At 69.2% G+C, this 45762-nt stretch carries 32 protein-coding genes; 22 read left to right on the forward strand and 10 right to left on the reverse strand.

The window, feature by feature from the left end:
* Positions 1 to 152: 152 nt before the first annotated feature.
* The 3 genes from ACGFIQ_RS35010 to ACGFIQ_RS35020 all read right to left on the reverse strand — a co-directional run bounded on the left by ACGFIQ_RS35010 (position 153) and on the right by ACGFIQ_RS35020 (position 2981).
* Positions 153 to 509 (reverse strand): YciI family protein, encoded by a 357-nt coding sequence (locus ACGFIQ_RS35010; RefSeq protein ID WP_393250423.1) that lies wholly within the window; start codon positions 507 to 509, stop codon positions 153 to 155.
* A gap of 154 nt (positions 510 to 663) precedes the next feature.
* On the reverse strand, positions 664 to 1374 hold the full coding sequence (locus ACGFIQ_RS35015; protein WP_393250425.1) for a DNA alkylation repair protein: 711 nt from the start codon (positions 1372 to 1374) through the stop codon (positions 664 to 666).
* A 131-nt stretch (positions 1375 to 1505) separates the two neighbouring features.
* On the reverse strand, positions 1506 to 2981 hold the full coding sequence (locus ACGFIQ_RS35020) for an arabinofuranosidase catalytic domain-containing protein (RefSeq protein ID WP_393250427.1): 1476 nt from the start codon (positions 2979 to 2981) through the stop codon (positions 1506 to 1508).
* Between the two features lie 295 nt (positions 2982 to 3276).
* Between ACGFIQ_RS35020 and ACGFIQ_RS35025 the strand changes: the two genes are divergently transcribed.
* Complete coding sequence (locus tag ACGFIQ_RS35025) at positions 3277 to 4296, forward strand: LacI family DNA-binding transcriptional regulator (protein WP_393250429.1); 1020 nt, start codon at positions 3277 to 3279, stop codon at positions 4294 to 4296.
* On the opposite strand, the gene ACGFIQ_RS35030 is transcribed toward ACGFIQ_RS35025, so the two are convergent.
* The 4 genes from ACGFIQ_RS35030 to ACGFIQ_RS35045 are packed head-to-tail and all read right to left on the reverse strand — an operon-like array spanning position 4283 to position 9077.
* Positions 4283 to 5995, reverse strand: a complete 1713-nt coding sequence (locus tag ACGFIQ_RS35030) for an amylo-alpha-1,6-glucosidase (RefSeq protein ID WP_393250431.1) — start codon at positions 5993 to 5995, stop codon at positions 4283 to 4285. The genes ACGFIQ_RS35025 and ACGFIQ_RS35030 overlap by 14 nt on opposite strands.
* A 32-nt stretch (positions 5996 to 6027) precedes the next feature.
* Positions 6028 to 6852, reverse strand: a complete 825-nt coding sequence (locus ACGFIQ_RS35035; protein WP_393250433.1) for a carbohydrate ABC transporter permease — start codon at positions 6850 to 6852, stop codon at positions 6028 to 6030.
* The gene (locus ACGFIQ_RS35040; protein WP_393250435.1) at positions 6849 to 7820 is read right to left on the reverse strand and encodes a carbohydrate ABC transporter permease; all 972 of its coding nucleotides are present in this window, start codon (positions 7818 to 7820) and stop codon (positions 6849 to 6851) included. The genes ACGFIQ_RS35035 and ACGFIQ_RS35040 overlap by 4 nt, the downstream gene beginning before the upstream one ends.
* Before the next feature lie 18 nt (positions 7821 to 7838).
* The gene (locus ACGFIQ_RS35045) at positions 7839 to 9077 is read right to left on the reverse strand and encodes an extracellular solute-binding protein (protein WP_393250437.1); all 1239 of its coding nucleotides are present in this window, start codon (positions 9075 to 9077) and stop codon (positions 7839 to 7841) included.
* Between the two features lie 295 nt (positions 9078 to 9372).
* Here ACGFIQ_RS35045 and ACGFIQ_RS35050 point away from each other — a divergent pair, with 295 nt between their 5' ends.
* On the forward strand, positions 9373 to 11208 hold the full coding sequence (locus ACGFIQ_RS35050; protein WP_393250439.1) for an RICIN domain-containing protein: 1836 nt from the start codon (positions 9373 to 9375) through the stop codon (positions 11206 to 11208).
* Positions 11209 to 11464: 256 nt separating this feature from the next.
* A complete protein-coding gene (locus ACGFIQ_RS35055) occupies positions 11465 to 12997 on the forward strand; it encodes an arabinofuranosidase catalytic domain-containing protein (RefSeq protein WP_393250441.1) in 1533 nt (510 codons plus the stop codon).
* A gap of 128 nt (positions 12998 to 13125) precedes the next feature.
* Here the strand turns inward: ACGFIQ_RS35055 and ACGFIQ_RS35060 are convergent, their stop codons facing one another.
* Positions 13126 to 14493, reverse strand: coding sequence for a PHB depolymerase family esterase (locus tag ACGFIQ_RS35060; RefSeq protein WP_393250443.1), 1368 nt, complete (start codon positions 14491 to 14493; stop codon positions 13126 to 13128).
* A 267-nt stretch (positions 14494 to 14760) separates the two neighbouring features.
* Between ACGFIQ_RS35060 and ACGFIQ_RS35065 the strand changes: the two genes are divergently transcribed.
* The 3 genes from ACGFIQ_RS35065 to ACGFIQ_RS35075 all read left to right on the forward strand — a co-directional run bounded on the left by ACGFIQ_RS35065 (position 14761) and on the right by ACGFIQ_RS35075 (position 19359).
* Positions 14761 to 15759: a PaaX family transcriptional regulator C-terminal domain-containing protein gene (locus ACGFIQ_RS35065; protein ID WP_393250445.1), complete on the forward strand. Its 999-nt coding sequence runs from the start codon at positions 14761 to 14763 to the stop codon at positions 15757 to 15759.
* Positions 15760 to 16249: 490 nt separating this feature from the next.
* The gene (locus tag ACGFIQ_RS35070; protein ID WP_393250447.1) at positions 16250 to 17719 is read left to right on the forward strand and encodes an endo-1,4-beta-xylanase; all 1470 of its coding nucleotides are present in this window, start codon (positions 16250 to 16252) and stop codon (positions 17717 to 17719) included.
* Between the two features lie 254 nt (positions 17720 to 17973).
* Positions 17974 to 19359 (forward strand): RICIN domain-containing protein, encoded by a 1386-nt coding sequence (locus tag ACGFIQ_RS35075; protein ID WP_393250449.1) that lies wholly within the window; start codon positions 17974 to 17976, stop codon positions 19357 to 19359.
* A 74-nt stretch (positions 19360 to 19433) separates the two neighbouring features.
* Here the strand turns inward: ACGFIQ_RS35075 and ACGFIQ_RS35080 are convergent, their stop codons facing one another.
* Positions 19434 to 20204, reverse strand: coding sequence for a FadR/GntR family transcriptional regulator (locus tag ACGFIQ_RS35080; protein ID WP_393250451.1), 771 nt, complete (start codon positions 20202 to 20204; stop codon positions 19434 to 19436).
* 257 nt (positions 20205 to 20461) lie between these two features.
* Between ACGFIQ_RS35080 and ACGFIQ_RS35085 the strand changes: the two genes are divergently transcribed.
* The 7 genes from ACGFIQ_RS35085 to ACGFIQ_RS35115 all read left to right on the forward strand — a co-directional run bounded on the left by ACGFIQ_RS35085 (position 20462) and on the right by ACGFIQ_RS35115 (position 27628).
* Positions 20462 to 21613, forward strand: a complete 1152-nt coding sequence (locus tag ACGFIQ_RS35085; protein WP_393250453.1) for an ABC transporter substrate-binding protein — start codon at positions 20462 to 20464, stop codon at positions 21611 to 21613.
* Between the two features lie 4 nt (positions 21614 to 21617).
* Entirely contained in the window at positions 21618 to 22598 is a 981-nt protein-coding gene (locus ACGFIQ_RS35090) for a carbohydrate ABC transporter permease (protein ID WP_393250455.1), read from the forward strand.
* Entirely contained in the window at positions 22598 to 23425 is an 828-nt protein-coding gene (locus tag ACGFIQ_RS35095; RefSeq protein ID WP_393250457.1) for a carbohydrate ABC transporter permease, read from the forward strand. Before ACGFIQ_RS35090 ends, ACGFIQ_RS35095 begins: the two co-directional genes overlap by 1 nt.
* A 1-nt stretch (position 23426) precedes the next feature.
* Complete coding sequence (locus ACGFIQ_RS35100; protein WP_393250459.1) at positions 23427 to 24656, forward strand: mandelate racemase/muconate lactonizing enzyme family protein; 1230 nt, start codon at positions 23427 to 23429, stop codon at positions 24654 to 24656.
* Positions 24657 to 24760: 104 nt separating this feature from the next.
* The gene (locus ACGFIQ_RS35105; protein ID WP_393250461.1) at positions 24761 to 25786 is read left to right on the forward strand and encodes a zinc-binding dehydrogenase; all 1026 of its coding nucleotides are present in this window, start codon (positions 24761 to 24763) and stop codon (positions 25784 to 25786) included.
* Positions 25783 to 26544, forward strand: a complete 762-nt coding sequence (locus ACGFIQ_RS35110) for an SDR family oxidoreductase (protein ID WP_393250463.1) — start codon at positions 25783 to 25785, stop codon at positions 26542 to 26544. The genes ACGFIQ_RS35105 and ACGFIQ_RS35110 overlap by 4 nt, the downstream gene beginning before the upstream one ends.
* A gap of 82 nt (positions 26545 to 26626) precedes the next feature.
* Positions 26627 to 27628 (forward strand): aldo/keto reductase, encoded by a 1002-nt coding sequence (locus tag ACGFIQ_RS35115; RefSeq protein ID WP_393250465.1) that lies wholly within the window; start codon positions 26627 to 26629, stop codon positions 27626 to 27628.
* Positions 27629 to 27717: 89 nt separating this feature from the next.
* Here the strand turns inward: ACGFIQ_RS35115 and ACGFIQ_RS35120 are convergent, their stop codons facing one another.
* A complete protein-coding gene (locus ACGFIQ_RS35120; protein WP_393250467.1) occupies positions 27718 to 31260 on the reverse strand; it encodes a ThuA domain-containing protein in 3543 nt (1180 codons plus the stop codon).
* A gap of 526 nt (positions 31261 to 31786) precedes the next feature.
* On the opposite strand from ACGFIQ_RS35120, the gene ACGFIQ_RS35125 reads away from it, so the two are divergent.
* The 9 genes from ACGFIQ_RS35125 (at position 31787) to ACGFIQ_RS35165 (ending at position 45623) form a co-directional block, all read left to right on the forward strand.
* Positions 31787 to 33298: a sugar ABC transporter ATP-binding protein gene (locus ACGFIQ_RS35125; RefSeq protein WP_393250469.1), complete on the forward strand. Its 1512-nt coding sequence runs from the start codon at positions 31787 to 31789 to the stop codon at positions 33296 to 33298.
* The gene (locus ACGFIQ_RS35130) at positions 33295 to 34269 is read left to right on the forward strand and encodes an ABC transporter permease (RefSeq protein ID WP_393250471.1); all 975 of its coding nucleotides are present in this window, start codon (positions 33295 to 33297) and stop codon (positions 34267 to 34269) included. Before ACGFIQ_RS35125 ends, ACGFIQ_RS35130 begins: the two co-directional genes overlap by 4 nt.
* A 2-nt stretch (positions 34270 to 34271) precedes the next feature.
* A complete protein-coding gene (locus tag ACGFIQ_RS35135) occupies positions 34272 to 35255 on the forward strand; it encodes an ABC transporter permease (protein ID WP_393250473.1) in 984 nt (327 codons plus the stop codon).
* Between the two features lie 25 nt (positions 35256 to 35280).
* Positions 35281 to 36453, forward strand: a complete 1173-nt coding sequence (locus ACGFIQ_RS35140; protein WP_357065584.1) for a substrate-binding domain-containing protein — start codon at positions 35281 to 35283, stop codon at positions 36451 to 36453.
* 7 nt (positions 36454 to 36460) lie between these two features.
* Positions 36461 to 37312, forward strand: a complete 852-nt coding sequence (locus ACGFIQ_RS35145; protein WP_393250475.1) for a sugar phosphate isomerase/epimerase family protein — start codon at positions 36461 to 36463, stop codon at positions 37310 to 37312.
* Between the two features lie 51 nt (positions 37313 to 37363).
* The gene (locus tag ACGFIQ_RS35150) at positions 37364 to 39760 is read left to right on the forward strand and encodes an RICIN domain-containing protein (RefSeq protein WP_393250477.1); all 2397 of its coding nucleotides are present in this window, start codon (positions 37364 to 37366) and stop codon (positions 39758 to 39760) included.
* A gap of 183 nt (positions 39761 to 39943) precedes the next feature.
* Positions 39944 to 42352 carry a glycoside hydrolase 43 family protein gene (locus ACGFIQ_RS35155; RefSeq protein ID WP_393250484.1) on the forward strand — a complete coding sequence of 803 codons (2409 nt, stop codon included), beginning with the start codon at positions 39944 to 39946 and terminating at the stop codon, positions 42350 to 42352.
* 189 nt (positions 42353 to 42541) lie between these two features.
* A complete protein-coding gene (locus ACGFIQ_RS35160; protein ID WP_393250479.1) occupies positions 42542 to 44962 on the forward strand; it encodes a family 43 glycosylhydrolase in 2421 nt (806 codons plus the stop codon).
* 28 nt (positions 44963 to 44990) lie between these two features.
* Entirely contained in the window at positions 44991 to 45623 is a 633-nt protein-coding gene (locus ACGFIQ_RS35165) for a hypothetical protein (RefSeq protein ID WP_393250481.1), read from the forward strand.
* The last annotated feature ends 139 nt before the right edge of the window (positions 45624 to 45762 follow it).

Genomic DNA, 45762 nt, shown 5'->3' on the forward strand with positions numbered 1-45762 from the left:
ACTGCGCCCCCGGTCCGCGCGGCCGGGCCCCCCGGGGGGGGGGCCCCCCCGCGGGGGGTTTTTGGGGGGGGGGGGGGGGGGGGGGGGGGGCCGCCCCCCGGGGCCCCGGGGGGGGGGGGGCGCGGGGCCCCCCCCCCCCACGACCGTGTCGTTCATCCGTGGTCGACCACCGGACGGATCTCCACACCGCTGTGTGCGGCGCGCACCTCGGGCAGCAGTGCCGCCAGGGACAGCACCTCGTCCAGGTCGGCCGCCTCCAACAGGTAGTAGCCGCCCAGCGCCTCCTTGGTCTCCAGGAACGGCCCGTCGGTCGTGTCGAGCTGGCCGAGTGCGTCCGCCCGCAGCGAGGTGGCCGTGGGCGCCGGTTCCAGCTGCTGCCCGCCGAGGATCCGCGCGCCGGCCTCGGCCACGAACGCCACGTGGGCCGCGTCGTGGGCCTTCCACTGCTCGTCGGTCATCGCGTCCCACTGCTGCGCGTCGCCGTAGATGAGGATCATGTACTTCGCCATGTCTGGTATCCCATCGTGTGCTGGCCCCGTCGGTGGTGGCCACTACCTAGACGACGAGCTCGCGCAGCCGCGGATCGACAGCCTGGCGAAATTTTCTCCGTTCGACGACCGGGGAGTCATCGTAGGCGTCCGGATCTCTCTCACCGTGCCTGCGCTAGGCCATTCCGGTCAGGTACATCCGACGTCGTCGAGGCTCGAACTTCTCGATCGCGTACCGCAGCATGACCCGTGGCATGACCTGGTAGCGCCCGGCGAGGAACCGCTCCTCCGCCGCTCGGTCACGGTTGCCCACCTCGCGCAGCATCCAGCCCACCGCCTTCTGCACGAGGTCGTGGGGGTCGCGTAGGAGTTGGTCGCCGAGCCGGAAGGTCCACTGGAAGTCGCCGGCCCTGATGAAGGCGAACGTCGCCATGATCGCGATGCGCCGGTCCCACACGAGGGTCGACGCGGCCAGCCGATCCAGGACGCCGCGGTCCTTGTCGAGCAGCCAGGGCCCGACGATGTACGGCGCGGACGAGTCCACCAGGTCCCAGTTGTCGATGCGGTCGGTGTTGGCCAGGACGATGTCGAAGATCTGGCCCCGGGCCTGCTCGTCGCCCCTGGCGAACTTGCGCACCAGGACGAACAGCGCCGTCAGCCTCTCCTCGTGTACGTCGCCGGCCAGCAGGTCCGCCGTCGCCGACAGAGGAAGATCGCGCCAGTACCGGGCGGCCACCGTGCGCTGTTGTGGCACGGAGACGCCGATGGCGCGGTCGCCCTCGGCGTACCCGCCCGGGGTCATCTGGAGAAACCGGCTCGACGCCGCCGCTCGGTGCGGGTCGGCGAGGCTGGCGAGCTCGGCACGGACGTCGGCGGTCGTGGCCATCACCGCCCAACCTACCGGGACCGCCGGTCCGGCCATGACCTCCGACCGCGCCCTGGCGGTGCGGCACCGCCGGCGGTGCCGCCTCCGTGCGTCTCGCGGAGGCGGCACCGCCGATCGGGTGGTGGTACGGATCAGCTGCGGGTGGACCAGCGCTGGTTCTGTTGCCCGTTGCAGGCCCAGAGGAGGAGCTTGGTGCCGTTGGCGGTCCCGGCGCCGCTGGCGTCGAGGCAGAGCCCGGACTGGACGCCGGTGATGGTGCCGTTGGAGTTGATGTTCCATTGTTGGTTGGTGCCGCCGTGGCAGTCCCAGATGATGGCCTGGGTGCCGTTGGTGGTGCCCTGGCCGTTGGCGTCGAGGCACTTGTTGCCGTACACCTGGAGTTGTTTGCCGGCGGTGTGGGTCCAGCGCTGGGCGGTGCTGTTGCTGATGCAGTCCCAGAGTTGGACCTGGGTGCCGTTGGTGGTGGTGCCGTTCGGCACGTCGACGCAGCGGTTGGACTGGCCACCGACGAGTTGGACGCCCTGTTGCGGGTTACCACCGGACGGCGCGTACCCGGCGGCGGCGATGTTCGCCTGCACCGCGTCCTCGGTCGCCGCGGTCGGGTAGCCGGAGGTCATCACGCCCTCGAAGAAGGTGCCTCGGCCGGTGTTGCTGTTGTCGCCGCCGATGCCGAGCAGGATGGCGCCTTCCTTCTTCATCGGGTGGTAGCCGTTGGGGCGGCGCCCGTCGAAGTAGGTCGTCAGGCCGCCGGCCTGGGCGTTTCCGCCCCGGATGGCCCAGTGGTTGGGCTCGCCCTTGACGATGGCCGTCACGAAGCGGTGGTTGATGGGCGGCATGGGGTTGTACCGCGCGTTCACCCCGGAGAACAGTCCCCACTCCATGTCCATCATGATCCAGGGGCCGTTGCCGTCCCCGTAGCCCCACACTTTGTTGTTGCCGAAGTAGATGGTCTCCATGATGCCGATGTCGTCGGCCATGGCGTTCGTCTGCGCGTTGCCGTAGTCGAAGCAGCACCCGTTGTTGTAGTGCGTGCCGTCGAGGACGGCGTAGATGCCCTCGGGCTGGTCGCCGGTCGCGATGCCGTTGGTGTTGTTGTTGCGGTAGCCGGTGCCGGGAGCGATGTAGACGCCGTACGCCTTCTGGCCGCCGATCGTGATCGGCGCCGCCTTCGCGTCGGCAAGGTTGTCCGACCCGCCAGGGCCGGGGCCCGGCACGCCGCCACCCAAGGCCTGGGTGAGCCGGTTGTTGCGGCCGGACTGGTCGTAGAGGATGGTGATGACGCAGTTGGTGTTGGCGCAGAACGAATCCTGCGTGGCGGCGTTGACGTAGCCACCCTCGCTCAGCACGCCGATGTCACGGGTGGTGTTGTCCGAGGACCGCCGGACCTGGTAGAGCGGGCCGTTGTACGCGCCGTACAGCGCGCGGGTGGTGCTGTGCGCGGCCACGCAGGGGGTGCCCCCCGAGGCGTAGATGTCGCACGGTCCCGTGCCGGCGGCGCGGGCGACGCCCGGCGCGTCCGCGACCACGTAGATGCTGGCACCGACAGCGAGAACCAGCAGGGTTCCCGCAGCGGCCATCATGCGACGCAAGCGTCTCTTCACATTCATCGGATCCTCTCGGCGGTGTGGTGGGGTGCGGTGGTAAGCGACATCACACGTCACACCTTTTTACATTAATGTGCATCCATCTATTGCGCTACCTTCCGCAGTCCGCGCGTCCGGTTCGGCGACCACCGACATCCACCTCGTCACGCACCGGTTCCACGACGTGTTGGAATCGCCGGCTGTGCCCGTGCTGGCTGCGGAACTTCCGGACTCGGACCGGGGATTCCGGACGGATATGCTCGTCAGGGACAGATGGTGCGTGCCCGTGTCGGGGCAATAATCGATTCGAGGGCGCGGTATGAACATCGGGGAGATCGCCCGTCGGGCGGGGGTGTCCCGCAGCACCGTGTCCTACGTCCTGAGCGGGAAACGGACCGTTTCGGAGGGGACCCGGCAGCGGATCCAGGCGGTCATCGACGAGCTGGACTACCGACCGAACGCCAGCGCCCGCGCGTTGAAGGAGGGACGCACCCGCACCCTCGGGCTGGTGATTCCCCCGGCGAGCCAGCGGTTGACCGACATGCAGTTGGGTTTCGTCGCCAGCGTCGTCGAGGCGGCCGCGCGCCACGACCTCGACGTGCTGCTGTCCCCGTCCGGGGGTGACCATGACCGGTCGTTCGAGCGGATCGTCACCGGGCGCCGGGTGGACGGTGTGGTCCTGATGGAGATCCGCCTGGAGGACGACCGGGTGACCCGCCTGACCAAGACCGGTCTGCCGTTCGTCACGATTGGGCGGATCGCCGAGCCGCACGACATGAGCTGGATCGACATCGACTATTCCGGGCTGATCGCCCGCTGCGTGCACCACCTGGCCGACCTGGGGCACCGGCACGTGGCCCTGGTCAACCGCTCCGCCGAGTTGGTGGCCGCGGGTTACGGGCCCAGCCATCGAGCGCTCACCGGTTTCCGGGCGGCGGCGGCGGACCGGGGGCTGACCGGCGTGGAGGTCTGCTGCGGCGACGACACGGCCGCCGGCGAGGCGTGCGTGGAACAGCTGCTCGTGACACATCCCGACGTCACGGCCGTCGCCACCATCAACGAGGCCGCGCTGCCCGGCATGCAGCGCGCGCTGACCAGCGCCGGCCTGTCCGTGCCGCGCGACTTCTCCGTCACCGGTGTCGCCGCCCAGCACTGGGCGGAGGACTTCCGCCCGCCGTTGACCGCCGCGGACGTCCCGATGGTCGAGATGGGCGCCGAGGCGGTGTCGCTGCTGCTGGAGAGCATCGCCGCCCCGGGCGCCGTGCCACGGCACCGGCTGTACAGCCCGCCCATCTCGCTGCGCTCCAGCACCGGTCCGGTGCGGGCTACCCCCTCGTGACCCGCCGTTCCTCCTGACCGGCGGCGAGAATGAGATAGCTGCTGGCGGTCCAGGTGTACGCGCGGTCCCGGAGCCCGGCCCCGGTTTCGGCGTCGAAGTTCTCCGCGAACCCGGACTTCTCGCACAGTGCGAGGAAGCGTCGGCTGATCTCGTCGGCGACCCTGGTCTGCCCGGCCCGCCGCAGGCCGTCCTCGACCAGCACGGTGGAGGGCGCCCAGATCGGGCCACGCCAGTAGCCGTCGGCGAGGTAGTGCGCCGAGTCGATCGGCTCGGTGGCCAACCCGTGTGTGGTCAGGTGGGTTTCGACGCCCCGGGCCAGTGCGACGGCGACCGGAGCGGGTAGGTCGGCCCCGAGCGCGACGGGCATCAGGTCGAGCAGGCTCCGACTCGTCCGCCGATGGCCGGTGTGCGGGTTGCGGGCGGCGAAGCGTTCGCCGTCCCACAGGTCCCGCAGCATGGCGCCCTGGACCCGGTCGGCCTCCCGGGACCACTGGTCGGCGGGCTCACCCAGCTCGGTGGCGAGGGCGGCGAGGCAGCGAAGCTGGGACACCAGGAACGCGGCCAGGTCGGCCGTCTGGAGGACCCGGCTGCCGTCGAAGGTGGTCGCGTTGTCCCAACCGCTGTCGTTGCCGTGCTGGTAGTGGGGCAGCTCCTGGCCGGGGGCCCGACGGGCGTCGAGCCAGAACCGGGTCCAACGGGCCAGCCGGTCGTACGTCTGCGCCAGCGCCGCCCGGTCGAGTGGTTGGGGAAGGCGTCGACGCAGGTGGTGCAGGGCCCAGCCGTGGATGGGAGGCTTGACGTAGTTGTGCAGGACCTCGGAGTGCGTGACCGAGTCGGGGAGCGCGCCGGCCTCGTCCTGGTGGTCGAAGGGCAGGTGGAACTGGTGCCAGGCCAGCTCCGGCTCGCCGGCGGCCAGGGCGATCGCGTTGAAGCAGTGGTCCCAGCTCCACACCTTGTCCATCCAGTGCTTGGACATCAGGACCGCGGGCCGGGTGACGAAGCCCGCCGGGCCGACGGTGGCCGACCACAGGACGTAGGCGGCCAGCTCGGCGGCCGGGGTCTCCGCACCACGCCACGGCGCGACCGCGTCGACGAACGCGGTGAACTCGGCGGCCCGGTCGCGGCACAGCTGGTCGAAGGAGACGGATCCGACGTACGGGCGGCGGGCGGTGGCGTACTCCTCGATCGCGATCTCCCAGGGCTGGTCGCCGGGGAGGTCGACGGATCGGTCCGCGGTGCCGAGTGCCTCGACACCGTCGGTGCGCTGGAGCGCACCGGAGAGCACGGTGATCCGGTAGCGGCGCCCGGTCTCGTACGAGGTGAACACGTGGGAGCCGTCGACCGGGTCGTGGTAGAGGTAGGTGCCGCTGAACGGGGTGAGGGTGGCGGCGGCCGCGGCCACCCGCAGGCCGAGCCGTCGACCCCGGATCCGCAGGGTGTCCGGCCCGTCGTAGACCGCCTCGATCCGGTCGGCGCCGTTTCGCCAGGTCAGCAGCGCGGGTGTGGCGACGACAGTGGTGCCGGCGACCGCGGGGGAGAGCCGGAGCACGGCGTGGAGCCCGGTCTGGTGGGAGACCAGGTGCAGATCGTCGGCGTACGTCTTCTCGGCTACCACCGGGGAGATGTTGAACCAGGATCCTCGGTAGCTGAACGGGATGTCCTGGACGGGGAACTCCGGACCGGACGGGACGACGGTCATGGGTGGCGGGTGCCTTTCTGTGCTGCGGGTGGTCAGTCCTTGACGGCGCCGGCGGTCACGCCCATCGAGACGTAGCGCTGGGCCAGGATGAGCAGCACCGCGGCCGGGATGGAGGCGACGACAGCGGTGGCCATGATGGCGTTCCACTGCTGGTTGTTGTTGCCGATGTAGTGGTAGATGCCGAGGGTGATGGGCTGCTGGTCGCCGCCGCCGGCGAGTGTCGAGGCGAAGATGAAGTCCGACCACGACCACAGGAACGCGAACAGCGACACCGTGACGATCGAGTTGCGGCTGATCGGGAGCACGACCGACCAGAAGGTCCGCAGCCGGCTGGCGCCGTCGACGACGGCGGCCTGGAGCAGCTCGTCGGGAATTCCGGACATGAAGGCCGTGAAGATCAGCACGCCGAACGGCACCGCCAGTGTCGAGTCGGCCAGGATCAGGCCGGGCAGCGTGTTGAGGATGCCGAGACTGAGATAGATGGCGTAGAAGCCCATCGCCATGATGATGCCGGGGATCATCTGCGCGATCAGGAGGACGAAGCTCAGTGCGGTGCCGCCGGGTGGCCGCAGCTTCGCCAGCGCGTATCCGGCGGGGGCGGCCAGCGCCACGGTGAGCACCACCGTGCCGAGACCGACCAGGAAGCTGGTGCCGAGGTACGGCAACTGTTGGTCGAGGACGGCCCGGTAGCCGTCCAGCGTGCCGTTGGTCGGGAACAGGTGCGGCGGGCTGGCCCGCATGTCCTGGTCCCGGGTGAACGACACGTTGATCATCCAGTAGACGGGGAAGAGCATCAGCCCGGTCAGCACCAGGCCGACGGCGGTCTTCCACCAGACCCGGGGTGTGGAGGTGGTCATGACAGGTTCTGCCTCCGCTGGATCCTGATGTAGACGAGCCCGGCGACCAGGGCCATCACGATGAGCAGGTTGCCGACTGCCGCACCCGGACCGAACTCGGGCAGCAGGTTGCCGAAGCCGAGCCGGTACGACCAGGTCGCGAGCGTGGCGGAGGAGTCGCTCGGCCCACCCTTGGTCATGATCCAGATGATGTCGAAGACCTTCAGCGTGTAGACCAACCCCAGCAGCAGCGTGATCGCGGAGACGGGGCGCAGCAGCGGGAAGGTGATCCCCCAGAACCGTTGCCAGCTCGATGCGCCGTCCAGCGCGGACGCCTCGTACATCTCGACCGGGATCGCCTGTAGCCCGCTGTACAGGACCACCAGGTTGAACGGGATGCCGATCCAGATGTTGGCGATGATCACCGAGGTGAGCGACCAGCCCGGCGAGGTGAGCCAGTTGACCTGGTCGATCCCCACGACGCCGAGTGCCGCGTTGACCAGCCCCGAATCGCTGTTGAGGAGCCACGACCAGGTCGAGGCCGAGACGATCAGCGGCAGCAGCCACGGTACGAGGAACAGCGCCCGCAACGTGCGGGACAGCGGGAAGTGCTGGTGGAAGAAGAGCGCCAGCGCCATGCCGATGCTGAACTGGAAGACGAGCGACGCGGCAGTGAAGATCAGGGTGTGCGCCAGGGTGGATCCGAACGCCGGATCGGTCAGCACCGTCCGGTAGTTGTCGAAGCCAGCGAAGGGCGCACCGCCCTGCACGAACGAACGGACCGTGTACTCGCGCAGGCTCAGGTCGAGGTTGCGGTAGAGCGGGTAGGCGTAGAAGGCCGACAGGTAGAGGGTGACGGGCGCCAGGAAGGCCCACGCGAGCCATCGGCTGGGCCGGCGGGTGCGGGACGGGGGAGGCCCGGGCGGGGCGGCCGTGGCCGCCCCGCCCTGGTCCGGTGCGGCAGTGGAGCTGTGTGTCGTGGGGAGCATGGTGTCGGTTCGGCGCGGCTACCTGGTCGCGGCCTGGGCGGCGGTCAGCGCGTCCTTCGGTGACTTCCCACCGCTGAGGGCTGCCTGCACCGCGGTCCACAGGGATTCCGAGATCTTCGGGTACTTCGTGCCGAGGTTGTCACCGGTGCGGCCCTTGGCTGCCCGGACCGCCTCCACCCAGACCTTGAGCTTCGGGTCCGCGGTCGCCTGTCGATCCTGCACGGCGGCGACGGGCGCGACGTAGGACAGCGTGGTGTCGGTGGTGAGGAGGTTGTCGGCGTTGGTGAGGCAGGCGACGATCTTCTGCGACGTCTCGTACCTGTCGGTCTTCTTCTGCACCGGGATGGAGACGAACTCACCGCCGGTGGGTGCCGGTGCCGGGCCGCCCGCGTTGGCCGGGATCGCGATGGTGCCGTAGGAGAAGCCGAGCTTCTCCGCGTTGGCCAGCTGCCAGGTGCCGTTCTCGGCGAACGCGAAGTCGCCGGTGGCGAACTCCTGCCAACTCGTGGTCTGGGTGTTGTTGATGACCGAGTTGGGGGCGAGGCCCTGCTTGAGCCAGTCGGTCCAGAGCGTCAACGCGGACACCGCCTGCGGCGAGTCCAGGCTGGTCAGCTGGGCTCCCGAACCCCAGAACCAGGGCAGGAACTGGAAGCTGCCCTCCTCGGTGCCGATCGCGGAGAAGGTGATGCCCTTCTTCCCCTTGGCCTTGACCTTGGTCAGTGCCGTGGTCAGCGACGGCCAGTCCGTGATCGAGGCCGGATCGACGCCGGCGGCGGTCAGCAGGTCCTTGTTGTAGTAGAGGGCGAGGGTGTTCGCCCCGATCGGCACCCCGTACGTCTTGCCCGCGCTCTGACCGGCGCCGAGCAGGTTCGGGGCCATGGCCGAGACGTCGAGCTTGTTGTCCTCGGTGGTGGTGAGCGCGCCGGCCTCGGCCAGTGTCGAGATGACCGGGTTGTCCACGATCAGCACGTCCGGCGAGTTGCCCTGCTGGGCGGCGAGCAGCGCCTTGTTGGTCAGGTCGGTGGTGTCGTAGCCGGTCCGCTCGACAGTCGCCGCACCTGCCGAGGTGCCGCACTTCTTGAGCAGTGCGACCCACTCGGAGTCGTTGGCGAACTGCGGATACGGGTCCCAGACGAGGTAGGCGCCGCCGCCGTCGCCGGACCCTCCGTCGGACGACGAGCAGGCACTGCCTGTCACTGCGGCGAGCGCTATCACGGCGACGGCGGCCAGGCGCCGTCGACGACTGAGTCCTGTCATGTGGTGCCTCACTTCAGTCGATGTCAGGTGGGGTGTGCGGGTTGACCGTCGCGGGTCGGAAGCCGTCCGACCATGAGGCGAACCGATTCGACAAATCGGTTCGCACGAAGATAGGTCCGCCCCCGGCGCGTGGTCAAGGGATGCGCGGAGGTTCTGAAGGTTGCGCTGTGAAACGCCACCTTCACCGCGTCGTCACTTCATTGACATCGTTCAGTTCCTGGTCCTACGATCCGTGCGAATCGATTCGCAAGCAGCCTCCGGAGAGCGTCCCCCGCGCCCCACCAAGGAGCCGCCCGTGAAAACCCCGTCCCCCGGCAGGTCAGGCCGAGCCCGCGCGCTCGCCGCCCGACTCGTGGTTGGCCTGCTCGCCGCCACCGCCGCCGTCACCGTCGCCGCGCCCCCGGCGCAGGCCGCCAACGAGTCGATAAGCGTCAACTTCGCCACGGACAACGGCGCGCCGACCTACCGCGCGTCCGGCTGGATCTACGGCATGACCGAGAACGCCAGCGGTCCGGCGGACCACTTCTACCGTGACGTCAAGTTCCAGGCCATGCGGGCCGGCGGCGCGCAGCTGCCCGGCAGTGGCTGGGTCGGCGGCACGTACGACCGCCGGTGGAACTCCACACTCGCCCAGGCGCGTCGGACCACCGCCCTCGGCGGGAAGTTCATCCTCCTGCCGCACGACCTGTGGGGCGCCGACGGCGCCGGGATCTCCCGCTTCCCCGGCGACAACGGCAACTGGACCGACTACGACAACTTCCTGACCCGGCTCATCAGCGACGTCCGGGCCTCCGGACTGAGCGTGCAGTGGGACATCTGGAACGAACCCAACATCACCATCTTCTGGAACCGCCCGATCTCCCAGTACCTCGAACTGTGGCGGCGCACCTACCAGCGCATCCGGACGGAGTTCCCCAGCCAGCTCATCGTCGGGCCGAGCTGTGCCTGCGTCCCGTCGACGAACCACGCCTTCTGGAACCAGTACCTGGACTTCGTCCGCTCGACCAACACGGTGCCGGACATCATCAGCTGGCACTCGCTGCCGGGTGACCCGGTCGCGAACGTCGCCGCCGCCAACGCCACCCTCGACCCGCGCGGCATCGCCCACCCGCGTCCGTACCAGATCAACGAGTACGGCGCGCCCGACGAGCAGAACCCGGCCGACGGCGCCTGGTACATCGCCCGTCTGGAGCGGGCCCGCGCCGACGGCCTCCGGGCGAACTGGGCCAGCGGCGGTAGCCTGCACAACGACCTCGGCAACCTGTTGATCCGCAACTCGGCCGGGCAGCACCAGCCCAAGGGTGAGTGGTGGAACTACCGCTTCTACGCCTCGCAGACCGGGCAGATCGTCGGGGTCACCCCCAGCCAGTCGTACGACGCGTACGCCACGAAGGCGGCCGGGGTCGCCAAGATCCTGATCGGCGGTGGTCGTACCACCGGGAACCTGACCGTCAACCTGCAGGGCCTGGACACCACGAGCGGCATCGTGCAGAACAGCCAGGTCCGGGTGCTCACCCAGCGCATCCCGCACAACGGTGGCGGCGCCGTGCCGGGGCCGATCACGGTCTCGAACAGCGTGGTCGGCGTGTCCGGCAACAACGCCACCGTGACCCTGCCGTACACCAACCAGACCGACACCTACGCCGTCACCCTGCTGCCCCCGGCCGACGCCAGCTTCCAGTCGGTGGCGGTGGCCCAGCACTCCCAGCAGTGCCTCAACAACGTCGGGCTGAGCACCGCCGACGGCAACGTCCAGCAGCAGAACTTCTGCGACGGCGGCGACCAGCAGCTCTGGAACTTCCGCCCGGTCGTCGGCGTGGCCAACACGTACACCGTGGTCAACCAGCAGAGCGGTAAGTGCCTCGACGTCAGCGGTGTCTCCACCGCCGACGGCGCGGCCGTGCACCAGTGGACCTGCCTGAACAGCACCAACCAGCAGTTCACCCTCCGCAAGGTGACCTACTCGGGCAACGACTCGCACGACTACCAACTCGTGGCGCGACACAGTGGCAAGTGTGTCGACGTCAGCGGCGTCTCCACGGCGGCTGGCGCGCTGGTCCACCAGTGGACCTGCAAGGCGGTCAACCAGAGCGGCACCCTGAACCAGACGTGGCGGCTCCTGGGGCGGTAGTCGTCCCGGGGAAGGTGACGCGCTGGCTGCCCGCCCCGCGGTCAGCGCGTCACCGGACGCCGCATTCATTGACATGAATAAAATAAAGGTCATACGATTCGCTGCGAATCGATTCGCCATCGCCACCACCGCCCGTGGCGCTCGACGACCCCCCTGCGCTTCCACGACTCCGAGGAGCCACCTCGTGCGAATCCCGTCCCGTAGTGGGCCAGGAACAGCCCGCGACCTCATCCCGAGACGCCAACGCGTCCGACGTTTGACCCTCCTGGCCGGTGCCCTGGCCGGGGTGCTCGTCGTCGTCGGCGTCGGTGTCGGCGCCAACCCCACCAGCTCGCCCTTCGCCGCCGGGGCCGCCGCGGCGGCCACCATCCAGCCGGGGCAGAGCACCCGGATCGTCGGCACGCCGTCCGGTCGCTGTCTCGAAGTGCCCAACTCCAGCACCACCAACGGCACCCAGACGCAACTCTGGGACTGCAACGGCGCCGCCGGCCAGACCTGGACCTGGACGTCGAGCAAACAACTCCAGGTGTACGGCAACAAGTGCCTGGACGCCTCCGGCCGCGGCACCACCAACGGCACCCAGGCGATCATCTGGGACTGCAACGGCCAGAACAACCAGCAGTGGAACGTCAACAGCAACGGCACCATCACCGGCGTGCAGTCCGGGCTCTGCCTCGACGCCAACGGCGCGGCCACCGCGAACGGCACCAAGATCATCCTCTGGGCCTGCAACGGTGGCGCCAACCAGCAGTGGGCCTCGCCGAACACGCCGCCGACCTCCGTACCGCCGACCTCCGAACCGCCGACCAGCCCGCCGCCGAGCGGCGCGCGCCCGTGCGACATCTACGCCTCCGGCGGCACCCCGTGCATCGCGGCGCACAGCACGACCCGGGCCCTCCTCGCGTCGTACGCCGGCAACCTCTACCAGGTGCGACGCTCGTCGGACAACACGACCCGCAACGTCGGGCTGACCGGCACGGGCGGCACCGCCAACGCGGCGACGCAGGACTCGTTCTGCGCCGGCACCACCTGCGTGATCACCGTTGTCTACGACCAGTCCGGGCGCGGCAACGACCTGTGGTACCAGGGGTCCAGCGTGGTTCCGGGCAGCCCGCAGAGCAGGCCGGCGATCGCGACGACCGAGTCGCTGAGCGTGGGCGGCGCCAAGGCGTACTCGCTCTACATCAACCCCGGCAACAGCTACTGGCGCGACGGGCACCTCACTGGCGTGCCGACCGGTGCCGCGCCCGAGGGCATGTACATGGTCACCAGCGGCACCCACGTCAACAGCGGCTGCTGCTTCGACTACGGCAACAGCGAGACGACCCGCAAGGCCGACGCCGCCGGTGCGATGGACGCCATCAACTTCAGCAAGCAGTGCTGGTTCGGTGGCTGCTCCGGCAGCGGGCCCTGGGTGCAGGCCGACCTCGAGTGGGGTCTCTTCCCCGGTGGCAGCCAGAGCTGGAACCCGAACCAGCGCGCGTTCACCAGCAAGTTCGTCACCGCGACGCTGAAGAACAACGGCACGTCCCGCTTCGCCATCAAGGGCAGCGACGCCACGGCCGGCAGCCTCTACACGCTGTACGACGGCTCGCTCCCGCCGGGCTACAGCCCGATGAAGAAGCAGGGTGCGATCATCCTGGGCAGTGGCGGTGACTGCTGCAAGCCCGACGGCGGCGCGAACCTGAGCGCCGGCACCTTCTACGAGGGAGCCATGGTCGCCGGGTACCCGTCCGACGCGACCGAGAACGCGGTGCAGGCCAGCATCGTGAGCGCCGGCTACCGCTGACCCGACAACACGTGCGCCGGTCACCAGAAGCTGGTGACCGGCGCACGTACTCGTCGATGCCGCCCTCTCGGCTGCGGGGCAGCCGACACTCCGGGGTGGGGTCCCCATCCCCGGAGTGCCAACCGGTGTCAGGCCACCGAGCAGGAGGCGCCGTTGAGGGTGAACGAGGTCGGTTTGGCGGTGTTGCCGGTGTGCGTGGCCTGGAAACCCACGGTCACTGACCCGTTGCTGGGGATGCCGCCGTTGTACGCGACGTTCCTGGCCGTCACCTGCCCGGAGTTCGGGGAGTAGGAGGCGTTCCAGCCCGACGTGATGGTCTGACCGCCGGGCAGGGTGAACACCAGGGACCAGCCGTTGACGGCGCTGGTGCCGGTGTTGGTGACGGTGATGTTCTCGGTCAGCCCGTTGTTCCAGGCGTTGACGGCGACTGTCACCCGGCAGGCACCGAAGTCCGGCGGCGGCGTGGTCGGGTTCGGCGGCGGCGTGGTCGGGTTCGGCGGCGGCGTGGTCGGGTTGGGTGGCGGGGTGGTCGGGTTCGGGGGTGGCGTCGTCGGGTTGGGCGGGCTGGTCAGGCCGAAGAACCCGATGGCGGACGCGGCCATGCCGCTGGCGGGGAGGCTGTGCCCGGCGCCCTGGATGCTGTACGCCTCGACCTGAACCGTGCCGCTACTGTCGGCGTACCTGCGCCGGTTCCAGTTCGGCTGCGGCGTGTCGGTGGAGGTGGGCGTCTGGCTCAGCCCGAACACGTTCGTCCACTGCTCGATCGTCTCCTGCAACAGCGAGTACGGCACCAGGGTGTCGTTGGTGCCGTGCCACAACTGGACGCGCGGGCGGGGCCCGGAGTAGCCGGGGTACGCCTGGCGGACCGCGTCGCCCCACTGTTGCGGTGTGCGGTTCATGTTTCCGCCGGTGCACTGGCTGTTGGTGGGTGGGAAGTCGGCCGCGTTGGCGAAGCAGTTGTACGGCACCCCCATGAACGCGGCGCCGGCCTTGAACACGTCGGGGTAGAGGGCCAGCATGTGGTTGGTCATCATGCCGCCGGAGGAGCTGCCGGTGGCGTAGACCCGGTCCGGGTCGGCGGCGTACTGCTGTTGCACGTGGCGGACCATCGAGATGATCGACACCGGGTCGCTCCCGCCGCCACGCCGCTTGGCCGCGTCCGACCAGACGTCGAAGCATTTGCCGAACCCGGCCTGCTGGGTCGCGGACGGGTAGATGACGATGAACCCGTACCGGTCGGCCAGGCTGGCGAACTCGCTGCCGGAGTAGAAGCCGGGGCCGGACCCGCCGCAGCCGTGCATGGCCACGATCGTCGCCGGCCTGGCCGGGCGGGTGTCCGGCACGTAGACGTGCATGCGCATCCGGCCCGGGTTGTCACCGAAGCTCGTCACCTCGGTCAGCGATGCCGCGTACGCGGGTTGGATCGCGGGGATGGCCAGGCCGGCCGCCACCAGCGACATGGCCAGGGTGAGCAGCAGTTTCCTTCTGATTCTCAACGGACGACTCCTTCGATTGCCTGTGCAGGCTGTGGTTGGCCGCGCGATCCGGTCGCGGGTGTGCCCGATGCCCGCGGTGACCGCGCGATGCCCGCTACCGGTGGCTCGCCCCGCCCGACTGGAGGACCTCATCGCGTGACGATTAGTGTTCTCCTCGGGCCAACAAGTGTCAATCGATCCCCTTCTATCGATGATTGGCCGTTCCGGCCGGATCGACAGCGGTCCGTCTACAGTCGTCGTACCGTCCCTGAAGAGCACGGAGCGCCTGTGGCAAGCCCCTTCGACATCGACGAGATCTATCCCGACGACGGAGACCACCCGCTCCGGCTGCCCCGACGTCAGGTCGGCAACTCGCCGCAGGGTGTCGCGGTCACCCTGCTGGCCGACTACACCCTGCGGACCCGTGCCGCGCTCCCGTCCGGGGCCATCGTCGCGCTGCTGGCGGAGACCGGGGTGACCACGGCGGGCGCGCGTACCGCGATCAGTCGGCTGGCCCGCCGCGGCGTCCTGGAGGGCAGCCGGCTGGGGCGGCGCAGCTCCTACCGGCTCAGCCGCGCGGCCGCCGCCAACCTCTCCGCCGGCGGCCACTGGATCCTCGCCTCGACCAGCTCGACGGTGCCGTGGGACGGGTGCTGGACGGTCGTCGCCTTCTCGCTGCCGCAGCAGCTGAGCACGCAGCGGCGGGCCCTGCGTGCGCAACTGCGGTGGCTCGGCTACGCGCCGTTGTACGACGGGCTGTGGATCTCGCCGGACGACCTGACCCCGGCGGCCCGGGCGCAGCTCGACCAACTCACCCTCGGCGCCGTCACGGTGTTCCGCGGCCGGCAGACCGCCCTGGAGTCGGCCATCCACCGCGCCCCGATCGAGGCCTGGGACATCGAGGCGATCACCCGCAGCTATCGGGCGTTCCTTCAGCGTTGGACACCGTTACTGCCCCGGGTGGCGGCCGGGGAGATCGACGGTGCGGCCGCGGTGCGGGCCCGGACCGAGGTCATGGACACCTTCCGGCGTTTTCCCGTCCTCGATCCGCAGCTGCCTGTGGAACTCCTGCCGAAGAAGTGGCTCAGGAGGCCGGCACGGGAGTTGTTCGAGGCCGTCTACGACGGCCTCGCGGCACCCGCCGAGCGGCACGTCCGGGCCGTCGTCAGGCGGTTCACCGACGGCGAGCAACCGGGCATCGAGGCCCACACCACCGCCGACATCCTCGCCGGAGTACGCCTCGACGAGGGCCCGGCGGGTTCGGCGCACGGCGCAGCCGTCTGTTGATGGTGGGGTCACGCTGCGCTGTTCTGTGAGCGATAACAGTTTCACCGGGAAACGCGCGTCGGCGAGGTGCCGGTGACACGGATCAGCCCCTGGCCAGAGCTGCGCACCGGGTGGCGATGACGAGGCAGGCGACGGCGGAACCCGAGCCCGACAGCATCGATCCGGGCTTATGTTACGTCTTGACGAACGGCATGTTATCGCTCACCCTCGATATTGAGGACGCCAGCGATGGCTCACCGGGCGAGCCGCTGTCGCACCTCACGATCACGACGTCCCCCAGGGCATGCGGACGTCGATCGAGCACCCTCGGCAGCGGCGTCAGCCCGCCGGACGACAGGTGTCAGTGCGCCCGTCGACGCGGTCGACACCGACAGCACCGCCGCCAACCGCTCTGCGCGCGTCGTGATCAGGGCCAGCCTTCCCGGACCGACTCTGGCAAGAAAGTGGCACGTCACCACCACCGTTGCGACCACCACTGAGAAGGAACCACATGAAACCCAAGAGAACTCTGCTGGCGGCGGCGTCCCTCGCCGTCGCACTGACCGCGGGCATGACGGCGGTGCTCGCCCCCACGGCCAGCGGCGCCGGAACGACCCTGAAGGCGGCGGCGGCCGAGAAGGGCCGTTACTTCGGCGCGGCCGTCGCGGGGCAAAAGCTCTCCGACAACCAGTACGTGACGATCCTGAACCGCGAGTTCAACAGTGTCGTGGCCGAGAACGACATGAAGTGGGACGCGACCGAGCCGCAGCAGGGTCGGTTCAACTACACAGGTGGTGACCGGCTGATCGCGCACGCGCAGGCCAACGGTCAGAGTGTGCGGGGCCACGCGCTGTTGTGGTATCAGCAGCAGCCAGGCTGGGCGCGGGATATGTCCGGTAGCGCGTTGCGCAGCGCGATGATGAACCACGTCACGCAGGTGGCGACCCACTTCAAGGGGAAGATCCATTCGTGGGACGTGGTGAACGAGGCGTTCGCCGACGGTAACAGCGGTGCGCGGCGTGACTCGAACCTGCAGCGCACCGGCAACGACTGGATCGAGGCGGCGTTCTACGCGGCGCGGGCGGCGGATCCGGCTGCGAAGTTGTGTTACAACGACTACAACACCGACGGGATCAACGCGAAGTCGACCGGGATCTACAACATGGTGCGGGACTTCAAGTCCCGTGGTGTGCCGATCGACTGCGTGGGGTTCCAGTCGCACCTGGGCACGTCGTTGTCCAGTGACTACCAGGCCAATCTGCAGCGTTTCGCCGATCTCGGCGTGGACGTGCAGATCACCGAGCTGGACGTGATGACCGGCAGCAACCAGGCCAACATCTACGCCGGCGTCACCCGGGCCTGCCTGGCCGTTGCGCGCTGCACCGGCATCACCACCTGGGGCGTGCGCGACAGCGACTCCTGGCGCGGCGACGACAACGCCCTGCTCTTCGACCGGTCCGGCAACAAGAAGGCGGCGTACAACTCCGTCCTGGACACCCTCAACGGCGGCTCGACCCCGCCCACCACGCCCCCGCCGGGCACCGGCGTGGACACCAGCGCCTGGTACGTGTTGCTCAACCGCAACAGCGGCAAAGCCCTGGACCTGTACGCCTCGGCCACCAACGACGGCGCCCGGATCAGCCAGTGGTCGCGCAACAACGGCGCGAACCAGCAGTGGCAGTTCACCGACTCCGGTGGTGGCTTCTACCGGGTGAAGTCCCGGCACTCCGGCAAGGTTCTCGACGTCAGCGGTCGCTCGACCGCCGACGGCGGGGCGATCGTGCAGTGGGCCGACCTCAACGGCACGAACCAGCAGTTCCGGCTCGCCGAGTCGAGCGGCGGCTACGTGCGGCTGATCAACCGCAACAGCAACAAGGCCGTCGAGGTGCAGGGCTCGTCCACCGCCGACGGGGGCAACATCGTGCAGTACGCCGACTGGGGCGGCAACAACCAACAGTGGCAGCTGGTCCGCATCGGATAACAGCCGTCACGAGGCAGCTCGGTAAGCGTGGTGGCCCGTCCCATTCATCGGGGCGGGCCGCTACGGCGTCATTTTCCACACGCGGGCGGCGCGGCCGCACGGTCGACTGCCAGCAGCGCCGGGCAGGTGCTCCGGTGGCCACGCGTCCCGCCCACACCCCCACGTGCCGACGCCACCACCAGACGCTGGCACACACCCCCAGGGCACGCGCGTGCGTTCTGCTCGTGGGTGACCCCGATCGAAGGAGTTGGACCATGAATGCCACCGGTGAGGTTCGTCCCGCCTCTCCACCGAGACGTCGCTGGCGGTCAGGGTTGGCCGCGGCGGCGGCAGCGATCATGGCGGCCGGCACGCTGGTCGCGGTCGACGCGGCGCCCGCGGCGGCGGCGACGGTGGACACCAGCGCCTGGTACGTCCTGGTCAACCGCAACAGCGGCAAGGCGTTGGATCTGGTCTCCTCGGCCACCAACGACGGCGCCCGGATCAGCCAGTGGACGCGCAACAACGGCGCGAACCAGCAGTGGCAGTTCACCGACTCCGGTGGTGGCTTCTACCGGGTGAAGTCCCGGCACTCCGGCAAGGTTCTCGACGTCAGCGGTCGCTCGACCGCCGACGGCGGGGCGATCGTGCAGTGGGCCGACAACAACGGCACCAACCAGCAGTTCCGGCTGGCCGACTCGGACGGCGGCTACGTCCGGCTGATCAACCGCAACAGCAACAAGGCCATGGAGGTGCAGGGCTCGTCCACCGCCGACGGCGCCAACATCGTCCAGTACGCCGATTGGAACGGCTCCAACCAGCAGTGGCAGCTCGTGCGCACCGACGGCAGCAACCCGCCGCCGACGGGCGGCAGCGGGTGCGGCAAGGCACCGGCGCTGGCCAGCGGCACGCACACGATCCAGAGCAACGGGAAGACCCGCAGCTTCATCCTGCGGGTGCCCGCCAACTACAACAACAGCAACCCCTACCGGCTGATCTTCGCGTTCCACTGGCGCGGCGGCACCATGCAGGAGATCTCCTCGGGTGGCACCAGCGGCACCGCGTGGTCCTACTACGGGCAGCAGGAACAGTCGAACAACAGCGCGATCCTGGTCGCGCCCCAGGGGCTCGGCAACGGCTGGGGCAACTCCGGCGGTGAGGACATCGTCTTCGTCGACGACATGATCAGTCGGATCGAGAGCAGCCTCTGCGTCAACCCGAGGCAGCGGTTCGCCCTCGGCTTCAGCTGGGGTGGCGGCATGAGCTACGCCATCGCCTGCGCGCGGGCCAACGTCTTCCGCGCCGTCGCGGTCATCTCCGGTGGGCAGATCAGCGGTTGCAGCGGCGGCACGCAGCCCATCGCGTACTTCGGGCTGCACGGCATCTCGGACAACGTCCTGAGCATCTCCGGGGGCCGGGCGTTGCGCGACACGTTCGTCCGGAACAACGGCTGCACCGCGCAGAGCCCGCGCGAGCCGGCCGCCGGCAGCCGCACGCACGTCACGACCACGTACTCCGGTTGCCGGTCTGGTTACCCCGTGCAGTGGGCCGCGTACGACAACGGTCACATGCCGGGCCCGGTGGACGGCACCTACGCCGAGAGTGGCATCACGACCTGGACCAAGGGTGAGATCTGGAGGTTCTTCGCGCAGTTCTCGTGAGGCCGATCGGCCTCAGCTGGCGGCGCCTGCTCCCCGTACCTCGGGGGCGGGCGCCGTCTCGTTGCCCGCGACGGTCAGCGTTGCAGCCGGACCGGCTTGCCCGAACCGCTGCGGCGGACCAGCCAGGCCTCGGTGATGTGGGTGAACATCGCCTCGGCCGCACCGTCGGAGTCGTGCGCGGCGATGCGCTCGTAGATGCGCCGGTGGCCCCGGTTGGACGCCACGCACAGGGACCGCTCGGTCCGGCCCATGTAGCGGGCGGTGTTGATGACCTGGCTTTCCAGCGCCCGCACCACGCCGCGGGCGATGCGGTTTCCGGAGGTCTGCATGATCGCGTCGTGGAAGGCCCGGTCGTGCTCGTGGTAGGTGACGTGGTCGTCGACGAGCTCGTCCATCCGGTCCACCATCGCGCGCAGCCGCTCGATCGTCGCGACGTCGGCGAGGCGGGCGGCGACGTTCGCCATGTCGGACTCCAGCACCCGCCGGGTGACCACCAGATCGTCGAGGATGTCGAGGCTGTCGTCCTCGGCGATGGTGGCCCCGAGGACGAGTTCGTCGAGCATGTCCCACTGCGCCACCGGGGTGACCATGGTGCCCGCGCCCTGACGAACCTGCACCAGCCCCTTCTCCTGCAGGATCTTCACTGCTTCCCGGACGACGGTCCGGCTCACGGAGAACGTTTCGCAGAGGATCGGCTCGGGAGGTAGGGACGTACCGGACTTATGGACGCCACGGACGATGCGCTCCACCAGCTCGGCGGTGACCGCCCTGGCGAGGTTGGTCGGCCGACGCACCCACGCCGGTGTTACCGGGCTGCTCAGGGCTGTCTCCTGCGATAGCGTCATGTCCCCTCCGAAAGGCTCGCCGTGGCACGACGTCTGGCTCAGTGTACGGCTGAGTATTGACGTCACACGTCATACGAGTTACGTTCCGGGCAACATTGGCACGGCGGCACGCCCGCCGGCCACCCCACTTTCTGAGGTGACAACTGATGAGACAGCGCGCGATATGGTCGGCCGTCCTCGTTGTGGGCCTAGCCCTGGCCGGTTGCGGAAGTGCTAGCGATTCGAGTTCGTCGAGCGGGTCCGACAGCAAGTTGGTGGTGTGGGACTGGAAGTCCGGTGAGCCGTTCGCCAAATCCTATCTGGACAAGGCCAAGGCTGACTTCAAGAAGAAGCACCCAAAGGTTGAGGTCGAGTTCGTCGCACAGCCCTTCGACCAGTACTACACGCTGCTCGGTGCGGCGATCCAGTCCGGCAAGGGCCCGGACGTCATGCTGTTCAACGGCGGTGGCCAGATTCGCGACCGGGTGGACGCGTTGGTGCCGATCACCGACTACGTGGCCGAGGACAAGCAGCGGCTGGCCGGTTGGGACGCGTTCACCAAGGACGGCAAGGTCTACGGCGCCCCGGTGACGCTGCAGGGCTATCCGATCTACTACAACAAGGAGATCTACCGCAAGGCCGGCCTCGACCCGGCGACCCCCGCCGCCACCTGGGACAAGTTCGTCGCCGACTGCGCCGCTATCGCCAAGGCCGGCGCCAAGTGCTTCGCCCTCGGCAACAAGGAGGGCGTCGGCATCCAGTTCTGGCTCTCCAGCATGGGGTCGGTCACCCTCACCGCCGCGGAGTACGACGCCTGGATCACCGGCAAGCGCGACTGGAACTCGGCAAACGTCAAGCGGATCTTCCAGCTCTGGAAGGAGACCGGCGACAAGAAGATGAACAGCGACGGGGCCAACTCGACCGCGATGTTCAACGACTCCTTCGCACTCTTCCAGTCCGGTAAGGCCGCGCACGTCATGGGTCTGATGTCGGACGTGGGGCACTGGCAGGACTTCAACGAGTTCCTCACCCCGGAGAAGCTCGGCGTCATGAAGGCCCCGGTCGTCACCGCTGGCACCACCCCGAGCCTCCCGTACGACGGTGGCATCGGCTACGCGGTCGCCAAGTGGACGAAGGACCCGAAGGTGGCCGCCGACCTGGTGCGCTCCCTGAGCTCGGCCGACGCGTTGAAGGCCTTCTACGCCGACGCCGGCGCGATCGCCGCCGACACCACCATCGACGTGTCCGCGGGCGGGGCCGCGGTCTCCACGATCGTCGGCGAGCTGAAGAGTGGCAAGCCCGCGCTGCACGTCGCGCTCTCCTCGAAGACGCTCGACCTGATGGGCCGCCTCTCCCAGCAACTGCTCAGCGGTTCGATCACCGTCGACGAGGTGGTGAAGCAGTTGGCCGCTTCCGACCAGGCGGGCTGACCTCGTGTCAATTGGAAACACGCAACCGTCGGTCCGTCTGGCTCAGGCCGGACGGGCCGGCGGGGCGGAGCCCACCCCCGCCACCCATCGGCATGGTGCGGAGCCTCGTCGCACCCGCGGCGGCCTGCGGGCCGAACGCTTCGCCCCCTACGTCCTTGTGGCTCCGGCCATCCTGATCATCGTGGTGCTGCGGCTCTATCCGCTGCTCCTCGGCGTCAACTTCTCCTTCACCGGCGACGGTGCGCAGAACGGGACGGCTGTCGGATTCGGCAACTACCGCGAGCTGTTCCACGACCCGCTGTTCCGGACCGCGCTGAGCAACGTCGGGCTGCTGGTGCTGTTGCTCCCGGTGGCGGTGGCCATCCCCGGCCTGCTCGCGACGTTCATCTACCTGCGGGTGCCCGGCCACCGCTTCTACCGCAGCGTCTACTTCTTCCCCGCGGTACTCTCGCCGGTCATCGTCGGCGCGATCTTCAACCTGCTGCTCGCCTTCGACGGCCCCCTCAACGCCATCCTCGGGTCGTTCGGCATCACTCCGGTGGACTGGCTCGGTGACCCGGACCTGGCGATGTTCATGGTGGTGGGCGTGCACATCTGGGCCACCTTCGGGATGGCCCTGGTGGTGTTCCTCTCCGGCTTCGCCACGCTGGACCCCGCGCTGCTGGACGCTGCCCGGGTGGACGGGGCGTCGCTGCGCCAGGTGGTCTGGCACGTGATCGTCCCGGCCCTCTCGCGCACCATCCAGTTCGTCTTCGTGACCACGATGATCGGGATGCTGACCTCGATGTTCGGGCTGCTCTACATCATGACCAGCGGCGGGCCGGAGGGGTCGACGTACCTGCCGGAGTTCTACATCTGGAAGCAGCAGGGCCAGATGAACCGTCCCGCTCTCGCGTCGGCCGCGTCGACGATCCTCTTCATGATCATGCTCGTGGTGGGGCTGTTGCAGATCAAGCTGCTCGAACGATCCGGAAAGGAGGATTGATGTCTCGGGCCCGCCTGGGATGGTGGCTGATCGCCATCCCCATGTCACTGCTCGCGCTGGCGACGATCTACCCACTGCTCTTCACCGCCAACGTCGCGATGAAGACCCGCCGTGACTACATCCTCGACCGGTTCTCCCTGACCGACGCCCTGCGCTGGGAGAACATCAGCACGGCGTGGAACAGCGTCGGCATGGGCCGCTACTTCGTCAACTCGCTGCTCGTGGTGACGGTGTCGGTGCTCCTGCTGCTGCTGCTCGGGTCGATGGCCGGCTTCGCGCTGAGCCAGCTGCGGTTCCGTGGCTCGTCGGCGTTGTTCCTGGGCTGCCTCGCGGGGCTCTTCATCCCGTTCCAGGTGATCATGGTGCCGCTGTCGCGGATCATGGCCGACACGGCGCTCATCGACACGTACCCCGGTCTGATCCTCGTCTACGTGGCGCAGTTCCTGCCCTTCACCGTCTTCCTGATGACGAGCTACTACCGGGGCATCCCGTCGGAGATCGTCGACGCCGCCCGGATCGACGGCAACACCGTGTACGGCGTGTACCGCCGGATCATGTTGCCGCTGGGCACCCCGGCACTGCTGTCGGTCGGCATCCTCAACGCCCTGTTCTGCTGGAACGACGTCCTCATGGCGCTGGTGATGATGCCCTCCGCGGATCACCGGACGCTGATGATCGGTGTCACCTCGTTGCGGGGTCAGTACTCCGACAACATCCCCACCTTCGCCTCCGGGGTGCTGATCGCCGCCATTCCCGTCCTGTTGGTTTACCTGTTCCTCCAGCGCCAAATTGCCGACGGTGTAGCCGCCGGTTCCACGAAGGGTTGACATGCGGATCACGGGATATCGGACGCTCTCCACGGTCCAGGAATGGGGGCGGCCCGTCGGCGACGCCAACGGGGTGTTCGCCGACGGGGTGGTTCCGGTCTCGATCGTCATCGTCGACACCGACGAGGGCATCTCGGGAGTCGGCCTCGGGCCGCACGTCGAGATCGAGCGGATCTTCGCAGCCATCGAGGGCGAAGACCCCCGTGCCGTGACAACGCTGTACGACCGCATGCTGCGGCACACCTTCAAGGCCGGTCACGCGGGCCCGGTGTTCGGCACCATCGGCGCACTGGACACCGCACTCTGGGACATCAAGGCGCAGGCGGCCGGCGAGCCGCTGTGGCGGCTGCTGGGCGGACGTGACCGGCGGGTCAACGCCTACGCGTCCGGCCTGGACATCGGGCTCACCGACGACGAACTCGTCGCGGAGTACGAGGTCTACGCCAGCCACGGCCTGCGTGCCGCCAAGCTCAAGGGCGGTCTCGACATCGATCGCGACCGGCACCGCCTGACCCTGGTCAGGGAGGTCCTGACCGAGGCCGGGCACGGCCGGCGACCGGGTCTCATGCTCGACGTCAACGAGGCCTGGACCCGCAAGCAGGCCGTGCGGCACGTCTGCGACCTCGAACGCACCCTCGACCTCATCTGGATCGAGGAGCCCGTCCGACGCTGGGACGCCGAGGGCCTCGCCGTCGTCACCCGGGGGGTCTGCGCGTCGGTCGCCACCGGCGAGAACCTCACCGGCCTCGAACAGTACCGTCCACTGCTCGCCGCCGGCGCGGTCGACATCGTCCAGATGGCCGCCGTCTGGGGGGTCACCCACTTCCTGCGGGCGTCCGCCCTGGCGCACGCGTACGACCTGCCGGTCAGCCCGATCGGCAACAGCCCGATCGGGCTGTTGCACGCCGCGACCTCGGTGCCGAACCACCTGACCAGCGAGTTGCAGGACCTGCATCCACCGGTCGGCGTCTCCGTCGACCTGCACGTCGAGGACGGCGCGTTCATCCTCGGCGACGCACCCGGCCTGGGTGTCCGGGTCGACGAGGAGCAGATCCGCGCGGCCAACCACCGCCCGCAGGCGCAGACGGCCGAGAGCCCCAACGTTCGGCCGGAGCGGGCCGGCCGGCGGCTGCTGGGCGGAATCGACGGGGTGGTCCCCGCCCGCCAGGTGCCGGTCGTGCCACTGAACTCCCGTAACGAGGGTGTCGCCCACCGCACGGCACTGAGCTGACCGCCAGAAACAGAGAGAGAACGTGGGTGCACCGCCACCGCGGTGCACCCACGACCATGTCCGGTCGCCACGCCCGACGTGCCGACCGGCGAGATGGAGGATCGATGAAGGCAGTCGTCTACCGGGGGGCGCGAGACCTCGGAATCGAGGATCGCGACCCGGTGCCGCCGGGCCCGGGCCAGGTGCGGATCGAGGTGGCGTACACCGGGATCTGCGGCACCGACCTGCACATCTACCACGGAGACATGGACGCGCGGGTCGGTGACTCCGCGATCATCGGGCACGAGATGTCCGGCCGGATCGCGGCCGTCGGGCCGGACACCACCGGCTGGAGCGTCGGCCAGCCCGTCACCGTGCTGCCGACCCGGCCCTGCGGAAAGTGCCCCGCCTGCCAGCGTGGGCACTCCCACGTCTGCCACGCCATGAACTTCCTCGGCATCGACTCGCCGGGCGCCATGCAGTCCTACTGGACCGTACCGGCGGACCTGGTCCTGCCGCTCCCCGAGGACCTGCCGCTCGACCACGCGGCGCTCGTCGAGCCGGTCGCGGTCGCCGTGCACGACGTCCGCCGGGCGAACGTGACCGCCGACGACCAGGTGGTCGTGGTCGGCGGTGGCCCGGTGGGGACGCTCATCGCCGTCGTCGCGCGGGGCTGCGGCGCGCGGGTGCTCCTGGTCGAACCGGACCCGTTCCGACGCGAGGTGGCGGAGGGCATCGGGATCGAGGCCGCCGACCCGAACGCGACAGACGTCGTGGCACTTGTCAACGAACGCACCAACGGCGCGGGCGCCGACATCGCCTTCGAGGTGTCCGGCTCCGCCGGCGGCGTCACCACGGCGGTCGACGTTCTCACCACCCGTGGCCGGCTGGTGATGGTGGCGATCCACCCCAGGCCCCGGGAGGTCAACCTGCACCGGTTCTTCTGGCGTGAGCTGGAACTCCTCGGCGCCCGGTTGTACCAGCGTGACGACATGGTGGAGGCGATCCGGTTGGTCGCCTCGGGCGCCATTCCGGCGCAACAGCTCATCTCCCGGGTGGAGCCGGTCGAGGCGGCCTCCGCCGCCTTCACCGCACTCGAGGGTGGCGGCGTGATGAAGGTGCTGCTCGATCTGCGGGAGGGTAACAAGTGACGGCCCTGTTCGACCTGTCCGGACGCGTCGCCGTCGTCACCGGGGCCCGGCGTGGTATCGGCCTCGCCATGGCCGAGGCCCTGGCGCTGGCCGGTGCCGACATCGTGGGCGTCTCCGCCCAACTCGAGTCGAGTGGAAGCGAGGTCGAGCGCCGGGTGCGGGCCGCCGGCCGGCAGTTCACCGGGCTGCGTGCCGATCTCGGCGACCGGGCGGCCGTACACCAACTGGCCCGGGATCTCACCGCTCTCGGGCCGATCGACGTCCTGGTGAACAACGGCGGCACGATCGCCCGTACGCCGGCCGCCGAGCACCCGGACGAGATGTGGGACCACGTGATCGAGGTGAACCTGAGCAGTCAGTTCATCCTGAGCCGGGAGATCGGCCGGACGATGGTCGAGCGTGGCCGCGGGAAGATCATTTTCACCGCCTCGCTGTTGAGCTTCCAGGGCGGCATCACCGTCCCCGGCTACGCCGCGTCGAAATCGGGCGTCGCCGGGCTCACCAAGGCTCTGGCGAACGAGTGGGCGGCCCGCGGGGTGAACGTCAACGCCATCGCCCCCGGCTACATCGCCACCGACAACACCCAGGCGCTGCGCGACGACCCCGATCGCAACGAGGCGATCCTCTCCCGAATTCCGGCTGGCCGGTGGGGTCGTGCCGACGACCTCGGCGGCGCCACGGTGTTCCTGGCGTCGTCGGCATCGGACTACGTCAACGGGGTCGTGCTGCCCGTCGACGGCGGCTGGATGGGGCGATGACGGGCGGGCCGGTGCCCCCGGTGGGCGTCGTCGGCGTCCACCCGGGCCGGCTCGTCCGCCGCGTACCCGGGCCGGAGGCGTCATGACGGCCCGAGCGCTTCCGCGTCGCCCGGACGTGCGTCTCACCGAGCTGGGCTTCGGCGCGGCCCAGGGCGGCAACCTGTACCGGGCGACCTCGGACGAGGAGTTCGCCTCGGCGGTCGACGCGGCGTGGGAGGCGGGCGTCCGGTACTACGACACCGCGCCGCACTACGGCCTCGGCCTGTCCGAGCGCCGCCTCGGCGCCGCGCTGCGTCATCGGCCACGCGACGAGTACGTGGTGTCGACGAAGGTCGGGCGGATCCTGGTGCCGTCACCCGAGGACGCGCACCGGCGCGACTCCGACGGGTTCGACGTTCCCGCCAGCCATCGGCGGGTGTGGGACTTCAGCCGCGACGGTGTCCTCCGCTCGATCGAGGCCAGCCTCGACCGCAGCGGACTGGACCGGATCGACATCGTCTACCTGCACGACCCGGACGACCACTGGGAGCAGGCCGCACACGAGGCCGTGCCAGCCCTGGTCGACCTGCGTGACCAGGGCGTGGTGGGTGCCATCGGTGCCGGCATGAACCAGTCGGCGATGCTGACGCGGTTCGTGCGGGAGACCGACGTCGACGTGATGATGTGCGCCGGGCGGTACACCCTGCTGGAGCAGGGCGCGGCCGACGACCTGCTGCCCGCCGCCGACAACCGGGGGGTGGGCATCGTCATCGCGGGCGTCTACAACTCGGGGCTGCTGTCGCGGGACCAGCCGCCGGCCGATGCCGTCTACAACTACCAGCAGGCCCCGGCGGAGCTGATCGAGCGGGCGCGGCGGATCGCGGCGGTCTGCGAGACGTACGGGGTGACCCTGCCGCAGGCGGCACTCGCCTTCGTCCGTCGGCATCCCGCCGTGGTGTCGACGGTGGTCGGCGTCCGCACCGAGGCACAGATGGTCGAGACGGTCCGACGGTCCGAGGCCGTCGTACCCGAGGATCTGTGGGACGCCCTGGCCGCGGCCGGGCTGCTCGCCGCGCTGCCCGGCCCGGGTTCCCGGTCCAGCTGAGTTGACAACGACGTCCCGGCCGGGACCGGCTCCGATTCTCGGACACCGGTCCCGACCGGGACGTCATCTGTTACCGCGACAGCCGAAGGTCAGACCGCGGTGAACCGCCACTGCTGGTTGGCCGCGCTGTGGCAGGTCCACTGCAACAGTCGGGCGCCGTCGGTGGTGGCCGCGCCGTTGACGTCGACGCAGAGGCCGCTCAGCACACTCTTCACCGTGTACACGCCGGAGGTGCCCGTCGCGGTGGCGGTGAACTTCTGCTGGTTGCCGTTGTTGCAGGTGGCCTGCTGGAGGAAGGCACCCGCGGCGGTCGAACTGCCGACCACCTCGACGCACTTGCCGCTGTGCACCGCCTTGAGGTTGAGCGCGCCGTTACCGGCGTCGACGGCCTGCCACCTCTGGTTGTTGGCGCCGGTGGACGCCCACTGGGTGATCTGGGCGCCGTCGGCGGTGGAGACACCGCTGACGTCCATCAGCTTGTTGCTGTGCTGCGCCGTGAGCGTGTAGGTCTTGCCCGCCAGGCCACCGCCGGTGCCGGGTGTACCGACGCCGTTCCCGCCGAAGGTGTGCGAGTCCAGATCGAACGAGTTGCTGCTGCCCTTGAACACCATGTAGAGCGTCTGTGTCCCGCTGGAGGCGGCGACGCTCACCGGAGTCGTGGACTGGTAGTTGTCCCAGCCGCCCGTACTGGGCACGGTGGTGGTGGCCAGCAGGGTGCCGGTCGGCGAGCCGGCGCGCAGCTCGATCGAACCGCCGCCGGAGGGCGACGACACCCGGTAGCTGACCGTCGAGATGCCCGACAGGTTCATCGGGCTGAACGCGATCCAGTCGTTGGTGGAGATGTCGCCGATGCGCTTGGTGCTCTCCGCCGCCGCCTGGTCGATGACCCGGATGCCGGACTGGCTGCTGAAGTACTCGGACTGCTTGTGCTTCGGCTGGAGGATCGCCTGGGCGGTCCCGGTGAGCGGCGCCGCGCCACCCGCACCACCGCTGTCGGTGTACCGCGCGTTCAGCACGTAGAACAGGTTGGCGCCATCGGGGTGCCCACCGAGCAGGTCGGTGGAGATGGTGCCCGAGCAGCCCGGGTACTCGGTGGTCTCGTGGGCGTGGTCGTCGTGACCCAGCGCCGGGTTGAGGATGACCTTCGAACAGTCGACGGTGCCGCCGTCCGGATCGGTCACGGTGATCTGGTACGACACCTTGTCACCGAAGGTCAGCATGCCTCCGTTGCCCGGTGTGGTGATGGTGAGCACCGGGGCGGTGTTGCCGACGGTGATCGGGACGTTGGCGAAGCCGGTCTTACCGGTGCTGTCGGTGACCTTCAACTGGGCCGTGTAGTTGCCGTTGGCGGTGTACGTCTTCGACGGGTTGGCCGCCGTCGAGGTGGTGCCGTCGCCGAACGTCCACAGGTAGCTCAGCGTGTTGCCGTCCGGGTCGGACGTGCCCGCGCTGCTGAACTGGACGGTCAGCGGCGAGGAGCCGCTGGTGGGTGTGCCGGTGGCCTTGACGATCGGTGACCGGCCGCCCTGGATGTAGTCGATCCGGTAGAGCCCGGAGTCGCTGTTGCCGCCACCGAAGTTGGTGCCCCACTCCAGCAGGTAGAGCGAGCCGTCCTTGCCGAACTCCATGTCCATCGGCTTGTTGAAGTTGCCGCCGGGCAGGAACGAGTTGGTGCGGGTCACCGCCGTGGAGGAGTCGAAGTGCACCTCCTTGATGTAGTTGCGCGACCACTCGTAGAAGAAGTGCACGCCGTCGTAGTAGGACGGGAACTTCGTCTGGGACGGGTTCGCCGCGTCGTACCGGTAGACCGGGCCGCCCATCGGCGCGGAGCCGCCGGAGCCAAGCTCCGGGAAGGTCGTCGAGGCGGGGTAGCCATACCAGATGTTCGGCATGACGACCGGCTTCAGGTTGACCAGGCCGGTGTTGTTCGGCGAGTTGTTGACAGGGGCCGAGCAGTTGAACTTCGCGCCGACGACGCCGGTGCTCGGGTTGTACGGCGCGTAGGGCTGGTTGTTGCCGTGGCAGAACGGCCAGCCGTAGTTGCCGGGTGTCTTGATCACGTTGAGCTCGACCAGGCCCTCGGGACCACGGTTGGTGGTCGGCGGGTTGCGGTCCGGTCCGTAGTCCGCCAGGTAGACCCAGCCGTTGGCGGGGTCGATCGAGAAGCGGAACGGGTTGCGGAAGCCCATGGCGTAGATTTCCGGCTTGGTCTGCGCCGTGCCCTGGGGGTAGAGGTTGCCACTCGGGATGGTGTAGCTGCCGCTGGCTCCGGGACGGATGCGCAGCAGCTTGCCGCGCAGGTCGTTGGTGTTGCCCGCGGTCCGGGCGGCGTCCAGGTTGGACTGGCCGGAGCGCCAGTCCAGCGGGGCGTAGCCCTGCCAGTTGGGGTCGAGGTTCGGGGGCGTGTCGTCGCCGGTGCCGATGTAGAGGTTGCCGTCCGGACCGAACTCGATGTACCCGCCGGTGTGGCCGGGCTCCGGGAAGGTCCGGTCCCGGTACGCCGGGATGTCGATGATCGTCACGCCGCTGGACGTGTTCAGCGTGTCACCGCTCATCGTGAAGCGGGAGACCCGGTTGATGTCGGTCGAGCTGCTCGCCGGCGAGTGGTACAGGTAGACGTACCCGTTGGTGGCGAAGTTGGGGTCCAGCGCCATGCCGGTGAGGCCGTCCTCGCCCCCGGTGTAGACGCTCAGCGTCCCGGCGGTCACCGTGCTGTTGGTGGAGGGCTTGAAGATCTTCAGCTGCCCGCCGCGCTGGGCGTAGAACACCCGTCCGTCCGGGGCCACCGCCATCGCCATCGGGTCGACGGTGTTGTCGTCCAGGGTGCGCTTCTCGAAGTTGCTCCAGACGGTGCCGCCGCAGTCGCCGGGAAGGTTGCCGGCGGCCCACTGGATTCCGCCGAGGACGTGGTTGCGGAAGTTCGTCTCGCTGTAGGAGGCGATCGCGTGGCCCATCGCGGTGGCCCACACCCGTCCGCCGCCGGTGTTGCGACACCAGGAGATCGGGTGGTCCGGGCCCATCGCCCGGGAGCCCGGGTTGTACGTGCGCTCGTCGGCGGTCACCAGCACGTGCACCTTGCCGCGCGGGTTGGAGTCGAAGTTGTACCACTCCTCGCTGCGGTTCCAGCGATCCGGCAGGCCGGCCGTCGACGGGTGTTGCTTGTCGGCGACGATGGCGGTGCCGGGCAGCACGCCGGGGGAGTGCTCGGGCATGTGGGCGCCGCCGTTGATGGTGTTGTCCCACCACGGGTATTCGCCCTCGATGCCCATGTCGGTGGCGTTGTGGACGGCCACGATGCCCTTGCCGCTGGCGAGGTAGCCCTCCACCGCCTGGCGTTGGGCGGTCGAGGTCCAGACCATGCCGGAGGTCTGGAGCATCACGATGACGTCGAAGGTCGCCAGGTTGGCGGCGGTGAAGACGCTCGAGTCCTCGGTCGCCACCACCTCGAAGTTGTTGGCGGTGGCCTGCTGCTGGACCATGGCGATCGCGGCGGGGATCGAGTCGTGCCGATAGCCGGTGGTCTTGCTGAACACCAGGGCGCGGAAGGCCGGGGCGGCCGACGCCGGTGGGGCGAGTCCGAGGGCCAGTAACAGGCCCGCGATCACCGAGATGATCATCGTATTACGACGCATGGCGTCTCCTAGGTTGGACGGGTAACTCCGATTGCGCCCGCGGGCTCACCCTGCGTCAGGTTGTACCTGGACGCATCGATGAGTACGAGTGCGTTGGTCTGTCCTCGTGCCGTTCGCCGAAACGGCAGTCAGGCCCGCGGGACATCACGGAGGGTGATGGCAGCCGTGGTTCGCGTCCCGTGGTCCACAAGGTCAGGATGAGCTAGGAATAAACGGGTGTCAATGAATGGAGTGACGTCCGACGTCTTGCCCTGATGACGACGGCCATGTCCGAATCTCTCGGGCACGGCGTCGCTGCCGGCCGAGTGACGGCCCTGGCAATCAGCCCCGGTCGAGGATTGCGGACCTGCATCCAAACATCTATGTTCTTCATACGTGTGATGTTTCGTCGATGTCAAGAGAATGTTCGCAACATAAAAACGTAAGTCTCCGCAGCTAGCTGCGAAAGTTCGTGGTCCGGCCACGAGCGGGTCGGTCGCCGACCCGTGCACCTTGTCGATGACTACTATCTGTGAGGGCCTTCGGGATGTCAGACCCATTGCCGGCGCCACTGCTCACCCTCCGGGGCATCGGTAAATCCTTCCTCGGGGTGCGCGTCCTCGACGGTGTGGACCTCGATGTCGCGCCGGGCGAGGTGCACGCCGTCGTCGGTGAGAACGGCGCCGGGAAGTCCACTCTCATGAAGATCGTCTCGGGCGGGTACGCCCCGGACGAGGGCACCGTCGAGTTCGCCGGTGAGCCGCGCACGTTCCGTGGACCGCGCGACGCCCAGCGGGTTGGCGTCGGCATCATCCACCAGGAGTTCAACCTGCTGCCGGAGCGCACCGTCGCGGAGAACGTCTACCTGGGGCACGAGCCGGTCCGGCGCGGTCTGGTCGACCGGCGGGCGATGCTCGACAACACCACGCGGTTGCTCGCCTCGATCGGGGAGACCACGTTGCCGGCCGACGCCCGGGTGGGGCAGCTCGGCGTCGCGCAGCAGCAGGTCGTCGAGATCGCCAAGGCGCTCGCCTTGGACGCCCGGCTGCTCATCATGGACGAGCCGACCGCGGCGCTGGCCGACCACGAGGTCGAGCTGCTCTACGGGTTGGTGCGCCGACTCCAGGAACGCGGCATCGGTCTGCTGTACGTCTCGCACCGTCTCGCCGAGGTGTTCGACCTGTCGAGTCGGATCACCGTGCTCAAGGACGGCCGCCGGGTCACCACCGTGGACACCGCGGACACCACCGGCGACGAGTTGGTGCGGCACATGGTCGGCCGGGAGTTGTCCAGCTACTACCCGGACCGGGCCGCCCCCGAGGACCGGGGTCCGGTGCGGCTCAACCTCCGCGACGTGGGAAACGGAAAGCTGAGTGACATCAACCTCCAGTTGCGCGCCGGCGAGGTGCTCGGCATCGGCGGCCTCCAGGGCTCCGGGCGGTCCGCGCTGGCCCGTGCGATCTTCGGGGTGTCGCCGTTCACGACCGGTGACGTCACGCTCGACGACCGGCCGGTCCGACTGCGCTCACCCCGCACCGCGATGCGGGCCGGCATCGCCTACGTCACCGAGGACCGCAAGGGCGAGGGGATCGTCCCCCGACAGTCGGTGCTCGACAACGCGCTGCTCGCCAGCCGGGCCGTCTTCGCGGCCCGGTCCGGCCGCGCGGCCCGGACCGTTCGGGTGCGCGAGCTGCTCAACGCCGTGGAGGTCCGTGGTGCGGGCGACGACCAGGAGATCCGCTTCCTGTCCGGCGGCAACCAGCAGAAGGTCGTGCTGGCCCGCTGGCTCGCGCTCAACCCGCGGATCCTGCTCTTCGACGAGCCGACCCGCGGCATCGACGTGGGTGCCAAGTCGGCCATCCACGACCTCGTCCGCCGCCTCGCCCGCGACGGCGCGGCCGTGCTGATGATCTCGTCTGATCTGCCGGAGCTGCTGGGCATGAGTGACCGCATCGTCGTCATGCGGGACGGCCGTGTCGCGGGCGAGCTGCCCGCCGGCGCGAGCGAGGAAGAGGTCGTCACCCTGGCTGTCGGCGCCGTGCCGGAGGCCGCCCGATGAGTGCGCTGTCGCTCCTGCCGGCCCGCCGCGCCGTACCGGGCGTCTTCGTGGCCCTGACCCTCACCCTCGCGATCGGCTGGCTGGTCGTCCTCGTCGACGGTGGCCAGCTCTTCAACCAGTCCACCACGGTGAGTCTGCTGCACGTGGCGGCCGGCCTCGGGCTCGTCGCCGTCGGCCAGACACTCGTCATCCTGGGCGGGTCGCTGGACCTCTCGGTGGCGTACGTGATCAGCCTCAGCACCCTCGTCGCCGCCGAGACGATGAACGGCAGCGACGGCGCGGTGCTCCCGGCGATCGGCCTGGTGCTCGTCGTCAGCGCCGGCGTCGGGCTGCTCAACGGGTTCCTCGTCACCAAACTCCGGGTCAACGCGTTCATCGCGACCCTCGGCGTCGGGCTGCTGCTCAAGGGTTACCTCGACAACGGCTACGACGGGCCGGCCGGCACCACCGCGCCGTCGCTCGTGCAAGCGCTCGGCTACCAGCGCATCGGCCCGGTGCCGGTGTCGTTCCTGCTGCTGGTCGCCGTGACCGCGGCGGCCTGGTTCGCGCTCTCGAAGACCCGCTTCGGTCACCACCTGGTCGCCGTCGGCGGCGACCCGGAGGTCGCCCGGCTCTCCGGCGTCCGCAACGACCGGGTCCTCGTCACCGCCCACGTGCTGTGCTCGATGTGTGCCGGGCTTGCCGGCATCTACCTCGCCAGTCGGCTCGGCTCGGGCGCGCCCCGGGTGGGCACCGAGGGCCTCTACGACCTGGAGTCGATCGCCGCCGTGGTGATCGGTGGCACCGCTCTCGCCGGTGGGCGCGGCGGCGTCATCGGCACGGTCGGGGGAGTGCTGCTGCTCGCCAGCATCGACGCGATCTTCAACCAGCTCGAGGTCGACGCGTTCTTCAAGCAGGTGATCCGGGGCGCCATCATCATCGCCGCGGTCGCCGTCTACGCCCGCAGGGCCATGCGAAAGGCGGCTGCCTAGCCATGCAGACCGTTCAGCGTCGTACGCTGCCGCTGCGTCTCCCGCGGATCCGCCCGGGTGGCCTCCTGCCGATCCTCGCGATCCTCGCGGTGCTGGTGGTGCTCGTCGGCATTCGACAGCCCGACTTCCTCGCCCCTCCGTCGCTGATGTCGTTCCTCGGGCGTTCGGCGCCGATCATCCTGCTCGCCGCCGGCCAGTACTTCGTGATCGTCTCCGGCGAGTTCGATCTGTCCGTCGGCTCCCTGGTCACCGCGCAGGTGGTCGTGGCGGCCCGGCTCATCGACAGCGACCCGACGCGTACCTGGCCCGTGGTGCTGCTCCTGCTCGTCTTCGGCGCACTCGTCGGGTTGGTCAACGGCGTGATCACGACCCGGCTGCGGGTGCCGTCGTTCATCACCACCCTCGGCATGTTCCTGATCCTGGTCGGTGCGGTCTACCTGTGGTCCGACGGTGCTCCGAAGGGTGGGCTGTCCGAGGAGTTCCGGCGGTTCGGCCGGCGGGCCTTCGAGGACGTGCCGGTGCTCGGTCGCGTGCCGTTCGCGCTGCTGGTCCTGGTGGCCCTGGCGGTGGTGGCCGTGCTGCTGATGCGCTCCGACTTCGGCCGCACGCTCGTCGCCGTCGGCGACAATCCGCGCACCGCCGAGTTGAGCGGCGTGAGCGTCTGGCGTACCCGGACGATCGCCTTCATCCTCAGCGGCCTGGCGGCGGCGGTCGCGGCGATCCTGCTGGGCGGCTACAGCGGCGTGTCGTTCCAGGCCGGCGCGGGGCTGGAGTTCGGTGCGATCACCGCGGTCGTGCTCGGTGGCGTCGCGCTGGGCGGGGGTCGCGGTTCGGTCGTCGGCGCGATGCTCGGTGCGCTGACCCTGGAACTGCTGTTCGCCCTCATGAATTTCTACGGCGTCTCCGGCGCCCTCAGGTCGACCGTCCAGGGCGGGATCATCCTGCTCGCCGTGGCGGTCTCGGCAACGCGTTCTTCGTCGAGATAAAGGGGAATCCATAGTGCGACGTTCCATGGCGGCCTTGGCCGCTGTCACCCTGCTGTCCCTCACCGCCTGTGCCACCGACGAGCCCTCCGCGGGCCCGTCCGGCGGTGCCTCCACCGCCGCCGGATCGGGCACCGGCGAGCAGTCGAAGTTCTTCGTGCAGGCCGACTACGACGCCGAGCTGGCACTGCTCAGCGCGACCGCGACGGGCCCGGCCGACAAGCCGTGGGAGCAGGTGCTCAACCCGAAGCTGGTGGACACCGCCAAGTTCAAGAAGAAGGGTCCGCACAAGATCTGCTTCTCGAACGCGGCGTTGAACAACCCGTGGCGGCAGGTCGGATTCAAGACCATGCAGGCCGAGGTGGAGGCGCAGAAGAGCCGCATCAAGGAGTTCGTGCACGTCGACGCCGAGGGCAAGGACCAGAAGCAGATCGCGGACATCAACGACCTGCTCGGCAAGGGCTGCTCCGCGCTCATCGTCTCGCCGAACACCACAGCCACGCTGACCCCGGCCGTCGAGGCGGCCTGCCAGGCGGGTCTGCCGGTGGTCGTCTTCGACCGGGGCGTCAACACGAAGTGCCCGGTGACGTTCATCAACCCCATCGGCGGCTACGGGTTCGGCCACGTCGGCGCCGAGTTCGTCAGCCAGAAGATGAAGCCGGGCGGCAAGGTCCTCGCCCTGCGGATCCTGCCCGGTGTCGACGTCCTGGAGACCCGCTGGTCGGCGGCGAAGGTGGCGTTCGACAAGGCGAAGGTCGACGTCGTCGGGGTCGAGTTCACCGACGGTGACCCGGCCAAGACCAAGAAGATCGTCGACGACTACATCCAGCGGTACGGCACGATCGACGGCGTCTGGATGGACGCCGGAGCGGTGGCCGTCGCGGCGGTCGAGGCGTTCCAGGACGCGGGCAAGCCCGTTCCGCCGATGAACGGCGAGGACCAGCTCGACTTCCTGAAGATCTGGAAGGACAAGAAGCTCACCGCGATCGCGCCGACGTACCCGACCTACCAGTGGCGTACGCCGATCATCGCGGCGCTGCGGATCCTCGACGGCGAGCAGGTGTCGAACCCGTGGAAGCTGCCGCAGCCGACAGTCACCCAGGACAACCTGGACACGTATCTCGACGCGGGCATGCCGCCGCTGCACTACGCGATGTGCGGCTGCACCGACCTGCCCGGCTACCCGCAGCGCTGGAAGTAGGGTCCTGATGTACACCATCGGCGTCAACCCCTGGGTGTGGGCCTCGCCTGTCGACGACGAGGCCCTGGCCGAGCTGATCCCGCGGATCGCCTCGTTCGGCTTCGACGCGGTCGAGTTGCCGATCGAGCAGCCGGGCGACTGGGACCCGGTCCGCACCCGGGACCTGTTGGCCGAGCACGGCCTCGTCGCCGCCGGCGTCTGCGCGGCCCTCTCGCCGGGGCGGGAGCTGGTCGACGCTGCGCCAGCGGTGGTCGAGTCGACGGTGGCGTACCTCAAGGGCTGCGTGGTGAGCGCGGCGGCCGTCGGCGCTGGGTGCGTCGGCGGCCCGGTGTACGCCTCGGTCGGCCGCACCTGGCGGATGTCACCGGCGGCTCGCGCGGCCTGCTACGCGGATTTCCGGCGGGCCCTGGCGCCGGTTGCCGAGCAGGCCGGCGAGTTGGGCGTGAGCATCGGTGTCGAGGCGTTGAACCGCTACGAGACGAGCGTCGTCAACACGATCGAGCAGACGGTCGAGTTGATCGACGGGCTCCCGCCGAACGTCGGCATCATGATCGACACGTACCACATGAACATCGAGGAGGCCGACCCCTACGCGGCTCTCGCCGTCGCTGCCCCGCACATCAAGCACGTGCAGGTCAGCGGCTCCAACCGCGGCGCTCCCGGTGCGGACCACTTCGACTGGCCCCGCTTCTTCACCGTCCTGCGGGACACCGGTTACCAGGGTGCGATCTGCATCGAGTCGTTCACGGGGGAGAACGAGGCCATCGCGGTCGCCGCGGCGATCTGGCGTCCGCTGGCCCCCTCACAGGACCGTCTCGCCACGGACGGCCTGCGCTATCTCCGGGAGATCCTCAGCTGACCACCACGCACCATTCCCCCTCCGCCCCTCTCATGTCAGGAGCACCGTCCCGTGTCCATCTCCCCCGTTCCGCCGCTGCGGCGAATGTTGGCCGGCGTCGCCGCGTCAGCGTTGACCGCCGCGGTCGCGGTGGCCGCCGCGTCGTCCCCCGCGTTCGCGGCCACCACCACCCTCTACGCCTCGCCCTCCGGCTCCGGCACCAGTTGCTCGGCCAGCCAACCCTGCTCGCTGTCCGCCGCACAGACCGCGGTGCGGGCGGCCAACAGCGCGATGTCCGGTGACATCGTCGTGGAGTTGGCCGACGGCGCGTACCGGCTGTCGTCGCCGCTGCGGCTGACCGCGGCCGACTCCGGCAACAACGGCTACCAGGTGATCTGGCGGGCTGCCGCCGGAGCGCGTCCGTCGATCACCGGCGCCCGGGCGGTCACCGGCTGGACGCAGGTCGACGCCGGGAAGAACATCTGGCGGGCCAGCGTTCCCGCCGGGATCGACTCCCGTCAGCTCTACGTCAACGGGGCGGTCGCCACGCGGGCGCGTACCGCCGTGAACCGCGCCGACTTCACCTTCACCACGTCCGGCATGCGGTTCACCAACAGCGCGCTCAACTACCTCAACAACCTCGGCAACCAGAACCGGGTCGAGGTGGAGAGCGTCGGCTCGTTCACCGACCGGTACTCGCCGGTGCAGAGCATCAGCGGCAACTTCCTGACGATGCAGCAGCCGGCCTGGAACAACAACACCTTCGGCTTCGACACGCTGTCCAGCCCGCACCGCGCGGGCCCGTTCTACCTGGCCAACGCGTACGAGTTCCTGGACTCGGCGGGGGAGTGGTATCTCAACCCGACCAGCGGCCAGCTCAACTACATCCCGCTCGCGGGACAGAACATGAGCTCGGTCAGCGTGGAGCTGCCGCAGTTGCAGTCCCTGGTGAACGTCGGCGGCACCTACGACGCGCCCGCGCACCACATCTCGTTCAGCGGGATCACCTTCACCGGCACCAGCTGGCTCGGCCCGAGCAGCAACAACGGCTTCGCCGACCAGCAGACCGGCGCGCACATCACCGGCACGTGGGCCCGCCCGTCCGACGCGCTGACCTCCTGCCAGGCCGGCTGCCCCCAGTTCGAGGCGACCCGGCCGAACTGGAACCAGATGCCCGCCGCCGTGCAGGTCTCCGCCGCGAACACCATCAGCTTCAGCGACTCCCAGTTCGTCAACCTGGGGCAGACGGCCATCGGCATCGGCAACGACGCCAACGCCCACGCCAGCGGTGTCGGCCTGGGCACCAACAACATCACCGTCACCCGCTCCGAGATCGCCCGCAACTCCGCCGGTGGCATCGTGGTGGGCGGCGTGCGCGCCGACGCCCACCACCCCACCGACCAACGGATGGTCAACCGCAACGTCACCATCAGCAACAACAAGGTGCACGACCTCGGCCTGGAGTACCGGGGCGTGGTCTCGATCCTGACGACCTACGTGAACACCTCGCTGGTGTCGCACAACGAGGTCTACAACATGCCGTACACCGGCCTGTCGATCGGCTACGGCTGGGGCGCCAACGACGCCGGCGGCAGCCAGCACTACGCCAACCGGGGTCTGTACAACTACCAGCCGCGGTACACGACGGCGACCACCGCCGCCAACAACCAGGTCATCGGCAACTACGTCCACGACGTGATGCAGCAGATGACCGACGGTGGCTGCATCTACTCGCTGTCGGCGAACCCGGGCGGATTGATCGCCGAGAACTACTGCCTGCGGACCAACGGCTGGTTCGGTCTCTACTTCGACGAGGGCTCCCGCTACTACACCGCCCGAAACAACGTGTTCTCCTCCACCGGCACCTGGGCAACCGCCAACTACTGGTACGCGGAGAACATGGGCAACTTCACCGTCACCAACAACTGGTCGACGAACAACAGCACGAACGTGACGAACGGTGACCGCGGCAACGTCGTCAACGGCAACGTCACGGTCAGCAACGGCAACTGGCCGTCCGGCGCGCAAACGGTGATCAACACCGCCGGCGTGCAGAGCGGTGGCAGCACCAACCCGACGAACGTGCAGCTGGTGGGCGTCCAGTCGAATCGCTGCGTCGAGATCGGCAACTCCAGCACGACCAACGGCACGCAGGCCCAGATCTGGGACTGCATCAGCAATGCCACCAACCAGCGGTGGACCCACACCGCGAGCCGGCAGCTCATGGTCTACGGCACCAAGTGCCTGGACGCCTCCGGCCAGGGCACCGTGAACGGCACGAGGGTGGTGATCTGGGACTGCAACGGTGGTGCCAACCAGCAGTGGAACATCAACTCCAACGGCACCATCACCGGCGTGCAGTCGGGTCTCTGCCTCGACGCGAACGGCGCCGCGACGGCGAACGGCACCAAGTTGATCCTGTGGGCCTGCGGCGGCGGCGCGAACCAGCGCTGGCAGGTACGCAGCTGACCTAGGGCAGCAACGGATCCGGGCTGGGGCGGTCTCGCCCCGGCCCGGGTCTTCGTGGTGCGTCCTGACCGGCCTGAGGTTACGCGGACACTTCGGGCAGGTTTCATTGATGCTCTTGACAGGCATTGTTAGCGATAACACGATGGCTTCACGCCGCTCTCGCGTCTGGAGTCCACCTTGGCCGTGTCGATCCGCCCGCGAGTTCCCCGCCGCTTCCGCACGCTCGCGTCGGTCGCCGTCCTCCTGGGCGCGAGCCTGGTGAGCACACCCTCCGCCGCCCACGCCGCCGAGGGCTGGTCACCCCGCTCGTCGTACACCTCGACCGACACCGGCGCCGGCACCTACTCGGTGCCGCTGCTCAACGCCGACGTGCCGGACATCAGCGTCGAGCGGGTGCCCGCAGCCGAGAACGACGAGGGCCGCGACACCTACTACATGATCAGCACGACGATGCACCTGAGCCCCGGCGCGCCGATCATGAAGTCGTACGACCTGGTCAACTGGGAGATCGTCAACTACGTCTTCGACCGGGCGAGCATCGGCGACTCGTTCTCGCTGCGCAACGGTCAGAACTCGTACGGCCAGGGTCAGTGGGCGTCGTCGCTGCGCTACCGCGACGGCATGTTCTACGCCGTCTTCAACACCAACAACCTCAACGGGGCGTACCTCTACCGCACCGACGACATCGAGAACGGCGCGTGGCAGCGCACCGCCCTCGGCCGTGGCCTGCACGACCCGTCGCTCTTCTTCGACGTCGACGGCACGCCGTACATCTTCTACGGCTCCGGCGGCACCAGCGCGGTACGCCTCAACGCCGACCTGACAGCCATCACGCAGGACTATCCGAACATCTTCACCGCGAACAACTACGCGGGGCAGCCGTTCATCGGTGGGCTGTTCGAGGGCGCGCAGGTCTACCACATCGACGGCTGGTACTACGCCGTCATCATCACCTGGCCGTCCGGGCAGGGCCGCCAGGTCGTGATGTTCCGGTCGAAGGACCTGCTCGGGCGCTACACCTCGGCCGGCGGGGTCAACACCTACGAGGCGCGCGGCGTGCTCAACTCCAACGGCTTCGCGCAGGGCAGCCTGGTGCCGATCAGCCGGGCCGGTGGCGGCACCGACTGGCACGGCATGTTCTTCCGCGACACGTTCCCGATCGGGCGGATCCCGGCGCTCATCCCCGCCACCTGGCAGGACGGGTGGCCGACCTTCGGCGCAGGCGGGGTCGTGCCGGTCAACGGCGTGTTCGACAAGCCGATCCGGCTCAGCCCGGCCGAGGAGGTCTTCGAGCGGCAGAAGAGCATCGTCGCCTCGGACGACTTCGTCAACGACGCGCCACACAGGGCGTACCAGGACGAGCAGTGGACGGTGCCGGCGCCGCTGGACCCGGCGGAGATCGCCCCCAACGGGTCGCGGCTGGACCTGGCGTGGGAGTGGAACCACGCACCGGACAACCGGTACTGGTCGCTCACCGACCGGGACGGCTGGCTGCGGTTGACGGCCGGCAAGGTGGTGACCGGCCAGTACGTCTACACGAAGCTGTCCAACCGGGCCGAGTTGGCCTGGTTCGAGGAGGCCCGCAACACGCTCTCGCAGCGGACGTTCGGGCCACGGCAGTCGGTGCAGACCCGGATGGACATCTCCGGAATGAACAACGGCGACGTCGCGGGCCTGGCGGCCTACAACCGCGGCTTCTCGTACGTGGCGGTCAAGCGCGTCGACGGTGTCAACACCCTCGGCGTCGTCAACCGGTCGCAGCCGTTCGCGGTCGACCTCGACCAGTCGACGCTGGAGAGTTTCGTGGCGGGCACGACCGTGGCGTTGGGTGACGCGACAGAGGTGCACGTGAAGGCGGACCTCGACTTCGCCTCGCCGGTCGGCCAGTTGTGGACGACGTTCTACTACAGCCTGGACGGGTTGACGTGGACCCGGCTCGGCAACCGCGTCGGCCCGCAGACGCTGGACGGCAGCCTCGCCCACTTCATGGGTCACCGGGTGGGCCTGTTCAACTACGCGACCCAGGAGACCGGCGGGCACGTCGACTTCGACAACTACCTGCTCAGCGACGTGCTGACCGCGCAGGCCCGGCCGCTGGACACCGTCGCCCTCGACGCGGCCATCGCCCACGCGCACACGCTCGACGCGCGCCACTACCCGCCCGACGCCTGGGCCGCGACGCAGTCCGCACTCGCGGCGGCGACGGCGGCACGGGCCGGCCAGTTCGGCACCCAGAACCAGATCGACGCCCCGGAGCGCGCACTCAGCTACCAACTGGCCCGACTCGGCATGCTCGCGGCACTGCCGGTCACGGCCAGCGCCGAGGTGCGGTGCCTGGCTGGCCGGGCGTACCTGGCGGTGCGGGCGCGCAACGACTCGGACGGGCCGGTCGGGATCACCCTGGAGACCCCGTACGGGAACCGGTCGTTCGCGACAGTGGCGCCGGGGGCGAACGTCTACCAGTCGTTCCCCACGCGTGCGGCGTCGGTGGCGGCCGGCTCGGCGACGGTCCGGGTCACCGGCACGGTCGCCGGCCGGGACGTGACCACCGCACACTCCGTGCCGCACCCCGGCGCCACCTGCGGCGGATAACCCCACCACGAGCCCTCGGCTCGGCGACCAGCACCACCGGCGACCGGCCGTGCGGCGCGGAACAGCAAACCTGTTCCGCTCCGCCGGCCGCGGTCGAGCCGGTGGCGGCGGTCGACCCCTGCTGTCCGGACCACCCACCGATCCCCCGTACACCGATGACCGCACGTCAGAGATGAAGGAGGACGTTTCGTGGAACAACGAATGCGACGGGCGACCCGAGGACGGGTCGCGGCGCTCGCGACAGTCGGCCTGCTGCTGGCCGCCGGGTTCGGCGCCGGGGCCGCGCCGGTCCAGGCCGCCGACACGAATCTCGTCGTCAACGGCGGGTTCGAGGACGGCCTGGCCAACTGGTTCGTCAACAACGGAAACGCCAGCGACGGCGCCCAGTTGTCGGCCACCTCGGATGCCTACGCCGGTGCGAACGCCGCCCTCGTGACCAGCCGGACGACGACGGGGTCCGGGCCGATGCAGGATCTCAGCGGCAAGGTGCAGGCCGGTCAGGCCTACACCCTGACGGCCCGCATCAAGTACGAGAACGCGAACGGACCGGCCACCAAGCAGTTCTTCGCCACCATGCACTACGGCGGCGGCACCTACACCAACCTCGTCAGCGTGACGGCGACGAAGGGTCAGTGGGCGCAGTTCAACGGGACGTTCACCATCCCGGCGACGCAGACCGTGTCGACGGCGCGCCTGTTCTTCGAGACCCCCTGGACGGCCACCCCGTCCACCGACCCGGACCTGCACCTCATGGACTTCACGCTCGACGACGTGTCGGTGGTCGGCGCCGCGCCGCCCGCACCGGCGTCGAAGACCATCGAGGTCGTCGGCAAGCTGCCGGGGGAGCACAACCCGTTGATCGGGCACAAGTTCGGCGCCGACGGCTTCGGCCTCGTGCACGACGGCCGGGTGTACATGTACATGACGAACGACACCCAGGGCTACGCCCCGAACCCGGCCACCGGCGTCTCGCCGGGGATCAACTACGGCGACATCAACCAGATCACGGTGATCTCCTCGGCGGACCTGGTGAACTGGACCGACCACGGTGAGATCCAGGTCGCCGGCCCGAACGGCGTGGCCCCGTTCACCGCCAACTCGTGGGCTCCGGGCATCACCAAGAAGATGGTGAACGGGGTGGAGAAGTTCTTCCTCTACTACGCCAACGGCGGTGGCTCCAGCAACGTGATCACGGGCGCCTCACCGCTCGGCCCGTGGACCAGCGAGCGTACGAGCACGCTCATCGACGGTCGCACCCCCGGTGCCGAGAACGTCGCGTGGAAGTTCGACCCGGCCCCGTTCGTCGACGACGACGGTCAACCGTACCTCTACTTCGGTGGTGGCCCCGCGTCGACGAGCATGCCGCCGGCCGAGCGCTTCAACAACCCGAAGAACATCCGGGCCATCGAACTCGACGACACCATGGTCGCGACCCAGGGCACGGCCGCTGTGGTCGACGCCCCGGTGGCCTTCGAGGCGGGTCACGTCTTCAAGCGGCAGGGAAAGTACTACCTCTCGTACTCGTCGCACTTCGGCGGGAACGACTTCGGTGGCAGCCAGCAGCCGCTCCCCGGCTACCCCGGTGGTGGCCAGATCGGCTACCTGATCTCCGACAACCCGATGTCGTGGCCGAAGGAGACCTACGCCGGCGTGCTCTTCCCGAACCAGTCGCAGTTCTTCGGGGCTGGCACCGGTGGCAACAACCACCAGTCGGTCTTCGAGTTCGAGGGCAGGCACTACTTCACCTACCACGCGCCGACGTTGAACAAGCGCATCAACGGCAACACGACCCAGGGGTACCGCAGCCCGCACATCCAGGAACTTGCGTTCAACCCGGACGGCACGATCCAGCAGGTCGTCGGCACCTACGCCGGCGTGAACCAGGTCCGCGACTTCGACCCGTACCGCGTCTTCGAGGCCGAGACCTTCGGCTGGAGCAAGGGCGTCGCGACCACGAAGGTCGACGGCGGCTCCGCCCAGTTCGGCGGCGCGGCACCGAACCTGGCGGTCCGCGACATCGACAACGGCGACTGGACGGCGTTGTCGTCGGTGAACTTCGGCGACAACGGCGCGCGGAGCGTGACGGCGAAGGTGCGGGCGCTCGCCGCCGGCGGGCAGATCCAGGTCCGACTGGGCTCCGCCACCGGTCCGGTCGTCGGCACGGCCGCCGTCGACACGCCTGTCGGCCAGTGGGCCGAGGTGACCGCCGAGCTTGCCGGCGTCAGCGGCGTGCACGACGTCTACTTCACCTACACCGGCCCGGCCGGTGTCGACCTCTTCGAGATCGACACCTGGGCCTTCCAGGCGGCCACCCTGGAACTGCCCGTCACCCTCACCGCGTCGGCGCGGTGCGTGGGCGGCAGGGTCTACGTGGCGGTGCAGGCGCGCAACGACCATGGCGCGCCGGTGGGGATCGCGCTGGAGACCGCGTACGGGGAGCGTTCGTTCGCGGCCGTCGCGCCAGGCGCGAACGCCTACCAGTCGTTCAACACGCGCGCCGTCTCGGTGCCGGCGGGTTCGGCGACGGTCCGGGTGACCGGGGCGATCGGTGGACAGGACGTGACGACCGTCCGCACCGTGCAACACCCCGCCGGCACCTGTGGCGGATAACCCCCTTCTGGACGAGAACGGAGATCACATGAACACAGACAAACGGCGGCGGATGCTCGCAGCCGGTGCCGTCGGCGCGGTTCTGGTCGGGGCCGCGGTGCTGCCGTCGCCCGCCCTGGCCGAGCCCGACGACGACGCCAGCGTGCGGGTGACCGTCGACATCGACGAGGTCGAGGAACCGGGCGTCCTGGCCCTGTCCATCGCCGGCGACGCCGTCGCGCTGTCCGAGGACGGCTCGACCCTGCTGGTTCGCCAGTTCGTCGGTACGCTGCCGACGGTGACGGTCACCGACACACGCGTCGCCGACGAGGTTCCCGACGGTGCCGGCTGGGCGGTGCTCGGCAGCGCGACCGACTTCACGGGCACGTCCGGCCAGGCGCCGATCACCGCCGACCACCTGGGGTGGAAGCCCCGCCTGCTCGACGGCGGCGACAGCGGCCTGGTCACCGAGGGCGAGGAGGTCGTGACCACCCTGGACGAGGAAACCCTGCCGGGTAACAACGTCGGCCTCGTCGACCAGGAGCTGTTGGTCTCGGCCTTCGACTCCGAGGCGGTCGCCAGCGACTCGTACTCCGTCAACGCCGACCTGTACCTGCGTACCCCGGCGGAGGTCGCCGCCGGCGCGTACAACTCCACGCTCACGCTCTCACTGTTCGAGTAGTGGTGTGGCGGGGGGGCGGCCCCCGGCCCCCCCCCCCCCCCCCCCCCCCCGCCCACCCCCGGCGCCCCCCCCCCCCCCCCCCCGGGGGGGCCCCCCCCCCCCCCCGGGGCCCCCCCCGGGGGGGGGGCCCCGCCCGCCG

This window comes from Micromonospora sp. NPDC048898 (genome assembly GCF_043198035.1).
Classification (GTDB): domain Bacteria; phylum Actinomycetota; class Actinomycetes; order Mycobacteriales; family Micromonosporaceae; genus Micromonospora.

Coding starts and splice junctions, on each gene's coding strand:
- ACGFIQ_RS35010 (WP_393250423.1), bottom strand. CDS start 509: ATGGCGAAGTACATGATCCTCATCTACGGCGACGCGCAGCAGTGGGAC.
- ACGFIQ_RS35045 (WP_393250437.1), bottom strand. CDS start 9,077: ATGACAGGACTCAGTCGTCGACGGCGCCTGGCCGCCGTCGCCGTGATA.
- ACGFIQ_RS35140 (WP_357065584.1), top strand. CDS start 35,281: ATGGCGGCCTTGGCCGCTGTCACCCTGCTGTCCCTCACCGCCTGTGCC.
- ACGFIQ_RS35145 (WP_393250475.1), top strand. CDS start 36,461: ATGTACACCATCGGCGTCAACCCCTGGGTGTGGGCCTCGCCTGTCGAC.
- ACGFIQ_RS35030 (WP_393250431.1), bottom strand. CDS start 5,995: ATGACCGTCGTCCCGTCCGGTCCGGAGTTCCCCGTCCAGGACATCCCG.
- ACGFIQ_RS35095 (WP_393250457.1), top strand. CDS start 22,598: ATGTCTCGGGCCCGCCTGGGATGGTGGCTGATCGCCATCCCCATGTCA.
- ACGFIQ_RS35100 (WP_393250459.1), top strand. CDS start 23,427: ATGCGGATCACGGGATATCGGACGCTCTCCACGGTCCAGGAATGGGGG.
- ACGFIQ_RS35040 (WP_393250435.1), bottom strand. CDS start 7,820: ATGCTCCCCACGACACACAGCTCCACTGCCGCACCGGACCAGGGCGGG.
- ACGFIQ_RS35120 (WP_393250467.1), bottom strand. CDS start 31,260: ATGCGTCGTAATACGATGATCATCTCGGTGATCGCGGGCCTGTTACTG.
- ACGFIQ_RS35135 (WP_393250473.1), top strand. CDS start 34,272: ATGCAGACCGTTCAGCGTCGTACGCTGCCGCTGCGTCTCCCGCGGATC.
- ACGFIQ_RS35020 (WP_393250427.1), bottom strand. CDS start 2,981: ATGAATGTGAAGAGACGCTTGCGTCGCATGATGGCCGCTGCGGGAACC.
- ACGFIQ_RS35025 (WP_393250429.1), top strand. CDS start 3,277: ATGAACATCGGGGAGATCGCCCGTCGGGCGGGGGTGTCCCGCAGCACC.
- ACGFIQ_RS35115 (WP_393250465.1), top strand. CDS start 26,627: ATGACGGCCCGAGCGCTTCCGCGTCGCCCGGACGTGCGTCTCACCGAG.
- ACGFIQ_RS35130 (WP_393250471.1), top strand. CDS start 33,295: ATGAGTGCGCTGTCGCTCCTGCCGGCCCGCCGCGCCGTACCGGGCGTC.
- ACGFIQ_RS35015 (WP_393250425.1), bottom strand. CDS start 1,374: ATGGCCACGACCGCCGACGTCCGTGCCGAGCTCGCCAGCCTCGCCGAC.
- ACGFIQ_RS35080 (WP_393250451.1), bottom strand. CDS start 20,204: ATGACGCTATCGCAGGAGACAGCCCTGAGCAGCCCGGTAACACCGGCG.
- ACGFIQ_RS35035 (WP_393250433.1), bottom strand. CDS start 6,852: ATGACCACCTCCACACCCCGGGTCTGGTGGAAGACCGCCGTCGGCCTG.
- ACGFIQ_RS35070 (WP_393250447.1), top strand. CDS start 16,250: ATGAAACCCAAGAGAACTCTGCTGGCGGCGGCGTCCCTCGCCGTCGCA.
- ACGFIQ_RS35105 (WP_393250461.1), top strand. CDS start 24,761: ATGAAGGCAGTCGTCTACCGGGGGGCGCGAGACCTCGGAATCGAGGAT.
- ACGFIQ_RS35165 (WP_393250481.1), top strand. CDS start 44,991: ATGAACACAGACAAACGGCGGCGGATGCTCGCAGCCGGTGCCGTCGGC.
- ACGFIQ_RS35075 (WP_393250449.1), top strand. CDS start 17,974: ATGAATGCCACCGGTGAGGTTCGTCCCGCCTCTCCACCGAGACGTCGC.
- ACGFIQ_RS35125 (WP_393250469.1), top strand. CDS start 31,787: ATGTCAGACCCATTGCCGGCGCCACTGCTCACCCTCCGGGGCATCGGT.